Here is a 57,476-nt window from a genome sequence, read left to right as displayed (position 1 = left end):
GACCCTGCTCTTCCAGCTGGCCCAGGGTGCGCATCAGGGAGGGGAGCTCTATCTCGAGGGCTTCGGCCAGGGTCTTCTGGCTGACATGGTTCCCCATGCGGGAGAGCTTCCACAGCGCGGTCCAGCGGGGATGGGTGAGGCCAAGGGGAGCCAGCTCCAGGTCGGCGGCAGTACGCCATAGCCGGTGCATCCGCGCTATCTGCTCGGCGAGCGACAGCTCGCGCAACCTTTCCAGATCCGTCATCTTCTCATCCTCAATCTACTTAGCCTGCTAAGTATCATACTTGTTTAGCAGGCTAAGTAAATAGTGTGATGCGGATCATGTTTCTGGTCGGATCTTTCGCTGGTGCGAGTTGGCAGCATTCGAGACCCTGATATTATTTTCGGGGCTGATCCACTCGAGACTCTTTTGCCGCTTCGGATATTGCGCCGTGAATGGAGGATATCTGGCGATTATTTTCATGAAATTTTCAGCTTCAGCGAGCAGCTCTTTTTTTATCCGCTAATATTGATGAGGTTATAAAACAAGGGGGAAACGGGTTGTGGATGGATATGACAGTGGATGTGTGTATCTGGCAATTGAAGCGCTGTTGAGTGATGGGGAATATGGTGCAGAGTCACACCATGGCGTGAATCGGGAAGGCGCTATCAGCTGTACCGATATCAGTCATGATTTTGACCCCGCCAATATTCCATTGCTGTTGGCAGAATAGACCTGACCGTGTGTGATCCTTGTGAGTTCAAGCCAGTGCTCTGGTATTCGCTGGCTTGACTCATCACTATTTCAATCTCCCCTTTTTGCATCTTTCTCCTCACCCTTTTTCATCGTGCGTGCTTCCTGCACGCTGACTTAAACCCTGATGTGGCAAGCCGTGGCGCTCGCGTTATGACGATGACATTGCCCGCTGATTATCACTCACAGGATCTGTGGCGATAAATGGTCGCAGAGCTTGTCATCTGGCCCTGTTATTTCCCCTAAGGGGGAGAGGTCATCGCATCGTTATTACTGCTGATCACCCAAATATCCGCCATTGGGCTCGCTCGTTTTATCGCCCAATTTCCTGGTCGAGCAGGGCATCGATGGTCTGGTGTTCTATTGTGCAGCGCACGTTGGCGGCACCATGATGTTTAAGTTTTTAATGTTTTTATATGGCTTTGCAGTCTGGCTAACCGACAGGGGAGAGGGGGATCAATAAAGTAGCGGCCACAATCACACGCAGAGTACATAACAATGAAAAACCTCTCCCCCCTACAAACCACACAAGAAAAGGCCGCCTTTATGGGCGGCCAACAAATTGCCGGTATGCCGCTCTTTATATTTCTGGGGCTGGCGACCTGCGTTCTCTTTTCCGGCTGGAACGGCTCGTTGCCGCTCGGCATGGTCGGTGCGCTGGCACTGATGTTTGTGCTGGGCACCCTGCTGACCGAGCTGGGGGAGCGGATCATGCCGATCCGCGAATACCTGGGGGGTGGCACCATCCTCGCCATCTTTGGCGGCGCCGCCCTGTTCGAATACCAGCTGCTGCCGGTGCAGGCGGGGCAGGTCATCACCAACTTCATGAAGGAGGGGGGCTTTCTCAACTTCTTTATCGCCAGTCTGGTGACAGGCTCGGTGTTCGGTATGAGCGGCGCTTTGCTGAAAAATGCCGCCATGCGCTACCTACCGGTCATTCTTGGTGGCGTCGCACTGGCACTGCTGAGCGTGGGGTTGGTCGGCTCCCTGATGGGGTATGGCTTCAAGAATGCGGTGCTGCTGATCGGTCTGCCCATCATGGGCGGTGGCATGGGCGCTGGCGCGGTGCCTCTGGTGGAGATCCTCTCCGGCCCGATGCAGATGTCCAGTGCGGATCTCTTGTCGCGCATGGTACCGGCGGTCGTGATCGCCAATACCCTGGCCATTCTGGTGGGATCCCTGCTGGCGCGCCTTGGTCGCCGTTACCCCTCCCTGACTGGCAACGGCAAGCTGATGGTCAAAGAGAATAGCCAGAGCATTGCCGATGAGCAGGCCGAAGCGCCGACCCTGCAGAGTCTGGGTATGGGCCTTTTCATCAGCTCCAGCATGTTTGTGTTGGGCTCCCTGCTTGGCAACTTTATCCCGATGCACCCCTTCGCCCTGATGATTTTGGCGGTCGCCTTTATCAAGGTGAGTGGCCTGCTGCCGCGCCGCTATGAGCAGGCGGCAGCTGACTGGTATCAGTTTGTGGTGAGCAACCTCACCCCCTCCCTGCTGGTGGGGATCGGTGTCGCCTATACCAGTATTCCCGAGCTCATCAGCGCCTTCTCCATCAGCTACTTCGTGCTGGTCATGGTCACCGTGATTGGCGGGGCTCTCGGTGCGGCGCTGGTCGGCAAGCTGATCGGCTTCTATCCCATCGAGGCGGCCATCACCGGCGGGCTCTGCATGGCCAACATGGGGGGCACCGGCGATGTCGCCGTGCTCTCGGCGGCCCAGCGGATGAAGCTGATGCCCTTTGCCCAGATCTCCTCTCGCCTAGGCGGCGCCGTGATGCTGATCCTGGCCACCGCTCTTATCTCCCTGCTCGCCTGATACCGGATTGAGGAACAAACAAGATGAACGACATCATGATGGGCACCAGCCTGCCCTATGCCGAGCGCAAGCGTCAGGGTGTGCGAGGCCGCATGCCCCACAAGGAGGAGTCCCTCTCCCAGCAGCGGCGCCGGATCTACCGACTGGTCAGCGCCATGCAGAGTCCGTTTGACCAGCATCTGCTGCTGCGCCAGTTGCAGGAGGACAACCCTGTACTCTTCTACGATCTGGTGCGTCACCACCTGCCGGAGCTGCTGCCGATCATCTACACCCCGGTGGTGGGGGAGGCGTGCCAGCGCCACAGCGATCTCTATCTGCGCAGTCACGGTCTCTACCTCTCCTGGCATGACAGGGACGATCTCGACGATATCCTCGAGTCGGTGGAGCAGGAGGTGGACGTGATCGTCATCTCCGATGGGGAGCGGGTGCTGGGGCTCGGCGATCTCGGTATCGGCGGCATGGGGATCTGTATCGGCAAGCTGGCGCTTTACTCCGCTGCTGGCGGCATCAATCCGGCGCGGACCCTGCCGCTCTGCGTCGATGTGGGCACCAACAACCCCGAGCTGCTGGAGGATGACTCCTACCTCGGCTGGCAATCCCCGCGCATCGACGGCGAGAGCTACTACCACTTTATGGACAAGGTGGTGGCCGCCATTCGCAAGCGTTGGCCCCAGGTGGTGCTGCAGTTTGAAGACTTTGCCGGCAAGCACGCCGCCAACCTGCTGGCCCGCTATCGGGACGAGCTCTGCATGTTCAACGACGATATTCAGGGCACGGCGGCGGTCGCCTCCGCCTGCGTGCTGGCCGGGTTGCAACAGGCGGAGACCGCCCTCAATGATGCCCCTGTGCTGATCGTCGGTGCCGGTTCTGCCGGTTGTGGCATCGCTGCCATGCTGGCCCAGCTGGCGGGGAGTCACGACGGCGTCTGGCTGTTTGATCAGGACGGGGTGGTCTGCAGCGATCGTCCCAACTTGACTCGTGCCCAACAGCCGTTTGCCCGCGCCGTTGAGGAGGGGAGCAGTTCACTGCTGGAGACCATCCGTCAGGTGCGCCCGGCTGTGCTGATCGGGGTGAGCGGTCAGGGCGGCCTCTTTACCCGCGAGGTGTTGCAGGCGATGGGGGAGGTGTGCGATCAGCCGGTGATCCTGCCGCTCTCCAACCCGACCCGCAGCGCCGAGGCCACCCCCGAGCAGGTATGGGCTGCCACAGATGGCCGCGCTCTGCTGGCCACCGGCAGCCCCTTTGCGCCGGTAACGGTGGCGGGGGAGCGGCGGGTGGTCTCCCAGTGCAACAACGTCTATGTATTCCCGGGGATTGGTCTCGGGGCGTGCGCCGTCAAGGCGCGCCGCATCAGCGATGGCATGTTGCTGGCCGCGGTGCGGGCTGTCGGCGCCTATCCGCTGGTGGCGGGTCGGCTGTTGCCCCCCATCGAGCAGGTGGGAGAGGTGGCCCGCGCCGTCGCCAGAGCGGTGGCGCTCTGTGCCCGCGAGGAAGGATTGGCCGATTTTGTCGGCGATCCGGCACCTTTGATTGACCAGACCTGGTGGCATCCGCACTATTGGGCAGCGTCCTGACGTTTTAAGGTATGTGCATGAAACTTCGCCACCAGTTGGTCACCCTCTCTCTTGGGCTCTCCCTGCTGCTGATCCTCATTCTGGGCAGCCTGCTGGCCCTCTTTATCCGTCATCTGCTGGAGAGCAATCTGCAGGATAAGGGGAGCGATCTGGCACGGGTGATGGCGGCCGATACCCGGGTGGTTGAGGCTCTGCGTCAGGGCAGTGATCCTACCCTGCGCGACTATGTGGAGGCGGTCTGCAACCGCACCGACGCCACCTATATGGTGGTGACCGATGAGCATGGTCGCCGCCTCAGCCACCCCAACCCCGATCTGGTGGGGCAGAAGTTTCGCGGCGAGGATATCTGGCCCGCGCTGCAGGAGCGGCGCAGCTACTGCTCCAAGGATAGGGGTACCATGGGGCCGGCGATCCGCTGCTTCTCCCCGGTGGTGGGTGGGGATGGGCGCGTCATGGGGGCCGTGGTGGTGGGCTATCTGATGCAGCAGGTGGAGGGCATCTATATGGAGCGGGTGGCCCTGCTCATCAGCGCCATAGTAGCGGTGCTGGGGTGTGGTCTGCTGCTGGCGCTCTGGGTGCAATACCTGCTGCGCAAGACCCTGCTCGATCTGGAGCCGGAGGCGATCGTGCGCCGCTTCACCCTGCAGGATCTGGTGCTGGAGCACATCACCGAAGGGGTCATCGCCCTCGATGGCCGCGGCAACATCAACATGATCAACAGCACCGCCAGCTATCAGCTGCGGCTGCCGGTCACCGGGCGCCATGCCCTGCAGGGGCAGTCGCTGGCGGAGCTGGTGCCGCCCCTTGCCCCCTGTCTGGAGCAGGAGGGGGGCGAGGTGAGCTTCACCATTCAGGGGGAGTCCTTTGTCGGTCGCTGGCAGGCGGTGCAGGGCAAGGCACCGGGGCGGCTGCTGATCTTCAGCCGCCCAGAGGTGGCCGCCAGTCTGGGGGTGCAGGTGACCCACCTGCGTCAGTATGCCGAGATGCTGCGGATGCAGAGCCACGAGTTCGCCAACAAGCTGAGCAGCCTCTCCGGCCTGTTGCAGTTGGGCCATGTGGATCAGGCGGTGGAGCTGATCCAGCAGGAGAACGAAGCGTGCCAGACCATGCTGCAGGAGCTGCTGCGGCTGATCGACAACAAGCCAGTGGCGGGGCTTATTCTCGGCAAGTTCAGCCGGGCTCGCGAGCTGGGGGTGACCCTGGAGCTAGATCCCGATTCGGCGCTGGCGGAGTATCCGGCCTCGGTCTCGGCCGATCTCATTACCCTCATTGGCAACCTGCTGGATAACGGCCTGCAGGCGGCCTGGCGCAACCGCCAGCAGCGGCCGCCGCGGGTGCTGCTGTCCCTGTGCGATGTGGGGCGGCGACTGGTGATCGAGGTGGAGGATAGCGGCGAGGGGGTCGACGAGGAGCTGGCCGATCATCTGTTCGATTACGGAGTGAGTCGCCAGAGCGGCGATCATGGGGTGGGACTGTTCCTGGTCAAGGAGACCGTGGGTCGGCACGAGGGTGTGATAGAATGGCGGCGAACCGCCGAGCAGACCACCCTGTTTGGTATCTACTTGAATAAAAACCAATTAATGTGAGCCATGGACCCAATAATCACGCTTGTTATTGAAGATGACGATCGGATCGGTGCCATCCTGTCGGAGCTGGTGGCGGCGACCCCGGGGTTTTCCCTGCTGGGGAGGGCCGGCACCCTGGCCCAGGCCGATGCCATGATGGCCGGTGTGGTGCCCCAACTGCTGCTGGTGGATGTCTCCCTGCCCGATGGCTCCGGCCTTGAGTGGGTGAGCCGCCTGCGCAGCCACAACCGCGAAGCCTATGTCATCATGGTGACTGCCTCGCGGGATGTGGAGACCATCCAGCAGGCCCTCAATCTGGGGGTTCATGACTACGTCATCAAACCATTGCGGCTGTTTCGCATCCAGCAGAGTCTGGATGAGATCCTGCAACTGCACAGCCGTCTGTGCGAGCGGGGTCGGCTGGAGCAGGAAGATCTCGACAAGCTGCTGGGCAAGGGGGGGCGCTCCCAGATCAAGGAGATGCGCGTCACCCCCAAGGGGATCGACAGCATCACCCTGCGTCAGGTGCTGGATCTGCTGGCGGGCGAGCCGGAGAGCGTCTTCTCCACCGACACGGTGGCGCTGCGGCTATCCCTCAGCCGCACCACGGCGCGCCGCTATCTGGAGTATCTGGAGTCGGAAGATCGGGTGGATGTAGATCTCAACTACGGTCAGCGGGGGCGGCCGGAGCGGCGCTACCGCTGGCGCCGGGCCGGTTGAGATGCGCACTGGTGTACATTGCAGAAACAACAAGGGAGCCATGGGCTCCCTTGTTGTTTCCGGACGATGTTGGTTCTCAGGCGGTTTCCCGTTCGGCTAACGGCGCACGCCCCTTCAGCTGGGAGATCATCACCCCGCCCAGGATCAGTCCGCCACCCAGCAGGTGATAGCCGTGGATCGGTTCGCCCAGGCCGACGACGGCTATCAGCGCCGTACAGAGCGGCATCAGGTTCATAAAGACCGAGGTGCGCTCGGCGCCCATGCAGGCGAGGCCGCGCATCCAGCAGTAGGCTGCCAGCAGGGAGGAGGCGAGCCCGGCGAAGAGCACCAGTCCCCACCCTTCTGCCGGCACCGCCATCGAGTCGGCACTGAGGGCGAGCGGCACCAGCAGCAGTACCGCCAGCAGGATCTGCATGTAGAGGTTTAGCCAGGGGCCAAACGGCAGGTGCCAGCGGCGGATCAAGAGGCCGTAAAGGGCGTAGCTGGCGGAGCCGAGCAACATCATGCCATCCCCCGGGTTGATGCCGTTATGGAGCAGGGCGAGCGGCTCGCCCTTGCCAAGCAGCCAGAGCACCCCGAACAGGGAGATACTCATGCCGAGCAGTGCCTGTTTGCCGGGACGCTGGCCGAAGAAGAGCGCCCCTTGCAGCAGGGTGAGCAGCGGAATGAGGGAGCCGATCACCCCCATATTGGTGGCCGAGGTGCTGTGGGCGGCGTAATAGGCTAGGCACTGGTAGAGCACCATACCGAGCGCTGCCAGCACCAGCAGCTTGCCGAGCCAGGGGCGAACCTCACTGCGTCGCCGCCAGAGGGTGGGCAGACAGAAGGGGGTCAGCGCCAGGGCGGCAATCACCCAGCGATAGAAGGAGATGGCCGCGGGGTCGAGCACGCTGGCGGCCGCCTTGGACACCACGGTATTGGTAGCCCAGATCAGCACAGCCATCAGCGGAAAGAGAAGAGGGGAAAAGATTCGCATCAGAGGCTCCTTATTAACAGGGGGCCAAGTCTACCCTTGTCTTTATATTATCAAGTAGCGTAAAACAGACAGATGACCCAGCAGAAAAGACAACTCTTTCTGATGTACCTTATTCCGGCCCACACGGGCTGCGTCAGTCCGCAACTGATGGCGGCTTTTGGCCTGTGCCGGAGACCGAGCCAACAGGGCGTTGCATCACGCCTGCTCCTCTCTCTCGCTGACAAGGGGCGCTGATGGCCACTCACCACTTTCAGCCGGTAGATGTCGTTCTGCCCGCTCCCAATCCGCTCTTTTTCAGTTACCAGCAGATGCTGGCCGACAGCGCGACCGTGCTGCACTCCCACCCCTGGGGCCAGCTCAACATGATCAGCCTGGGGATCATGGAGATAGAGTTGGGGGATCAGCGACTGGTGGCCCCTGCCGACTACCTTATCTGGGTACCGGCGGATCTCGACCACACCTCTTACAACGAGCAGACCCTCGACTACACCTCCATCTACGTCAGCCACGAGCTGGCGGCCAAGCTGCCGCCAGAGCCCCGATTGCTACTGCTCACCCCGCTTATTCGCGCCCTGCTGAGCGATTTTTGCGAACGGCGGGTGAGCCATATGGTGGATGAGTGGGATCAGCGTCAGGCCGAGTTGCTGGTGGAGCGACTGGCGCGCACCCGCTGTCAGGAGAGCTACCTGCCGATGAGTCAGGACAAGCTGCTGGCTCCCATGCTGGCGGCGTTGCACAGCGATCCTGCCGATCCCCGTACTCTGGCTCAGTGGGCCGGACAACTGCACACCACAGAGCGCACCCTGGCGCGGCGCTGCTTGCGGGAGCTGGGGATGAGTTTCGGTCAGTGGCGGGCGCGGCTGCGGTTGCTCAAGGCGCTGGCCTGGCTCAAGGGGGACATGCCCATTCAGGAGATCAGCTGGCGGCTCGGTTACGGCTCCACCTCGGCCTTTATCGCCATGTTTAACCGGGAGCTGGGCTGCTCCCCCCAGCGTTATCGCCAGCAGTCGGGCAGATAACTAATTGCCGGACATGTCATCTGGTAAAGCAAAACAAGAAGGGCGCCCGCAGGCGCCCTTTCTGATGACGCCTGCTTGCGCTAGAAGAAGCCGAGCGGGTTGATGTCGTGACTCACCAACAGGTTCTTGGTGTTCTGGTAGTGGTCCAGCATCATCTTGTGGGTCTCGCGGCCGATCCCCGACTTCTTGTAACCGCCAAAGGCGGCGTGTGCCGGGTAGGCGTGGTAGCAGTTGACCCAGACCCGGCCAGCCTGAATGCCACGCCCCATGCGCCAGGCCAGATTGCTGTCGCGGGTCCACAGGCCTGCCCCCAACCCGTACTGGGTGTCGTTGGCAATGGCCAGAGCATCCGCCTCGTCCTTGAAGGTGGTGACCCCGAGTGCCGGCCCGAAGATCTCCTCCTGGAATACTCGCATCTTGTTCTGACCGGAGAAGATGGTGGGCTGGATGTAGAATCCCCCCTCCAGTCCGCTCACCTTGGCCGGGCCGCCGCCGATCAGCATCTTGGCCCCTTCGCCGCGGCCGATCTCCATGTAGCCCAGGATCTTGTCGAACTGCTCGCGGGACGCCTGCGCCCCCACCTGAGTGGCGGTATCGAGGGGGTTGCCCTGCACTATGGTGCGAGCGCGGGCCAGCACCCGGTCCATGAAGTCGTCATAGATGTTGGCCTGCACCAGCGCGCGGGAGGGACAGGTACACACTTCCCCCTGGTTGAAGAAGGTCATCAGCATCCCTTCTACCGCCTTGTCGATGTAGCTGCTCTCGTGCTGCATCACGTCGGCGAAGTAGATATTGGGGGACTTGCCGCCCAGCTCCACGGTGGAGGGGATCAGCTTGTCGGCTGCGCAGCGAAGGATATGGGCGCCCACTTCGGTCGAACCGGTAAAGGCCAGTTTCTGGATCCGGTTGCTGGTGGCGAGCGCCTGACCTGCCTCGGCGCCGAAGCCGTTGACCACGTTGACTACGCCGGGGGGCAGGATGTCCTTGATGAGATCCATCATCAGCATGATGGTGACCGGGGTCTGCTCGGCGGGCTTGAGCACGCTGCAGCAGCCGGCCGCGAGCACCGGGGCCAGCTTCCAGGCGGCCATCAGCAGCGGGAAGTTCCACGGGATGATCTGGCCGACCACGCCGATGGGCTCCTTGAAGTGGTAGCTGACTGTGTTCTGATCCAGCTCGGCGGCCGAGCCCTCCTGAGCGCGAATGCAGCCAGCGAAGTAGCGGAAGTGATCCACCACCAGCGGCAGGTCTGCCGCCAGGGTTTCGCGTACCGCTTTGCCGTTCTCCCAGGTTTCGGCGATGGCGAGTCGCTCGATGTTCTGCTCGATGCGATCGGCGATGCGCAGCAGCAGATTGCTGCGCTCGGTGACGCTGGTCTTGCTCCAGCTGGTGAACGCCTTGTGGGCGGCATCCAGCGCCAGTTCGATATCGGCGGCGTCGGAGCGGGCGACCTCGCAGAATACTTTGCCATCCACCGGCGAGATGTTTTCAAAGTAGCGGCCGGCGCAAGGTGCCACCCACTCACCACCGATGAAGTTGTCGTAACGGGATTTGAAGCTGACCAGGGCACCTGCCTGACCGGGAGCGGTATAAATCATCTCATCATCCTTTATGTGTGTGATCCTGACCGGACTGGCTGACAGACCGGTTGCCAGCTGATATCGCAAGGGGCGTGCCAAAGGGTCTGACCAGCAGGCAGAAGGTTACAAAAACGTTATCAAATGGGGTGTGGCAGCGTATCTTGGTTAACCAATGACCACGGCTATTGCGATAAAACTGTACCGTTTCTGGACAGTGGCCGAGACAGTCGTGCTGTTTGTGAACAGGAGGCGTGATGAGTGAGTCACTTCAACCCGGTCCCGGTCCGATCCAGCGTTCCTGGCAGCGTTGCCTGCATCAGGGGCTGAGCCGCCAGCAGAGTGCCGATCTGGACTTGCTGCCCCAGGGGGAGCTGTCGGCCCGTCAGGAGCAGCACAGAGCTCTGATTTCCTGCTTCCAGCGCTTCGTGCTGCCGCTGTTTGCCCAGTTGCTGGCCGGTCGCCCCTGTCGCCTGTTGTTGTGTGACGGTGAGGGGGCCATTCTGGCCGCCAGCGGTGATGAGGGGTTCGCCCGCCATGCCGAGCGTATCTTTTTGCGCAGTGGCGCCCGCTGGGGTGAGGCGAGCAAGGGCACCAACGCTATCGGTACCGCGCTGGCCGAGCAGAGTGAAGTGCAGGTGCTCGGCAATCAGCACTTCTTCGCCCAGCACAGCTTCCTCAGTTGCAGCGCTTGCCCGTTGCTCGGGCCGGATGGGCAATTGCTCGGGGTGCTCGATATCTCCACCGATGCTGCCCATCACGATGGCGACATGCTGGGCACGGTGCGGCTGCTGGCCATGACCCTCGAAAACGCACTGCTGGCGCGTCAGCCGGGCTGGCTGGTGGATCTCGATCCCCAGAGCCTCTGGTCCGCCCGTCTGCTGCTGGGAGAGGAGGGGGAACTGCTCGGCGCCAACCGGGCAGGTCGACTCTGGCTCGGTCAGCACCCTTTCGATGGCAGGCAACTGCTGCGCGAGGGGCGTGGCTTGCGGCTGGTGCCAGCAGCGGACGTGACCTCTTCCTGCACCGCGCTGCCGGGTCACTCAAGCTCGGTGCTACCTCCGCAGCAGGTGCCGCTCAAGATGCTGGAGCGCGGCATTTCGCTGCTTATCGAGGGGGAGACCGGCAGCGGCAAGGAGCATCTGGTACGGGCCCTGCACCGAGCGTCGAGTCGGCGGGATCAGCCACTGGTGTGTGTCAACTGTGGCGCGTTACCAGCAGATCTGGTGGAAGCCGAGCTGTTTGGCTATGTGGGCGGGGCTTTCAGCGGTGCCCGCAGTCAGGGCAGTCAGGGTTATCTGCGTGCAGCCCACGGCGGCATGCTGATGCTCGATGAAATTGGCGAACTGCCGCTGCAGGCTCAAACCCGACTGTTGCGGGTATTGCAGGAGCGCAGCGTGACGCCGGTTGGCTGTCACAAGCCGGAGGCGGTGGATTTCTGGCTGGTCAGTGCCAGCCACCGGGATCTGGCGGCCATGGTGCAGAGTGGCGCATTTCGCGAAGACCTCTATTACCGGATCTGCGGCTGGCGCCAGCAGCTGATGCCGCTGCGCCGTTGGCCTGCCGCTGAGCGTCTGGGGCTGATCCAGCGACTGTTGGCGGAGATGGACCGGACCCTGCGTCTGACCCGCGATGCGGAGCAACAGCTGCTGGCCCATCCGCTGCCCGGCAACGTGCGCCAGCTCAAGCAGGCACTGGAAGTGGCCTGTGTGCTGGCAGAGGGGTTGGGTTGGATAGAACCCGCCCACCTGCATCTGCCCAGTGTGGCCACAGAGCCCGGCGTCTTGCCGATGGGGGAGGCGACCAGCTTGCGTGAACAAACCCGGCGGCAGGTGCAGCAAACGCTGGCGGCATGCGGCGGCAACGTCAGCGAGGCCGCGCGCCAGCTGGGGATCAGCCGCACCACCCTCTACCGGACGCTGCGCGAAGCCCCTTGAGTGCTCACTCCCCCTCACCGGTCGTTTTCAAGACGCACATGATGGCTGGAGCCCTGCCCATCCAGCCGCTATGATGCGCCCTAGCCGGGGCATTGCGCCCGTTGACTCATCCGTTGAGGATTTTCTGCCATGTCACAACACATAGGGGCGCTGACCCTGCTGGTGGCTGATTACGATCAGGCCATTCGCTTTTTTACCGAGGGACTTGGCTTTGCGCTCCTGGAGGACACTCGGCTCGATGAACCGGGCAAACCGGGCAAGCGCTGGGTGCGGGTTGCCCCCAAAGGCACCCCCGGTTCCGCATTGCTACTGGCACAAGCGGCCAATGCGCAGCAGCAGGCCGCCATCGGCCAGCAGGGCGGTGGCCGGGTATTCCTGTTCCTCGAGACCACTGATTTCTGGGGGGATTACCAGCGCATGCAGGCGTACGGTGTTCATTTTTGTGAACAGCCCCGCGATGAACCATATGGCACCGTGGTGGTATTTGAGGATATCAGCGGCAACCGGTGGGACTTGTTGCAACGTACTGCTGCCAACTGAATCTGAAAACGTTTATCATCCCGCCTGTCATAAAGTCATAAAAGTGTCACAGAAAATTCTAATAATTGGCGCACCCATCTTCACAGAGGAGAGAGAAGGGAATGGCTAAGCGAATTCTGGTGGTCGAGGACGAAGCACCGATCCGCGAAATGCTCTGCTTCGTGTTGGAGCAGAAGGGATATGAGACGATTGAAGCGGAAGATTACGCCGATGGACTGGCGAAGGTGCGCGAACCCTACCCCGAACTCATCGTGCTCGACTGGATGATGCCGGGCGGCAGTGGCATCCAGTTTATCAAGCAGCTCAAGCAGGATGAGGTGACGCGCCAGATCCCGGTGGTGATGCTCACCGCCCGCGGTGAAGAGGAGGACAAGGTGCGTGGTCTGGAGGCCGGTGCCGACGACTACATCACCAAGCCGTTCTCGCCCAAGGAGCTGACCGCTCGCCTCCATGCTGTGATGCGCCGCGTGTCGCCCACCTCGGTAGACGAGGTGATCGAGGTGCAGGGGCTGAAACTCGATCCTGTCTCCCACCGGGTCAGTGCCGAAGAGAAGGCGCTCGACATGGGGCCGACCGAGTTCAAGCTGCTTCACTTCTTTATGACTCACCCCGAGCGGGTCTACAGCCGTGAACAGCTGCTCAATAATGTCTGGGGTACCAATGTGTACGTCGAGGACAGAACCGTGGATGTGCATATTCGTCGCCTGCGCAAGGCGATTGAAGAGACAGGGCACGACAGATTGATCCAGACGGTGCGTGGAGCCGGATACCGCTTCTCAACCCGTCTCTAGAGGCAGTTATGTTGCAACCTTACGCCTGGCGGCGACAGTTGTGGCGAATGGCGTTTTTTTACGCCCCCTTCGCATTGGTTGGCTGGTTGATTGATCATCTTGCCCTCTGCCTGTTGGTGGCGGCCGTGTTGCATCTGGGCTGGCACTATCGCTTCCAGAAGCGTCTCTCTGACTGGCTGTGGCACGACCGCAGCCTGGTGCCCCCCAGCGGCAATGGCAGTTGGGAGTACATCTTCAACGGTATCTACAAGTTGCAGCAGCGTCACCGTGCCCGTCGCCGCGAGCTGGCGGGGCTGATCCGCCGCTTCCGGGAAGGTGCCGAGGCGCTGCCCGATGCCGCAGTGGTGTTTCGCACCGATGGCAGCATCCTCTGGTGCAACCGGCTGGCGGAGCAACTGCTCGGTTTTCGCTGGCCGGAGGATGCCGGCCAGCATATCGGCAACCTCATTCGCAATCCGGCCTTTAACGCCTATCTGGGCAAGGGGGCGTATGACGAGCCCCTCGAGATGCACTCCCCGGTCAACGAGGAGAAGTTTCTCGAGTTTCGCATCATGCCCTACGCCTCGGATCAGGCGATGCTGGTGGTGCGCGATGTCACCCGCTTGCGCAGTCTCGAGAAGACCCGCAAGCACTTCGTTTCCAACGTCTCTCACGAGCTGCGCACCCCACTGACCGTGCTCAAGGGCTATCTGGAGATGACCGAGGAGCCGCCCCCGCCCGCCATGTGGGCCAAGGCGCATCGGGTGATGATGGAGCAGACCATCCGGATGGATAATCTGGTCAATCAGCTACTCACCCTCTCCCGTATCGAGGCGGCCCCGACCGTGGATCTCTCCCATCTGGTGGACATGCCGGCCATGCTGGGGCTGCTGGAGCAGGAGGCGCGAGCGCTCTCGGGCGAACGGGCCCACCAGCTCGAATTTGTGGTGCAGCCCAATCTGTTGGTGCGCGGGGATCAGGAGCAGCTGCGCAGTGCCGTCTCCAACCTGGTCTATAACGCCATCCACTACACCCCGGCGGGGCGAAAAATTACGGTGGAGTGGCGCAAGCAGGGGGCGATGGCGCTGTTTGCCGTGAGCGATGAAGGGGAGGGGATTGCCCCCGAGCATCTGGCGCGGCTGACCGAGCGGTTCTATCGGGTCGACAAGGCACGCTCACGCCATACCGGCGGCTCAGGCTTGGGCCTTGCCATCGTCAAGCATGCCCTCAGTCATCACGACTGCCAGCTCGATATCGAGAGCCGGGTCGGCCTTGGCAGCCGCTTCAGCTTTCTCATTCCGAGTCGCATGGTGGTGATTAAATAGTCTTTTATGGCAATGGGTTAGCTGCAAAAAGAGGGCCTTTGAACGGGCCCTCTTTTCATTTGTTCAAATCTGTCGCCATGTCATTAAAGTGTCACATTAAATCCATAAATTTGTCACTGCCAGGTCAGATACTGGCGCCGTCTTAAGAACGGACCTTCTGTAACTTTGGAGAGATTGGATGAAACTCAACAAACTGGCTGGTGTAATCGGATTCACCGCAGCAACCCTGTTTTCTGTCAGCGCCCTGGCTGCCGGTGTGGATAAAGACCTGCCGGATTACACACCGACCAGCGGCATTTCGGGCAACCTGTCCTCTGTCGGCTCTGACACCCTGGCCAACATGATGACCCTGTGGGCCGAAGAATTTAAGCGTTTGTACCCCAACGTCAACGTGCAGATCCAGGCCGCCGGTTCTTCTACCGCGCCGACTGCCCTGACCGAAGGTGTTGCCCAGTTCGGTCCGATGAGCCGTGCCATGAAGGCCGGTGAAGAGGAAGCATTCGAGAAGCGTTACGGCTACAAGCCGACTGCCATCCGCGTTGCAGTCGATGCCCTGGCGGTGTTCGTCAACAAGGACAACCCCATCAAGGGGCTGACCATGCCGCAGATCGATGCCATCTTCTCCAGCACCCTCAAGTGCGGCGAAGCCAAGGCTGCCACCAAGTGGTCTGATCTGGGTCTGGACGGCAACTGGTCCAGCAAGGATCTGCAACTGTTCGGTCGCAACTCCGTATCCGGTACCTACGGTTACTTCAAGGAGCACGCCCTGTGTAACGGCGACTTCAAGAGCGGCGTGAACGAGCAGCCGGGTTCTGCCTCCGTGGTGCAGTCTGTCTCTGCCTCCCTGAACGGCATCGGCTACTCCGGTATCGGTTATGTCACCTCCGGCGTGCGTGCGGTACCGCTCTCCAAGGATGGCAAGACCTTCATCGAAGCGACCTCCGATAACGCCATCACCGGCAAGTATCCGCTGTCACGCTTCCTGTATGTTTACGTGAACAAGCATCCGAACAAGCCGCTCTCCCCGATGGAGCAAGAGTTCGTCAAGATGATGCTCTCCAAAGCAGGCCAGAACATCGTTGCCAAAGATGGCTACGTGCCGGTGCCGGCCAAGGTGGTACAGGCTGACCTGAAAAAGCTGGGTATCATGTAACTGCCCGCAGTCAGCATGCCCTGATAAAACGAGCCCCAAGCGGGCTCGTTTTGTTTTTGGCAGCTGTCAGTTTTGTTAATAGCGCAGGATGGATATTTTTCCGCCAGCCGGGGGCTGGCTCCCTTGCTTAGCAGGGCGGCATTTCCGAGAATAGGGCAACGTTATGGCAAAGGATCCCTTCATGATTGCGTCCCTCACCAAGTTTGGCATGGTAGCCCTCTGTAGTTCCCTGCTGGTCGCTTGTGCCCAGTCGCCGACCGGCCGCAGCCAGATGCTGCTCTACTCTCCCCAGCAGATGAACCAGCTGGGCGCTGACTCCTTCGAGCAGATGAAGAAGCAGGAGAAAGTGAGCAAGGATGCCAAACTCAACGCCTATGTCTCCTGTGTCGCCAAGGCGGTGACTGCCCAGGTGCCGGCCAGCTATGGCATCACCAACTGGGAAGTGGTGGTGTTTGACTCCAAACAGGTCAACGCCTTCGCCCTGCCCGGCGGCAAGATCGGGGTCTACAGCGGCCTGCTCAAGGTGGCCAAGAATCAGGATCAGTTGGCGACCGTCATCGGTCACGAGCTGACTCACGTACTGGCCCAGCACTCCAACGAACGACTCTCGCGCAGCCAGTTGGCGGGGCTCGGTCTGGCGGCTGCGGACATTGCCATGGGCACCAGCGAGTATCGCGGCGCCACCATGGCCGCCCTTGGCCTCGGGGTCGAGGTGGGGGTGATGCTGCCCTACGGCCGCACTCAGGAGAGCGAAGCGGATCGGCTCGGACTTGAGCTGATGGCGCGCGCCGGGTTCAATCCGGCCGAGGCGATCCCCCTGTGGCAAAACATGAGTGCCGCCGCCGGTGGCAACTCCCCGCCGCAACTGCTCTCCACCCACCCGAGCAACGAGAACCGGATCGCCGAGTTGCAGGCGCAACAGGCGCAAGTGCTGCCGCTCTATGAGCAAGCCCGCGCCAACGGTCTGGTGCCCCAATGCAAGGCATAAGCCTGCGCATGGCGCGCAGCGACGATGCCGCCGCCATGACGGTGATGCAGCGAGCTAGCTGGCTCGCTGCCTATGGCCAGGTGCTCGGTGCCGACCTGCTGGAACAGCTCGATGTCACCGCTCATCTGCAGATCTGGCAGAGCCGTCTGGCCGAGCCGGGCCCAAGGCCCATGCTGCTTTGTCTCGATGAGGTGGTGATTGGCCTGCTCTACTGGCAACCACAGCAGGAAGCGGGGCAGAGTCATGCCCTGATCCGCGCTTTTTACCTCCATCCCGACCACTGGCGACAAGGCTATGGTAAACGGCTGTGGCAGGCGGTGGCGATGCAGATGCGCCGCGCCGGTTGCCATAGCGTCAAATTGTGGCTGCTCGATGGCAACCACATAGGCGAGGGGTTCTACCTGCGTCGCGGCTTCGTCTTTGATGGTGAGGAGCGCACCCTGATAAGCCTCGGGCAGCCCTGCCTGCAGCGACAAATGAGCCGTTTGCTCTGATCACTCTCCCGTTTTTCGCCTTCGGTCACTTTATTTTTTTTGCGAATTAATACAATGTCCCCCTTGGAACAGAGTTGGATAAACACGGGCTGACAAGGGAGTGCTGGCATGTATTACGGCTTTGATATCGGTGGCACCAAGATCGCCTTCGCGGTCTATGACGGTGCATTGAACCTCTGCCATGAGGAGCGCATGAGCACCCCGGGCAATGATTATGAGGGGCTGCAGCTGCTGATCCGCTCCCGGGTCGAGCAGGCGGATGCCCGCTTCGGCGCACGGGGCTCGGTCGGCATCGGTTTCCCCGGTGTCATCAACAGCCACGATCACAGCATAGTGGCGGCCAATCTGCCCTCCATCAATGGTCGCCATCTGGGCGCCGATCTGGCCGAACTGCTGGAGCGGCCGGTCAAGGTGGATAACGACGCCAACTGCTTTCTCTGGTCCGAAGTGCATCAAGGGGCAGCCGACGGCGCAGGCAGTGCGCTCGGCGTCACCATCGGCACCGGCATCGGCGGCGCCGTTTATCTGGCGGGCAAGCTTATTCAGGGGCGCAACTGGCTGGCTGGCGAGATTGGTCACTACCCCTTGCCCGCGACCATGCTGATGAAGTACCCCGATTTGCCCCGTCCCCGTTGCGGCTGCGGCCGTCTAGTCTGTTTTGAAACCTATGCCTCCGGCACCGGTCTGGAGCGTCTCTATCACCATTTCCATGGCCAGCGCGCCACGGGTCACCAGATTGTGGGACGCTTCGAGGCCCATGAACCCCATGCGGTCGAGACGGTCGACTGCTGGCTGGAGATCATGGCCGCCGGGCTTGCCACTGCCATTTCGGTGATTGATCCCGAGGTGGTGGTGTTGGGGGGGGGCCTGAGCGGCCTGCCCGCCCTCTATGAACAGCTGCCGCTGCGTCTGCCCGGTCACTTGCTGCCCGGGGTCGCCCTGCCCGAGATCCACCAGGCCCGCTTCGGCGGTGCCGGTGGTGTGCGCGGCGCAGCCTTGCTCAATCTATGAGATCAGATGTGGGGTCTGATCTCCCCGAAAAAGGAGTCCTCATGACCCGTCTTGAAATCTGTATCGACAACCTGGAATCCCTGTTCACCGCCCAGCAATCCGGGGCGGATCGCATCGAGCTCTGCTCTGCGCTGGGCCTGGGTGGCCTGACCCCCTCCTACGGTTTTATGCAGCTGGCTGCTCGCCACGCCAGTGTGCCGGTGTACGCCATGATCCGCCCGCGCGCCGGGGATTTTTGCTTTAACGACGGGGAGTTCGAGATGATGCTGCAAGATATCGCGGCGGCACGCGCTGCGGGGCTGCAAGGGGTGGTGGTCGGTTTGCTGGATGAGGAAGGGCGGGTGCCTGCCGCCAAGCTCAAACAGCTGGTGGATGCAGCAGGGCCGTTGGGAGTCACCTTCCATCGCGCCATCGACCTCTCCTCAGACTGGCGCCTCGATCTGGAGACCATAGTCGCGGCCGGTTGCGAGCGCATTCTGAGCTCGGGCCATGCGCCGACAGCGTTGGCTGGGCTCGAGACCCTGCAGGAGATGCAACAAGCGCTGGCGGGACGTGCCAGCCTGATGCCGGGGGCCGGGGTCAATGCCGACAACGTGCGGACCATCATCGAGTTCACCGGGGTGAGCGAAGTGCATATGTCCGGCATGGGCTGGCGCGGCGGCATGGTGCCCCATGGCGTAAATATGGGCACCTCGGATGATGGCCGGGTCAATATCACCGATGGCGCCAAGGTGGCCGCGGTCAGAGCCTTGCTGGATCGCGGTTAAGCAGATCGCCGCCGTTGGGCGGCGTTCATCCGCATCTTGTGTGAAGTTCCTCCCACTGACGGGGAAATCAGGGGCGTCCCCGGCAGCACCCCGGCCAAAAGTCTGATATTATCCCGCCTCTTTACTACATGGATCTGGAGCAACATCTCAATGTCCCAATACGACTCTATCGAACAGAAGGCCAGCTATGGCATCGGCCGCAACATGGGTGATCAGCTGGCGCAGCAAGCCTTCGCCGGTCTGGATATCCCGGCCCTGCAACAAGGTCTGGCAGATGCCCTGAATGGTCTGGAGTTCGCGGTCAGCCGTGACGATATCAATGATGCCTTCCAGGTGATCACTGCGCGTATGCAAGAAGAGCAGGAAGCCGCCGCCAAGGCCGCGGCTGCTGACGGCGAAGCCTTCCTGGCTGATAACGCCAAGCGCGCTGAAGTGAAGGTGACCGACTCCGGTCTGCAGTACGAAGTGCTGGTAGAAGGCAACGGTGCCGTTCCGGTAGCCGGTCAGTCCGTGCGTGTGCACTACCACGGTACCTTCACCCACGGTGGCGTATTCGACAGCTCCGTCGCTCGCGGCCAGCCGGCTGAATTCCCGGTGACCGGCGTGATCGCTGGCTGGGTTGAAGCGCTGCAGCTGATGCCGGTTGGTTCCAAGTGGAAGCTCTACATCCCCCACGATCTGGCCTACGGTGCCCGTGGCGCGGGCTCCATCCCGCCTTACTCTGCACTGGTATTTGAAGTCGAGCTGCTGGACATCCTGTGATCCTGCTGGCTTGATGCAAACGGCGACCCTCGGGTCGCCGTTTGCTTTTGGGTTATGTGATAGACAGCATTTGTCGCGACCAGCGGGCTGGAGAGCAGAAAAGGGCGGCACTTTTGCTCTTTTTACTGGTTTTTTCAGAAACGGGAACAGGCATACTGCGACTCATTAGAGAGGATAAGGAGAACCCGATGAGCAAGAAGATGAAGAAAGTAGCGGGGCTTGCTCTGTTGCTGTTGAGCATTCCGGCCAGTGCTGATGCCATGCGCTGCAAGAACGCCCTGATCACCGAGGGAGACACCACCGCCGAGATGCTGCTCAAGTGCGGTGAGCCGATGTTGCGTGAAGAGCTCAACCGCAACGAGGAGAACCAGTTTGGCAACATGGTGCAGGTCAAATATGGTGAACGCTGGACCTACAACTTCGGCAAGAACGAGTTCATGCGCTTTGTGACGGTGCGCAACGGCATCATTACCGATATCGAAAACGGCCCGCGCGGCGAGTAGCCGGCGGGCAAAGCATGGATGCACAACAGACAGTAGGGCAAGACCCTTTGACTCACATGTCCGGCAAGGGGTCGCGGTGACCAAGTTGTCTGACCGCCAGATTGATCTGGCGAGCCAGTCTTAGCCGCTGGCGGCAGGTCAGGCCATGGAGGCTGATCCTGCCCGCGTTGAATTCAAATGTCCCCAGCGACTCGATGGCAAAATAGCCTCGATGAAAGCTCTTGATGTAGCGAGCGATCTGCCGTGGGGATAACTGCTTGAATACCTTCATCACACGGTTCCCTGATTGCCTGGACAGGGCACACTATGGTGTCAGTCGATGACACTGATATGACGGTTTATCAAGATTTGCATGAATCCTTATTTTGCCAGTGAGTTCGGCAAATTGACGGCGTCATCGAAAAAGTTGTGCCATGACAAACCACCACACCGATATACTGCGGGCTTGAATGGAACAAATAAAAGGGCCTGTGCGTGGAATGGGTTGATGTGGTGGACGGGAACAACCGGGTGATTGGTGTGGCCGAGCGAGCCGAGGTGCGGCGGGAGAATCTCTGCCATCGTGCCAGCTATATTCTGGTGCTCGACGACGCGGATCGGATCCTGGTGCAGCGACGCACCCTCAGCAAGGATTTCTGCCCCGGCATGCTGGATGCCTGCGCCGGTGGTGTGGCCACCACCGGTGAGGAGATGGAGCGCTCCGCCCGCCGCGAGCTGGCCGAAGAGCTGGGGATTATGGATGTTCCTCTGCAGGGCTTTGGCAGCTTTTATGCGGAAGGGGAGGGCTACCGGGTCTGGGGCGGCCTCTTCAGTTGCTGTTATCAGGGGCCGCTGCAGTTGCAGGCCGAAGAGGTGAGCGCGGTGCACTGGATGAGCCTGGCCGAGATCGCCGAGCGCGCCAGCGAATTTACCCCCGACTCCCTGCTCGCCATCGCCACCTGGCAGGCGAGACGCTAACGTCTCTCTTTAGATATTCTCTTTTCCAGTTCAGAGACAAGACGGGCAGCCTGATGGCTGCCCGTCTGCCTTTGTGCATTTAGTTGGTCTGCTACACCAGCTTGAGGCGCCGGTTGGTGCGCCCGCAAGCACTCGGCTTGGCGAGCCAGTGCCCTTGCCAGTCGGTGGCCAGACGCAGCAGCGGATACTCCAGATCGAGCCGAGTCACCACCAGCTGGCCGGTCTCGTCGCCACTCACAGGATTGCCGCTGGCGGGATCGATGATTTCGACGATGCAACTCTCGTTGACGATAAAGCCCTGACCGGGCTGACTCTCGTAGGCCACCACCCCCACATCCTGCCACACCAGACAGTTGAGGGCCGCAATGCCGTGAATGGCGCGCAGTGGTGCCGTTTCGGGATGGGTGGCTTCGCACAATAGGGCGCGGCGCAGCGAGTCGCTCGGGATCTCCGCCGCTTCGGCCGCTTCCAGCAGGTCGAGCAGGGTCACCAGCGGGCCGACGTAGCCGGTGGGTTGATAGCGCAGCAGTGCCTCCAGCTGGCGTTGGGTATCGTGGGGCCCGCAGGGCACCACGGGGGCGCCCAGCTGACGGGCACCGTTATCGAAGATAAAGGCGGTGGGGCCGGCGTGATAGTCGTGGCCGTTGAGCATCACTTCCCCCGCCTTGAAACCGGCGGCAAACAGCGCCCGGGCGGCGCCCCACCAGTCTGCCCCGGCATATTCGGGGATGGCCAGCTGGCCCGGACAGGAGAAGACCCGCAGCGCCTGACTGGCCGGACGGCCGGTGAGACCGGCAAAGGGGGGATGAGCTTGCTGGGCGGCAAAGAGCTCTTTGCTGTCGAGCAGTGGCAGGGTGGCCAGCTCTGCCAGATCCTCGAGGCGGCACTGGCGATAGGCGCTGGAGTAACCGGCGCAATATTGACTGACATGGGTAAGCTGATGATTGAGCTGGTCCAGTTGCTGCTGTTCGCGCATGGCGGGGGGACGAATTTCCAGACCATCGTAATAGTGTTGCATGGGGCCTCCTGGCGCCGTGAAACCAGCTCAAGAGTAGTCTGCCCAAGGGGAAAATGCCTGCCGCTATCCATGGTCAGGATCAGAGCCGCTGTTAGGCGGCATCGTCACTCTGGGATAAACTGGCGACTTCCCATCACGACTCAGGACGAGAAATCATGATTGCTGTAGGACACCCCCTGCCTGCGGGCGAATTTACCTTTATCAGCGACGAGGGCAAGCAGCTGCGGGATAGCCAGACGCTGTTCGCCGGTAAAAAAGTAGTGCTGTTTGCGGTACCCGGCGCCTTTACTCCCACCTGCTCCAATGCCCATCTGCCCGGTTATGTGGTGCTGGCCGATCAGTTCATGGCCAAAGGGGTGGATGCCATCTGTTGCCTCTCGGTCAACGATGCTTTCGTGATGCGGGCCTGGCAGACGGCCCAGAATGCAGAGGCGATCACCATGCTGGCGGATGGCGACGGCAGCTGGACCCGGGCGCTGGATCTGGCCAAGGATACCGGCGCCTTTGGCGGCATCCGTGCCCAGCGCTTTGCGTTGATCGCCAACGATGGTGTAGTCGAGCAGCTGTTTTTGGAGGAGCCGGGCAAGTTCGAGGTCTCCGATGCCGCGAGCCTGCTGGCTGCACTGTGAAATGTTAATCACGGTTTGATTTCCCCTTGAAATGGGAGGCGGCACAGCTACACTGGCGCCACTTTCCCATGGTGCCTGCCCGTTTGGGCTGGCGCTTCGTTGCAGATAACAAGAGATGAAGATCCTATGACCCTGGCTTTTGTTGCCCTGATTGCCGGACTGGCGCTGCTGGTCTGGAGTGCAGACAAGTTTGTCGATGGCGCTGCCGCCACCGCCCGTTATGCGGGGATGCCGCCGCTGCTGATCGGCATGGTGATCATCGGTTTTGGTACCTCGGCCCCGGAGATGGTGGTCTCGGCGCTGGCGGCGTCCCAGGGCAATCCCGGGTTGGCGCTCGGCAACGCCTATGGCTCCAACATCACCAATATCGCGCTGATCCTGGGTCTGACGGCACTGATCAGCCCTATCGCGGTGGCCTCTCAGGTGGTGCGCAAGGAGATCCCGATCCTGCTCGGTATTACCCTGCTCTCTGGCGCCCTGCTGATTGATGGGCATCTGGGCCGGATGGATGCGGTCATTCTGGGGGCCGTCTTCGTTGCCCTGATGGGTTGGTCCATCTGGGCTGGCATGAATGGCAAGGGAGATGCGCTGGATACCGAGACCGCTGAGGATATCGAGAGCGAGGGGATGTCCCTCAAGAGCGCCATCTTCTGGCTGGTGGTCGGGCTGGTGCTGCTGATCGGCGCTTCCCGCCTGTTGGTCTGGGGGGCGGTGACCATCGCTCAGGCACTCGGTATCAGCGATCTGGTGATTGGTCTCACCATAGTCGCGGTGGGAACCTCCCTGCCGGAGCTGGCTTCTTCACTTATCGCCATTCGCAAGAACGAGCATGATCTGGCCCTTGGCAACGTGCTCGGCTCCAACCTGTTCAACACCCTGGCGGTGGTGGGGATTGCGGCGGGCATCCACCCGCTCGATGTGGCGCCGGAGGTGCTCACCCGTGACTGGAGCATCATGATGGGGCTGACCCTGCTGCTGCTGGTGATGTGTCTGGGCCGCAAGGGGCAGGGCCGTATCAACCGGTTGGAGGGGGGCGTGCTGCTCACCTGCTTCGTCGCCTACACCGGCTGGCTGCTGACCAGTCAGTTTATCTGATAGAGGTTGGTGAAATGAGAGAGGGGGAAGCACAAGCTTCCCCCTCTTGTTTTTGCCCAGTGAACCTGTTGGCGAGCGAGTTGTGTGCTCAGGCTACTGCCACCAGCTTCTGCCCCTTCTGGCTGCTGTCCAGAATGAGGATGCTGGCCTTGGGGAAAAAGTTGAAGGTGGAGGCCGAGGCCCAGGTGTAGGCGCCCATCACCTTGCCAACCACCAACTCGCCGATAGCCAGATCCGGCAGCATGATGCCATCGCGGATCACATCCACGCTGTCGCAGGTGGGGCCGGAGAGCACCGAGTTGTGTTGCTCGCCACTGGCATAAGGCGTGCTCACCGGATAGGTGACGTGGTCATAGAGCTGGCCGTTGTAGCTGCCGTAGAGACCGTCATCCAGGTAGTACCAGATCTTGTCGCCACGGTGGGCCTTGCCCATCACGCTTGAAACCGAAGTCATGGCCGGCGCGCTGATAAAGCGGCCCGGTTCGGCAATCTTCTGCACGGTAGCGGGCAGCTTGGCCAGCGCTTCACGGATCGGCGCGCAGAAACCGTCGATATCGAACTCTCCCCCTTCATAGTCGACCGGGAAACCGCCGCCGATATCCAGCACCCAGGGCTTGAGCCCGAGCGCCCAGGCCTGCTCCATGATCTCGCGGCAGGCGTCGATGGCCTGCACATGGCGACGGGCGTGGGGTACCTGAGAGCCGACGTGGAACGACAGCCCCATCACCTTGATCCCCTTGGCGTGGGCCAGTTGCAACAGCGGCAGCGCCTGCTCCGGAGTGCAGCCGAACTTCTTGGAGAGATCAACCTTGGTCTCGGGGTTGGGGAAGCTGACCCGCAGCAACAGTTTCACTTCGTCCTTGTAGGGAATGAACTTCTCCAGCTCCAGCGGGTTGTCGTAGACAAACACAGTGCAGCCGAACTCCAGCGCATAACGGATATCGCTGTCGCGCTTGATGGGATGGGTATGAATGCAACGTCCCGGGCGAACCCCCTGACTGCGCACCAGATCCACTTCGCCATTGGTGGCCAGATCGAAACAGGCCCCCTCTTCCTTCAAGACAGAGACCACCGCCTCATGGGGCAGGGGTTTGAGTGCATAGTGCAATCGTACATCGGGCAGGGCGGCGGCCAGGGCCCGATACTGTTTGCGGACGGCTGCCTTGTCGAGCAGCAGCAGGGGGGAGCCGAATTGTTCAACCAGCTGACGGTAATCTTGTGCGACCACATCTTTTGCAACCAGGGCGTCGTTCATTCTCTTTTGGTCATCCTTAGGGGGCGTGATATGCCCAAGCCATATGCGATTGAACCGGCGACGGCCGGGTCAGGCGAGCGGTCCGGTGGGACCAACCGAACACAGTGCATAAATTGATGGCAAAGTGCTTGGTTATGCAGCGGATTATCGGCTTATTGATTCTGTGTGCAAGCATTTTGATTGGATATGTCGGCAAGATTTTCTTGGCGAAACGAGAGGGATCACTGTTCTCTATCCGCCATTTTTCCCGTTTGGGCCACATTTGATCCGTGAGAGCCTAACTTGTTGATAGTTAACTAACATTTAACATTCTTGCTGCGATTATGGTGGTCACTAAAAAAATATAAATGGGGGCGGCCAAGTGCGAGACAGCTCACATTTTTTGGATTAACATGCCGACTTCCTAATCCAAACTAGTTCGGATGAAGGTAGCAGGAGAGCGATGGGCAACCATCCACCGAAGAAGTGAATCTTTCAGGTACCGGGCAACCGGTGTGGACTGCTACTGGACGATACTCTGGAGAGACCCGTTAAATCGGGCGCCGAAGGAGCAAGGCACCACGACTACCCGCAAGGGCAGGCTGGCGCCGGAAACTCTCAGGCAAAAGGACAGAGGGGATGGGATGGTTGTACCTGGGCTTGGAACTGTTCACGATCTGTAACGAGAGGTCGTCAGCAAGGTAAAGAGCAGCGCAGGAACCGGAGCGTATAGACATACGTGAGGATTCCGAGCAGCGCATGAGCCTTGATCACGGCCTCGCAGTAAGAGTGTGAACACGTTCTGGGCCTGCATCCGATCACCTCTGGGGATCGCGACACCTATGGGAAGATCATCCTTCTCCTCCTTAATTTCTGTTTCTTAAGGAGGATGCATGTCATCAATTCAATCGGCGTTAACCGCCATCGATAGTTTTATCTGGGGTCCACCCCTGCTGATCCTGCTGGTCGGGACCGGTATCTATCTCACCCTGCGTCTGGGTCTGCTTCAGGTGGTGCGCTTGCCGCTCGCTCTGCGGCTGGTCTTTGGTCGCGATCAGGGGCAGGGCAAGCAGGGGGATGTCTCCAGCTTCGGCGCCTTGTGCACCGCTCTCTCTGCCACCATCGGTACCGGCAACATCGTCGGGGTGGCTACCGCCATCAAGCTCGGTGGTCCCGGTGCCCTGTTCTGGATGTGGATGGCAGCGCTGTTCGGCATGGCTACCAAATACGCCGAGTGCCTGCTGGCGGTGAAATATCGCGAGCAGGATGCCAACGGCCAGATGGCGGGTGGCCCCATGTACTATCTGGAGAAGGGGCTTGGCTCCAAGCCGCTGGCCAAGTTGTTTGCCCTGTTCGGCATCGGCGTGGCTTTCTTCGGTATCGGTACCTTCCCGCAGGTCAATGCTATCTCAGACGCCATGAGCCTCTCCTTCTCGGTGCCCCGTGAAGCGACTGCCGTGGTGCTGACCCTGATCGTGGCGCTGGTGACTCTGGGGGGGATCAAGTCCATCTCCAGCGTGTCGAGCAAGGTGGTGCCCTTCATGGCCATCTTCTACATCGTCGCCTGTCTGGGCGTGCTGGTGAATAACGCCAGCGCCCTGCCCGATGCCGTCATGCTGGTTATCGAGAGTGCCTTCACCGGCCATGCGGCGACCGGCGGCTTCGTCGGTGCCAGCATCATGCTGGCCATTCAGTCCGGGGTGGCGCGCGGGGTCTTCTCCAACGAGTCAGGGTTGGGCTCTGCGCCCATCGCGGCGGCGGCAGCCAAGACCGATTCGTGCGTGGAGCAGGGGCTGGTCTCCATGACAGGTACCTTCATCGACACCATCATCATCTGCACCATGACCGGCCTGACCCTGGTGGTGACCGGCGTGTGGAGCGGCGATGCAAGCGGCGCCGCCATGACCAGTCTGGCCTTTGCCCAGGGGCTTGATGCCCATGTCGGCCAGTATCTGGTGAGCATTGGCCTGCTGTTCTTCGCCTTTACCACCATCCTTGGCTGGAACTACTACGGCGAGCGCTGCACCGAGTACCTGTTCGGGGTGAAGGCAATCAAGCCCTATCGTCTTGTCTATCTGGCGCTGGTTGCGAGCGGTGCTTTCCTCCATCTGGATATGATTTGGCTGCTGGCCGATATCGTTAACGGCCTGATGGCGGTGCCCAACCTCATCGGCCTGATTGGCCTGCGCCATGTGGTGATCGCCGAGACCCGCGCCTACTTTAGCCGGGATCTGGATAGCGAAGCCGAGCCGGAGCCGCAGACGGCCTGAACGCCTCAGCCCGTTTCACGCTCCCCTTGAAAAGAACAAGCCACGACTCCGGTCGTGGCTTTTTTGTGCGCCGTGTCTCTGGATGGGGACTTTCCCTCTCCCTTCGGGATAAGGTCAGAATGAGGGGGATAGCCCCTCGCTCAGCAGGCTATCCAGACGTGCTCGCACTTTCTCTACCAGTGCCTGATCGCTACCGCGCCAATCGATGCAGCTTGCCAGCGTGGTGGAGGTTCCCGCCATAAAACGCAGCTCGCCGCCCGCCAGCTCGTAGAAGCGGCTCGCCATCCGGGTGCCTTCATCCACATCACCCGCCACCAGCAACATGGCTTGCGCCAGCACGGCACCCTGGTGATCTTGCCCCGGCGCCAGCCAGCGCTGGGCAGTGCCGGTGATCTTGCGTCCCCCGATCACCAAGTTGTACTGACCATCGCAAAAGGATCCGGGCACGAAGTCATAGCTTCCCTCAAGGCCGTACTCTGCCAACAGGGTCAGCAGCGGCGCTCCCAGCAGCCGGTAGTAGTGGGCGAGATCTGTGGTGGTACGAGGCAGCAGCAGGGATAGGTTGAGGATCCCCGCCCCGTGGGGCACGGCGGTACCGCCACTGTCGCGCACATGTACCGGCCAGCCTTCATCTGCAAGTTGCTGGCAGGCGGCTTCGTAGCGGGGGAGGCGGGTATCTTTGCGAGTGACAATCAGGCATTGGGGTGCCTGCCACAGGTGAGCGCGGGGCTGGCCGTCATGGGCACAGTCGCGCAGCCAGCACTGCTCTTGCGCCAGTATTTGTGCGGGTGAAGCGGTATCGGGGAGGGGAGAGAGCAGGCGATAGGGCATGGCGGCATCCTCAAAAAAGGCTGCCCAGCACACTACCCGTGGCGACTGGCAAGGTAAAGCCCCGCAGTGCGGGGCTGTTTGCTATCGGTAGGCGATCTCTTAGGAGTGACGCGCTTCGCGCTTGGGCAGCAGCAGGTTGAGCACGATGGCGGTAATGCCACCGGTGGCGACGCCGTAGGAGAGCACGCTCTTGGCCAGCTCCGGCAGGTGTTGCAGCACTTCCGGCACCTGTGCGACCCCCAGCCCCATGGCCAGCGACACCGCCAGGATCATCAGGGCGCGGCGATCCAGCTCCTCGCGGGCAATGATGCGCACGCCAGCGGCGGCGATGGTGCCAAACATGACGATGGTCGCTCCGCCCAGCACGGGCTCGGGGATCTGCTGTACCAGGCTGGCGACCGCCGGGAACAGGCCGAGCAGGGCCAGCATGGCGGCGATAAAGAGCCCGACGTGACGGCTGGCGACGCCGGTCAGCTGAATGACGCCGTTATTCTGGGCGAAGGTGGACATGGGGAAGGTGGAGAAAACCGCTGCCAGCATGGAGTTGGCACCATCGGCCAGCACGCCGCCTTTGATCCGCTCCATATAGACAGGCCCTTCCAGTGGCTCGCCGGAGATATCCGAGGTGGCGGTCATGTCGCCGATCGCTTCGAGCGCCGTCACCACGAAGATGATGGCGAGCGGCACGAACAGCTGCCAGTCAAAGCCGAGACCGTAGTGGAGCGGAATGGGCACCATCACCAGCGGGCCGTCGAAGGTGGGGGCGCTCACTTTGCCCAACAGCAGGGCCACTGCATAGCCCGCCAGCATGGCGATCATGATGGCGGAGAGGCGCAACCAGGGGTTGCGACTGCGTTGCAGCAACACGATAAGGCCGAGCACCAGCAGGGAGAGGAAGAGGTTGGTGTGGCTGGCGAAGCTGCCATCAGAGAGGGCTGCATAGCCGCCGCCCATGCTGATGAGACCTACCTTGATCAAGGTCAGGCCGATCAGCAGCACCACGATGCCGGTGACCAGCGGGGTGATGATCCGTTTCACCAGATGGAGGAAGCGGCTCATCACCACGATAGTGAGTGCGGCAACCATCATGGTGCCGAACAATGTGCCCAACAGATCCTCGGTGGGCATAGCCGCCTGTTTGAGGGCGAGACCGGAGGCGATGATGGGGCCGAGGAAGTTGAAGCTGGTGCCCTGTACCGAGAGCAGGCCGGAACCGATGGGGCCGAAGCGGCGGGTTTGAATGAAGGAGGCGATGCCGGACATGACCAGCGACATGGAGACGATATAGCGAGTGTCGGCGGCAGGGAGGCCGAGGGCATTGGCGATAATCAGGGGCGGGGTAATGATGGCGACAAACATGGCGAGCATATGCTGCAGGGCGGCGAACAGCGTCTGGGGCAGAGGCGGGACATCCTCTATGCCATAGACCAGTTCGCTATGGGCTCGCCTGGGGGGATGTGCCTCTCGATTGGCGCGTGTGACAGCAGCCTGTTCCATAAGTACCTCGAATTGTGTGGGGAGGGGGAGAAAATTGGGCGCTATTGTAGTGATTGAAATGAGCCTGACCAGCGCTAATTATGCAAAAAAAGGTTTATTTTTTGATGGGTTGAAACGTTTGCGTGCTGCGATTATCATCTGTCGGTTTGTGTGACCGACCTCTCCTTTTTATTCTCCCCGCTAATGACAATTTTACCACTTTGTAGGTGTAGAATGAGCCCTCAGTATTCATCGTGGAGACTCTGGATGCTCAAGTTGTCAGAGTTCTGGAGTGCGAGGGTTCACTCCGAAGACTTTACTCGTACTCGCATGGGCTTTATGACGGTGCGTTTGCGCCTGCTGACCTGCTTGCTGATGCTCGGATTGCCCGCCTGGGCCGTGGTGGATTGGCTGACCTTGCCCGCCGTTCATTTCGAGCAGCTATTCCAGGCCAGGATCTTCTGCACCCTGGCGCTCTCGCCACTTATTCCGCTCTCGTACCTCATTCACTTCAAGCGGGAACGGATGAAGCTGGCCCTTGGCTACCTGATGGCCGTGATGATGCTCTTCTCCCTCTTCTGCCTGAACAGCTTTGGCGCCGGACAGGAGTTGCAGGCGGGCTATGCGGCCTTTCCCTATCTGCTGATCACCCTGTTTGCCATCTTCCCCATCCCCCTCTCCCTAGGCTTGCAACTGGCAGGTGTGGTGCTGGTGACCATGCTGCTGGGTCACTGGCTGCTGGTGGGCCAGAGCATCTGGAGTCAGGCCACCCTGAATCAGGTGTGGGTGCTCGGCATGTTTACCATGGCCAGTTGCTGGGTGCAGTGCGGTCAACTCAACATGCTGCTGCGGCTCTATCGGGAATCGACCACCGATGAGCTGACCGGCATGATGAACCGCCGCCTGCTGATGAAGCAGCTGGAGCAGGCCAGAATCCGGCTGCAACTCAAGAAGAAGCCCTTCGCGGTGATGCTGCTGGATCTCGATCGCTTCAAGCGGATCAACGATATCTACGGCCATCTGGCGGGGGATGCAGTGCTCAAGGAGGTGGCTACCACCCTAGGGGAGCAGTTGGAGCCTGACATGGTGCTGGGGCGTTATGGTGGTGAAGAGTTTGCCATCCTGATGCACAACTGCGCCGATCCGGCGCTGGCGAGCAAAATGGCCGAGCGGCTGCGCATTGCTGTCGAGGCGCGGCTGGTGAAGAGCCCCACCTCGGACGAATTGCTGGAGGTGACGGTGAGTATCGGGATTGCCATGGCTCGTTCCGATGACACCATCGATATTCTGATCAACCGTGCCGACGAGTGTCTCTATCAGGCCAAGATGGCGGGACGCAACTGCGTGGTGGTCGAGGGGCAAAACCGCGCAAAAACAGATGCCGCCTGAGGGCGGCATCCTGTTGGCAATGTGCTGGTGAAATCAGGCCAGCTTGTACTTGCCGGAGAGCTGCTGGGCCAGCAGCTTGAACATGTTGAAGACCGCCATGGTCTTGCCGGTCGGGGTGCCATCTTCGGCCAGGAAATACTCCCCCTTGAACACCAGAATATCCCCCTTCTGCTCCACCGAATCGGCGCGCATACCGTGGATGAAGTCTTCATGCTCTTTGATGATCTTGTTGGCCATCTCAAGCAGGGCCGTCTCGGTGATCAGCTCTTTCTGTGGTTGCATGCTCGTCTCCTTAAACGACTACTGGACAGGGAAACCGTGGATCCCTGCCTCTGATTGAAGAGGCGCCCAGCATACTGCAAACAGGGTTTTTCTGTCATTGATATGACCCCGATTTGTGGCTGTTTATCCGATCACCAGATTCTTCAACCAGCAGCGCTGGCGAATACGGCGCTGCACCAGCAACACCTTGCTGAGCTCCTCCAGCAAGACCACCGCCACCACCCAGGAGAGGGGCCAGCCGAGCAGCGTGACCGCCACCCAGGCGAGCGGGATGCCGATGCACCACATGCCGACAATATCGATGAAGATGCTGTAGTTCACATCGCCGCCTGAGCGCAGCACCCCGATGATCCCCACCATGTTGAACACCTTGAGCAGCATCCCGAGACACATGATGCCGAGCACCTGTCCCGCTTCCGTCATCAGCTCGGGGGGGAGGTTGCCGACCCACTGCAGCAGGTTGGCTTGCAGCAGCCAGACGATGATCCCCACCAGTAGCGCGCCAATCGGTGCCAGCAGCAGGAAGAGCTGGGAGTGCTGCCAGGCAATCTCGTACTCCTCGGCCCCGAGCCGGTGGCCGAGCAGGGTGGAGCAGGCCACCGCCAGTCCGAAGAAGAGGGAGATAAGGATGCTCTCCAGGGTGCCGAGGGTGGTCATGATGGCCAGCGAGTCAGTGCCAAGATGGGCGTAGAGAAAGCCGTAAATCAGCATGCCGAAGGCCCAGAGGCCGTCGTGGAATAGCAGCGGCAGGGCGATCAGGGTAAAGCGCACCACCTCCTTGCGCTTGAAGGCGGCCAGCCAGTCTGGTGCGCGCGGGATCAGGCGCGCCTCATAACGCTTTACGTAGAGCAGCAGCAGGGCCGTTTGTAGCAGCCGGGAAATGGTGGTGCCCCAGGCCGAACCGGCCACCCCCATTGCCTCGAAGCCGAAGTGACCGAAGATGAGGGCGTAGTTGAGGATGACGTTGGCGATGATGGCGATAATGCCGATGCGGGTCGGCGCTGCGGCATTGCCCACCGAGCGCAGGGCTGACTCCAGCGGCACTACGATGGCGGTACAGAGGATGGTGGCGCCGGTGATCATCAAGAATTGATCCGCCAGTGCCCGCAGCGCCGGATCCTGACTGGCAAAACCGAGTACGCTGCCCGGTGATAACACATAGATGAAGGCAAAGGGCAGGGTGACCAGCAAGGCGCCCACTATGGCCAGCGCCAGGGAGCGGCGAACCCCGGCCATCTCCCCGCGCCCGAAGTATTGTGCTGCCAATACCGAGACCCCGCCCGCGAGGCCCGCTATCACCAGCAGATTGAAGAAGAAGACCCGGTTACCCAAGCCGACCGCCGCCACAGCCGTGGTGCCAAGCTGGCTCACCATCATGATATCGATGAGGCCGAGCAGGGAGAACATCATTGATTGCAGCGAGACAGGCAGGGCCAGCCGCCACAATCGGGTCATGAACTCGCGATCGGTGGTTTGTTTTAAAATCGCTTGCCAATAATTCATAGTTGTTAACCGGGTATGAGAAAAGCAAGGTTTGTCAGGGGTATGATAGGGGCTGGCGAGGCTCTGCTCACTGTGAGTAGCTCTCGATTTTCTTGTGTAAAAATATCCTGTTGAGGTGTTATGCCATTTGCCAGCGAGTGTCTGGAGATAGCACCAGCCTGCGAAGAGCAGATGCTGGGACGTGAAGGGCTGCCCCTGCTCGGCGAGGCAGGGATCTTCCTGACCGGCCTCTCCCGGGTGCGGGATCACTACCTCATTCGCCGCAATCGCCCCGAGTTTCACATTCTGATGGTGAGTCACGATGAGGGGGGGGCGCTGCTCACCGACGAGGGGGAGCAAGCCATTCCGGCCGGGTCACTGATTTTCCTGCCCGCCGCCGTGCCCGGCGGTCTCAAGCTGATTGGCGAAAGCTGGCAGATTAGCTGGATTTTGCTCGATGACGTGCCGCGCTGGCAGCACCTGCATCGCCTTGGTCACCGTATCTGGCAAGGGGATGGCGGCGATCAGCTCTACCATCTGCTCAGCCTGATGCAGGGGGAAGGGGTTCGCTCTTCGCTGCAACCTCAACTGCTCAGCCTGTTGCTGGCGCTGTTGGAGCGCACCCTGCAAGGGGAGGTACGCGGCACCCCTGAACTTAGATTGCAGGCACTGTTTCGCCGGGTGGAGGCGCGCCTGGACGAACCCTGGAATGTCGCCCTGCTGGCCCGACAGATGGCCTGCTCCGTTCCCCATCTGCACCGGCTCTGTCAGCAAGCGTTCGGTATGGGGCCGATGGCGAGGGTGACCGAGCTCAGAATGAACAAGGCGCGCCAGCTGCTGCTCTATACCAACTGGCCACTTGGCGAGCTGGCGGCCCGGGTCGGTTACAGCGATGGGGCCAACTTTGCCAACCGCTTTCGTCGTCTGACTGGTCAGACCCCCGGCGCCTTTCGTCGACTGGGTCGCAAACCTTTTGCAACGGATGTGCAAACTCTTTGAAATTAATGTGACAAGCCCCTAGGATCGGCGGGTCCCTGCGTCTAGCTAACCGTTTAGGTACCAAGATCCATGTTTGAAGATAATAACCAGAAACGTCCTCTCTACATTCCCTACGCCGGTCCCGCCCTGCTGGAGACCCCTTTGCTCAACAAGGGCAGCGCCTTCACCAGCGAAGAGCGCAGCAACTTCAACCTCGAAGGTCTGTTGCCCCAGAATATCGAGACCATCGAAGAGCAGGCCGAGCGCGCCTATCGCCAGTTCATGGCGTTTGGCAACGACATGGACAAGCACATCTACCTGCGCAACATCCAGGATACCAACGAGACGCTCTTCTACCGTCTGCTGCACAACCATCTGACCGAGATGCTGCCCATCATCTACACCCCGACGGTGGGCAAGGCGTGCGAGGAGTTTTCCAACATCTATCGCCGCGCCCGTGGCCTGTTTATCTCCTATCCGGACAAGGACAGGATCGATGACATGCTGCAAAACGCCACCAAGCAGAACGTCAAGGTGATCGTGGTGACCGATGGCGAGCGGATCCTGGGTCTGGGTGACCAGGGTATCGGCGGCATGGGCATTCCCATCGGCAAGCTATCCCTCTACACCGCCTGTGGTGGCATCTCGCCCGCCTACTGCCTGCCGGTGGTGCTGGATGTCGGCACCAACAACCAGCAACTGCTGAATGACCCCTTCTATATGGGGTGGCGCAATCCGCGTATCTCGGGGGATGAGTACGCCGAGTTCGTCGATGCCTTCATTCAGGCGGTCAAGCGCCGTTGGCCCGACATCCTGCTGCAGTTCGAGGACTTCGCCCAGAACAACGCCATGCCACTGCTCAACCGCTACAAGAACGAGCTCTGCTGCTTCAACGACGATATTCAGGGCACTGCGGCGGTGACGCTGGGCAGCCTGATCGCCGCCTGCAAGGCCTCCGGCGCCAAGCTCTCCGAGAAGCGGGTTGCCTTCCTCGGTGCGGGCAGCGCCGGTTGCGGTATCGCCGAGCAGATCGTGGCACAGATGAAGGCCGAGGGGCTGACCGATGCCCAGGCCCGCAGCCGTGTCTTTATGGTGGACCGCTTTGGTCTTATCACCGACAAGATCCCCAACCAGCTCGATTTCCAGCGCCGTCTCTCCCAACCGGTGGAGCGCATCGCCGACTGGCCGGTGGGGGACAATATCTCCCTGCTGGAGGTGATGGAGCACGGTCGCCCGGACATCCTGATCGGGGTCTCCGGCCAGCCGGGGCTGTTTACCGAAGAGGTGGTCAAGACCATGCACAAGCACTGTGCCCGTCCCATCATCTTCCCGCTCTCCAACCCCACCTCCCGGGTCGAGGCGACGCCGGCAGACCTTATCCGCTGGACCGACGGTCAGGCGCTGGTGGCCACCGGCAGCCCGTTCGCACCGGTGGAGCACAAGGGCAAGCGCTACGTCATCGCCCAGTGCAACAACTCCTTCATCTTCCCGGGGATCGGCCTTGGCGTCATCGCCTCCGGCGCCACCCGGGTGACCGACGCCATGTTGATGTCGGCCAGTCGCGCGCTGGCAGAGTGTTCGCCGCTGGTGAAAGGGGAGGAGGGTTCTCTGCTGCCGGATCTGGCGGATATCCATCAGGTCTCCCGCTACATCGCCAAGATGGTAGCCAAGACCGCCATGCTGCAGGGCAAGGCGGTGCAGACCCCGGACGAGGTGATCGATCAGGCCATCGACGCCAACTTCTGGCATCCGGAATATCGCCGCTACCGTCGCACCTCGTTCTGATTTCTGCGGGAAGATGCAAAGCAAAAGGGATGCCTCGGCATCCCTTTTTACTGCACGTCTGACATGGTTATCGCCTCAAGATCAACTACTCGCTGCCGCCCTGTACGCCGGTGACGCGCACCTCGACCCGGCGATCCGGCCCAAGGCAGTCGATGAGCGCCGCCTTCGCCTTGATGGCATCACACTGGTTGCCGGTGACCGGATTACTCGCGCCATTGCCCTGGATGCTCACCTTGTCGGCAGGCAATCCCTTGCTGACCAGAAAGTCGGCAACGGTTTGGGCCCGAGCTTCTGACAACCTCTGATTGTTGGCATCCGAGCCGATGCGGTCGGTATATCCCATCACGACCGCACTGCCATCCTTGGGCTGCACGTCGACGATCTGCTGGTAGAGATCGTCCAGCGCACTCATTCCCTCCTGTTTGAGGTCCGCTTTGCCAAAGGCGAACAGCACATCGGAACTGAGGTTAAAGGTCTGATCCACCACCTCCGGTTCGGCCGGTGGCGGGGGAACCACGACCGGGGCGGGCGTGGGGGCTGCTTCTTTGGGTTGGCTGCGGTTCGGGTGGATCACCAGTTCCAGCGTGGCGGTGCTGATGTCGCTGACCCAGCGCTGGGTGCCGCTGTTGGCTTTGCCGTTATCCGGATCATCGCCAACGCGCACTATGTAACGGTAGCGTGCCTGCAGATCGACCCAGTCATGGAGCCGGGCCGTCACTCCCAGACCCGCCAGCGGCGCCAGGTTGTCGTCCCCGCCATTGACCGACTCGACGTGATAGATATAGCCACCGCCCTCGGCAAAGAGCGAGAACATCTCGCTGAGCGGCAGGCGGCCAATGACTGACAGCGTGGCTCCCTTGCTGTTGAAGTCATGGCCGCTGATATCCCAGTCACCGGTGGAGAGATAGCCAATCTCGGCCCCCAGATTTTCCGTGAAGTTGTAGCCGCCAAACAGGGAGAGCGCAGTCGCATCCTTGCCGACATCCTGACTGAAATCATTCAAATTGTGGGCAATGGCCCAGCCACCGCCAACCCCGGCATACCAGTCGTGAACCGGTTCCGCTTGTGCGCCTGTGCTCGCCAATGCCAGTGCAATCCACACAGGTTTTACTCTTATGTTCATCGCGTATCCTCGTCGATGTTTGGTGTAGTGGGGTTGCCTGCTGGTCAAACCCCACACTTATGTATAGGTTACGGGCTGTTTTTAACCACCAAAGAGGTATGGGGGGCGACCCGCCGTGAACTAGGGCGCGAGACGGGAAGAGGAAGGGGGCAAAAGAGGGTTACAAGGTGGGCGAATAAGCGGCAAGAAAAGGAGGCCAGATGGCCTCCTTGTTATGTCGGACTGCAGGATTACTGTTGTACTTGCTGCACGCCGGTGACGCGTACTTCTACGCGGCGATCCGGTGCCAGGCAGGAGATCAGCTGAGCCTTGCCCTTGACGCTGTTGCACTGGGTGCCGGTGACCGGATTGGCTTCACCGCGACCTTCGATGGCAACTTTGCCAGCCGGCAGACCTTTGCCAACCAGGAAGTCGGCTACGGTACGGGCACGCGCTTCGGATAGTTTCAGGTTGTAGGCATCAGAACCGATACGGTCGGTGTAACCGACGACCACGGCGCTGCCATCTTTCGGCTGAACATCAACGATCTGCTGATACAGGGTGTTGAGCGCTGCGACACCTTCTGGCTTGAGGGTGGATTTGCCAAAGGCAAACAGCACGTCTGAGCTCAGGGCGAAGTTCTTGTCGACCAGTACCGGCTCGGGAATCGGCTCAGGCGCAGGGGCGGCAACCGGGGCAACATAAGAGGTGCGGTTCGGGTGCATCACCAGCTCCAGGGTCGCGACGCTCATGTCGCTCTCCCAGGTTTTCTGCTCGTCACCCAGATTCCACAGATAGCGGTAGCGTGCTTGCACATCGATAAGGTCGGAAAGCTTGGCAGTCAGACCCAGACCCGCCAGCGGTGCAGTGCCATTGTCGCTGTTGCCATTGCCGTTGACGTGATTGAAGTAGGCACCGCCTTCAGCAAACACCGAGAAGATGTCGCCGAGCGGCAGGCGGGCGATACCGGAGAGGGTTGCACCCTGGGTTTTGAAATCGGCACCGTCAACGCCCGCTTTACCGGCGTAGAGGTAGCCCAGTTCAGCTGCGTAGTAGTCGTTGAAGTTGTAACCGCCGAACAGGCTCAGCGCAGTGGCGTCTTTGTCTGTATCCAGACCTTGTACATCGTCAAGGTTGTGAGCATATGCCCAACCTGCACCAACACCGGTGTACCAGTCATCGGCAGCCTGAGCTGTGGTGCCTGCGGCGGCGAGCGCCAGTGCAATCAGGGGAGGAGCCATTTTGAGTTTCATCGGTTTATCCTCGTTGTGTTAGCCCATGTCGGGCAATGCACTTGTTTTTATTGCTGCGAAAAATCGCCAGCAAAGTGGATAGCGAAGGCTTTGGACTCTCATGATGCATTGGCGTCATGGACAACAGACCGGACAAGAAGCGCTTTTTAGTGCTTATCCAATACCTTACAGGCGCAACTACTTTATGCTTTCGAGACGGGGCAGGCAAGGGCAGGGAGGCGGGAGTGAGGGATGCAAGCGAGAACGAGACAAACAAAAAGGGATGCCGCAGCATCCCTTTTTTTCGCACTATCTGAACGAGGTCAGATTATTGCTGAACTTCTTGTACGCCAGATACGCGAACTTCTACGCGACGATCCGGAGCCAGGCAGGAGATCAGTTGAGCTTTAGCAGTTACGCCGTTGCACTTGGTGCCGGTAACCGGGTTAGCTTCGCCACGACCTTCGATGGCAACTTTGCTGGCAGCCATACCTTTGCTCACCAGGAAGTTGGCAACGGTACGGGCACGGGCTTCAGACAGCTTCTGGTTGTAAGCGTCGGAACCGATACGGTCGGTGTAACCAACAACAACAGCGTTGCCATCTTTCGGCTGGAACTCAACGATTTGCTGATACAGACCGTTCAGGGCTGCAACGCCTTCCGGCTTCAGGGTGTCTTTGCCGAAGGCAAACAGCACGTCTGAGTTCAGGGCGAAGTTCTTCTCTACAACTTGCGGAGCAGGAGCCGGAGCTTCTTCAACTACCGGAGCAGCTACCGGAGCTACGTAGGAAGTACGGAACGGGTGGTATACCGCTTCCAGAGTAGCAACGCTCTGGTTGGACTTGTAATGGGTGCCGTCAACGTTCAGGTCAGCCACGTCCCACATGTAGCGGTAGCGAGCTTGCAGATCCAGCGCGTCACTTACTTTGTAAGTCACACCAGCACCGGCCAGCGGGGAAACTTTAGTGTCGCTGATGCCCAGACCGTCGGTGTGAGCCCAGTAGGCGCCGCCTTCAGCGAACAGGGAGAAGTCGTTGCCAACCGGCATACGAGCGATACCGGACAGGGTAGCACCCTGGTTTTCGTAACGCAGACCTTCGGTGTTGCCACGACCGGCATACTGGTAACCGAATTCGGTACCGAAGTTTTCGGTGAAGTTGTAACCAACGAAGGCGTTGGCTGCAGCTGCATCTTCAGTACCAGCGTAACCGCCGCCATCGATCTTGTTCAGACCATTGAAGTGAGCAGCACCGACACCGGCACCGAAGTAGATGTCGTCAGCGGCGTGAGCAGCGGTAGCACCCATAGCAGCCATGGCGATGGCGATCATGGAAGGAGCCATTTTCATCATAAAAAAATCCTCGTTGAGATCGCACGTTATTCACGTGCTTCACACTTTGTAATTTATGTAAGCTGCAGGCTCCGCCGTACGGCTGGCGTCGAGTCTGGCAGATGACCCGGTATAACCGGGTTGCACACTCTCCTGGTGTGTCGAGTGCGCTGGCATGGCACGCAATGCGTGAGAAACCACTGCCAGGCAACTGATGTCATTCCGATGACGAGGCGCACTCTATGCCGATTTTAAAACATGATCAAGCTCACAAATGAGCCTTGTGGCAAATTGTGTCGTGCTCTTAACTGGCTGTTTATTTTGATTAATTAGTGATCCAGATAGGCCCTGTGCAGTTTCTTCTCCAGCTTCATATAAGCCTGAACCCAGTCGCTATGCGGGTTGGCCGGATTCGCTCTGGCGGCAAAGACCGCGAGGTAGTCAGCCTGGGTAGCGCTCTGAAGCAGGGGGGTAAATGTCATCAAGAAATGTCGGGCCAGATAGGGGTCAAGGGGCCAGATGTTGAGGATGGCGCGAGCCACAGGCTGAACTGCAGCTGAACAGATGAAGTGGCGGTGTCCCGCCTCCAGCCAGTCGGCCATCTCGCACATGTCCGATTCGGGCACCAGACCACCATCACCCGGGGTAGTTGCCAGAGCAATTGTCTGACCATTTACCGTGATGAGCTGCTCATTGTTATGCAGGATGCCGTCGTGGCTGCGCAAGGCCAGGTCCGGGCATGCCTGTTCAAGAAACAGGCTGCAGCTCTCCGGCAGGGCGGCCAGTAGCTCGCTGGCGTGGCTGGACATCAAGGCCGGAAGCCAGAATGCTTCGGCGCGATATTGTTCACCTTGCAGGCGCTGTTGTGCCAGTTCTTCTGTGCTGGATACGGGGTGCAGGCGAGAGATAATGCCGGGAAACGCCATACTTATTCCTCTTAATGGGTATCCGGCGGATTATACGAGTTATTGGGGGGGCCACAATAAAGGTTTCTTTTCGAGACTGTTTACCTGAGGCGGCTGAGCGATTACCATCCCCCCTTGAAGGCAAGGGTTGTCGCCGAAAGGCGCTCATAAGATAGAGGCTCGACCATAACGAGTCCGAACAAAACTGATACACTTGACTACGAGTCGTCGCGAAAAATAAAAGGCGGAGTAAATCCGCCAAACGGAGTATGGAACATTATGAATTCAAATATCGTCACTGTTGGCAAGAAGATCCGTCAGATCCGTGAAGCGGTCGGTTTGAGCCGTCCGAAGTTTGCAGATTTGCTGGGTGTTCCTCCCACCACGCTGAAAAACTACGAGCTGGGTTACCGTGAAGTTGGGGGCGCCTTCCTGGTTGCCCTGGCGCACCACCCGGATCTGCACAAGTTCACCCTCTGGCTGCTGGCAGACAAGAAAGTCGCCGAAATCGGCCAGATTGGCCCGGATGACCTCGCCAAGGCGTGATCATCGATGTGAATAGAAATGCCGCCTTCGGGCGGTATTTTTTTTGGGTTGCCGATCGATATTTTGATCTAACACGCTTTGAATTATCCATGCAGGCCAACGAGAATAAGCGGCCCCGAAAAGTGGGCTCCTGGTGGTATCTGGCCACCCGAACACTATTACATTCAGGATGATATGAGCAATCGTATGGAGTATGGGTATGAGCAGTAATGAGTTGGATAAACGTTATGGCCTGATGACTGCCATTGCGATGGTGGTCGGCGTGGTGATCGGCTCCGGTGTCTTCTTCAAGGCCGATGATGTACTGCGTCTGACTGGCGGTAATCTGGCCATTGCGCTGCTGGCATGGGCGCTGGGGGCATTTTCGATGATCTTCGGCGCGCTGGTGTTTGCCGAGTTTGCCCAGCGGATCGAAAAATCCAACGGTATCGTCGATTATGCCGAAGCGGCATACGGCAAAATGTTTGGTTATCTGGTGGGGTGGTTCAAAGGCGTACTCTATTACGCCCCTCTTTCCGCCATCCTTGCCTGGGTCGCCGCTCTGTACACCATGATCTTGCTCGGCAGTGATAATCCGACCAACTCTGTTGCGACCTGGATACTGGCGGCTGTCTATATGACGGTCACCTATCTGATCAACTTCTATGCCCCGGTCCTGGCGGGCAAGCTGCAAGTGGGCTCTACCCTGATCAAGTTGATCCCGTTGATCCTGGTTGCCATTGTGGGCACCATTTCAGGCTTGCTCAATGGTGTCACCGTGACCAACTTTGTGCAGGCAATGGATGGGATAGGGAGCACCGGAGGCACTCTGGCCACTGCCGTGGTTGCCACCGCCTTCGCTTATGAGGGGTGGATCGCCGCCGTGACCATCAACAGCGAAATTCGCGATTCCAAGAAGAATCTGCCCAGAGCGCTGGTGATTGGCACCCTGATAGTCTTTGTGGTCTATGTCACCTATTTTCTGGGGATCGCCAGCGTCTTGCCGACGGACGAGATAGTGGCGCAAGGGGATAACGCGGTAAATCTCGCGACAACCAGCCTGTTTGGCGGGACAGCCTCGACCATTTTGACCGTGTTCGTGATTATCTCCTGCCTCGGAACCCTCAATGGTCTGGTGTTGGCGACCATGCGTATTCCCTACTCGCTGGCGATCCGCAATCAGGGGCCAGCCCCCAAGTGGATGAGCCGTATCGAACCGCATCACCACATGCCAATCAATTCGGCCCTCGCGGCAGCCTTGTTGTCGGTGATTTACTCAGTGCTGTGGTACTGCAGCATCAACGAGACATTCGGTCGTTACATCGCCCTGGACGAGATGCCGATTGTGCTGATTTATGGCCTCTATCTGTTCCTCTATGTCTGGTACATGCGCACCTTTACCGAGTTGGGCTGGATAAAGCGGTTCGTGATCCCGACCTGTGCCACCCTGGGCGCGCTCATCATTCTGTATGGCGGTATCACCAATCCCAGTCTGGGGCTCTATCTGCTGGTCTCTGTGGGGGTGATTCTGCTCGGGTTGCTCTTCTACCGTAAGGAGTGACCGGGTAGGGAAGTTGAAAAAAAAGCGCCGAATGGCGCTTTTTTCATGTGTAAACCGCAGCATGCCGACAACTAACTGCCCAGCAACCCGAGGCGGCCCAGTTCATCCTTGAGCTGATCGAGATTGCGCTCGACACAGGCTTCCCCCTCGTTGATGGCATCGCTGGCGCGATGAAAATCCATGATGGAGAAGCTGCCAAGGCGCGGGCAGAGCTGGATCTCCGGCGGGTCACCGGCCATCCGGGCACGGGTTATCCGCTCCTGCATGATGTTAATGGAGCCACTCATCACGCTCCACAGACCCGGGGTAGCTGGCGCGGATTCACCGCGATTGAGCCACTGGCTGAGCAGGCCGCCGTTGCCGGGTTGATCCGGCTCGTCGGTCCAGGGTTGGTGCATATCGGTGTTGAGGTTGACCGCAATCACCACCTCGGCCCCCATGGCGCGGGCCAGCGAAATGGGCACCGGATTGACTACTGCGCCATCGACCAGCCAGCGGTCGTTGATCCGGGTCGGGGTGAGGATCCCCGGCATGCCGCAGGAGGCGCGCACCGACTGGCGCAGCGGGCCCTGTTGCAGCCAGATCTCGCGGCCGGTATCGAGTTCGGTGGCGATGCAGGCGAAGGGGATGGGCAGGTTCTCGAGATCGGGATCCCCCAGATGGCTGGCGGCAAGGCCAAACACCTTTTCGCCGCGAAACAGACCGCCGGAGAGGGCCGGGTCGAGCAGGCTGACCACCTGCAGGCGGGTAAAGCCGCGCACCCAGGTTTCCAGCCGATCCAGTTCACCGGCGGCATAGGCGGCACCGACAAAGCTGCCGATGGAGCAGCCAGCGATCAAATCCGGTTTAATGCCGAGACGTTCAAGGGCGCGGATGACGCCGATATGGGCCCATCCTCTGGCTGCGCCGCTCCCGAGAGCGAGCCCTACGCGGGGTTTACGTGGCACGACAGTCCTCCAAAAAAGGGGTTGAGGGCTCAGCTTACTCCGAGAGTCAGGAGGCGTCACCCTGCCATCTTTCGCTGCGGTTGCGACCGTTGGCCTTGGCCTGATAGAGCGCCACATCGGCGCGGCGCACCGCTTCGTGCAGGGGAAGGTTCTCCTGGTGGGGCAGATAGCCGAGGCTGATGGTGACCTCCAGCCCGGGCTCGATGGCGGCCCAGTCGTGATCCGCCACCGCCTTTCTCAGCCGCTCCGCCAGCTCGCCGAGCTGCGTTGCATCAGCGCGGCCAATCAGCAGCAGAAACTCCTCGCCCCCCCAGCGGATCAGGCGATCAGTGGGCCTAATCTGCTGCTGGCAGATCTGCACCAGCCGGATCAGCACGATATCGCCGACGGCATGGCCGAAGTTGTCATTGACCCGTTTGAAGTGATCCGCATCGAACATCAGGATCCCCGCTTGCAACCGGGACAGCTCTCCCGCCTGTTCCAGCAGCACCAGATAGTGGCGGTTGAAGGCGCCGGTGAGGGCATCGTGGCAGGAGAGGTAATTGAGCCGCTGGTTGAGGCGGTGGGATCTCAGGTTGGAGAGGGCGGCCAGCAGCATAAAGAGAATGGCGAGCAGGGTCGGCGTGGACTGGCAGAGCATGGCCCACACCAGCGGCAGCAGGGTGACGTTGTGCACCAGTCGCAACGGGGTATCTGGGATTGCCATGGTCAGCTGCAATGCCCCTTGTTGCCACTGGTATTCATCGGTCGGCTCGGGGTCTTGCGGCACCACGGGCTGGAGTGCGCTGCTGGCCAGCACCTGATGGTACTGATTGAGCAGCAGATACTCACCCAGCGCCGGCGCCAGCTGATTGAGCTGCGATTGCAAGCGTGAGAGCAGGATGTCCATGCTGATCATCCCTACCAGCGAGCCGTCCTTGTAGAGAGGCTGGGACATGGTGACCATGGTGCCCAGTCCGGCAAAATCTTCGTAGGGGCGGGAGAGAATGGTGTCCCGGCTTGGGTTGGGTGACATCAGCGCATCCTGCCAGTAGTGCTTGTCATAGATGCTGCGGGCAAAACGAAACTGGCTGGAGGGGATCTAGGGATAGAGGTAGATAAAGTTGTCCACGCCGGTGAAGTAGGCCCAGGCGATCTCGCTGCCCAGGCGCTGGCTGGCAGTGGCCAGCAAGGGAGAGAGGCTCAGGGCCAAATGAAGTTGCGCCTCCCGCGCACTGCCGGGGGGCGGCAGCGGGCCGTCACTGGTGAGGTTGCCCGCCAGTCCGGCCGGTAAATCACCGGGGAGCTTGTCGAGGGCCAGCCCCTCTGGCAGCACCTCGATATGGCGATAGAGCTGGCGGGTGAGCACCGACTGGGGATCGCTGCGCAGTCGCTCTTCGGCCTGACCGCGCATCGCCTCCAGAAACACTTCGGTCTGCTTGAACCGATCCCGCAGGTAGATGGCGCTGTTGAGGGTATCGCTCTGGTAGAGGCGTTCTATCTGTTTCAGGCTTTGCCGCAAGGTCAGACCAATCAGCAGGATGACCACGGCAAACAGGAGCCAGGTCAGGCGTGTGAGAAAGCGGTGGTCAGACATTTTGGGCATAGGCAGTCAGTCGGGTTGCGAAGGAAATTGTCGTTAGTGTATGCGATGTGGCGTGAAAACAAACGGCGCGACCTGAAACAGAGTGAGCTTATCCCGCTCTTGTTACGTTTTGTCACATTTATACATAGTCACGGCATAGTCTGGGGCTAAAATGGCCCCAATCTGGATTTACCCTCTCACTCTTCATGGACTGTTCGATGAAAATGCGTATCTGGCTCGGCTTGGGCCTTCTTCTAATCGTGGTTGCCGGCGTCTGGGCGCTGCGTCACAGCGAACCCGCCGCCAAAGCACCGACCAGACAGGTCAATATCCGCACTCAAACTGTCAAACAGAGTCTGGCCGAGCCAACCCTCAAGCTGGTGGGCAAGTTGGCGGCCAATCGTTCCGTCATCATCAGCCCCGAAGTGACCGGTCGCATCGTCAAGATTGCGGTGCAATCTGGCCAGAGTGTGGCGAAGGGGGAGACCCTGATCGCGCTCGATGCGGGCAAGCAGCAGGCGGAGCTGGCCGAGCAGAGCGCCAGTCTGCGCGACGAGAACCGCAAGCTGGGGGATATGCGCAAGCTGGTGGCCCGTGGCGCCGTGACCCAATCCGAGCTGGAGGGGCAGGAGGCCACCGTGGCCCAGGTGCAGGCACGCCTCGATGCAGCCCGTTACGAGCTCTCCCTGCGTACCCTGCAGGCGCCCTTTGCCGGCACCGTGAGCCTGATTGACTTGAGCGAAGGGGCGCTGGTCAACAGCGGCGATACCCTGCTGCATCTCGATGAACTCGACAAACTGCGCCTCGATCTGGCGGTGCCGGAGCGTTACCTCTCCCTGCTGCGACCGGGCATGGCGGTCACCGCCACCAGTACTGCCTGGCCGGATCAGCAATTCAACGGCACTCTCACTACTCTCGACAGCCGCGTCTCCAACGATACCCAGAACATCAAGGCGCGGGTGATGATCCCCAATGGCAACGGTCAGTTGCGCCCAGGCATGCTGCTCAATGTGGAGCTGGCACTGCCTGCCCAGCAGCTTACCCTGATCCCCGCCCAGTCGGTGGAGTACGCCGGTGAGCAGCGCTTTGTTTACCGTCTCGAGGCCGATGGCCGGGTCAAGCGGGTGCCTGTGGTGCTCGGCGAGACCGAAGGGGAGACCGTCTGGGTCACCGAGGGGCTCAAGGTCGGCGATCGCATCGTGGTCGAGGGGCTGGTCAATCTGCGTGATGGGGTGCAGGTGCGTGACCTGGCCGAGGTGAACGGCTGATGTGGCTCTCCGATATCTCAGTTCGCCGCCCGCTGGTGGCGGTGGTGCTCAGCGCCCTTCTCACCGTGTTTGGTCTGGTCGCGTTCAGCAAGTTGACGGTGCGGGAGATGCCCGATGTGCAGATCCCGTCGGTCTCCATCACCACCACCTATGAGGGGGCCGCCCCCTCGGTGATGGAGAGTCAGGTCACCAAGCCCATCGAGGATCAGCTCTCCGGCATCAGCGGCATCAAGAACATCAACTCCATGACCCGCAAGGGGCGCTCGATGATCACCGTCGAGTTCAAGCTCGGCTGGAACATGGTGGAGGGTATCTCCGATGTGCGTGATGCTCTCTCCCGCGCGCGGCCCCGGCTACCCGATGATGTGGACGAGCCGCTGGTGACCAAGGACAGCGGCAACGGCGATGTGGCGATCTGGCTCAACTTCAGCAGCAGCCAGATGGATCGCACCGCCATGACCGACTACGCCAACCGGGTGCTGGTCGACCCCCTGAGTCTGGTGGATGGCGTGAGCGAAGTGGCGCTCTCCGGCGATCTCACCCAGGTGATGTATGTGCGGCTGCGCCCGGCCGACATGGCCGCCCGTGGCATCACGGTGAGCGATGTGGAAGAGGCCCTCAAGCGGGAGAATATCGAGCTGCCGGGGGGCGAGATCCGCAACAACTCCATGACCATGGCGGTGCAGATCGCCCGTCTCTACCACACAGCGGAAGATTTCCAGCAGCTGCAAGTCACCACAGCCGCCAACGGTCAGAGCGTCTATCTGGCCGATATCGCCGACGTGGAGGTGGGGGCCAAGAACGAAGACAGCGCCTATCAGCGCAACGGCAAAGAGAGTCTGGGTATCGGCATCGTCGCCCAGTCCACCGCCAACCCGCTGGCGGTAGCGCAGGGGATCGAGAAGAAACTCGGCGAGATGCAGCGCTTCCTGCCTGAGGGGGCCAAGCTCGAGGTGGATTACGACTCCACCATCTTTATCAAGCAGGCCATCGACGAGGTGTACGAGACCCTGGCCATCTGCGCCGTGCTGGTGGTGGCGGTGCTCTATCTGTTCCTCGGGCAGGGGCGCACCACGCTTATTCCTGCCATCACGGTGCCGGTGTCGCTCATCTCCGCCTTTATCGGCGCCTGGTATTTCGGCTTTTCCATCAACCTCATCACCCTGCTGGCCCTTATTCTCGCCATCGGCCTGGTGGTGGATGATGCCATCGTGGTGGTGGAGAACATCCACCACCATCTGCAGCGGGGTGAACCGCCCCTGCTGGCCGCCTGGCACGGCACCCGCGAGGTGGGCTTTGCGGTCATCGCCACCACCGCCGTGCTGGTGATGGTGTTTGTCCCCATCGCCTTTATGGATGGCATGGTGGGGCGGCTCTTTACCGAGTTTGCGATATTGCTCTCCTTGGCGGTGCTCTGCTCCTCGCTGGTGGCGCTGACCCTCACCCCGGCCATGGGCTCCTGGCTGATGCGCCCGCTGGATAAACCGAACCGGCTCACCGCCGGGCTCGATCGCGGGCTCGGCTGGCTGGAGGGGCACTATCGCCACCTGCTGGCGTGGGTGCTGCGTCGCTCCCGCTGGACGCCGCTGGTGCTGCTGCTCTGTCTGGGCGGTATCGGGGCCCTCTTTACCCAGCTGCCGACCAGCCTTACCCCGACCGAGGATCGCGGCGTCATCTATGTCTTCGTCAAGGGCGCAGAGGGGACCAGCATCGAGCGGATGAAGCGCAACATGCAGCAGGTGGAGTCCGCCATCATGCCGATGCTGGGCAAAGGGGTGGTGCAGGCGCTGAGCTTCAGCACCCCTGCCTTTGGCCGTGGCGGCGATCAGACCGGTATGGTGATCATCCAGCTCACCGACTGGGCCGAGCGCGATGTCACCGCCACCGAGTTCTCCCGCTCGCTGGGGGCCAAGCTCTCCGGCATTCCCGATGTGATGATCCGCACCTTCCAGCCCGGCTTCCGGGGTGGCTCCACCGCACCGGTGCAGTTCGTGCTGCAGGGTAACGACTATGCCGAGCTCTACCAGCAAGGGTTGGCGCTGCAACAGGCGGCGCAGGGCAGCGGCCTGATGCTGAGCCCGGATCTCGACTACGCCGAGAAGACCCCCGAGCTGCAGGTGACCATCAATCGCGACAGCGCCAGCCAGCTCGGCATTCCGGTCTCCACCGTGGCCAACAGCTTGCAGACCCTGCTGGGCGGGGCGAGCAAGACCACCTATGTGGACAGGGGCGAGGAGTATGACGTCTACCTGCGCGGCAACCAGACCGAGTTCAACGGCATCTCGGATCTCGGCCGCATCTACCTGAAGGCCGCTAATGGCGAGATGGTCAGTCTCTCGACTCTGGCCACCGTCAAGCAGGTGGCGACCGCCAACCGCCTCAACCACTACCAGCGGCAAAAAGCGATTACCCTGACCGCCGATGTGCACCCCGATCACACCCTGGGTGAGGCCCTCGATTTCCTCGATGGCTGGGCCAACGCCAACCTGCCCACCGGCATGACGGTGGATTACGCCGGTGATTCCAAGGATTACCGCGACAATCAGGGGGAGATGGTGCTGGTCTTTGGCCTCGCCCTGCTGGTGGTCTATCTGGTGCTGGTGGCCCAGTTCGAGAGCACCCTGACCCCGGCGGTGGTGATGGTGACGGTGCCACTCGGCATCTTCGGCGGTCTGCTTGGCCTCTGGCTGACGGGGCAGGAGATGAGCATCTACAGCCAGATCGGCATGATCATGCTGATCGGCATGGTGACCAAGAACGGCATCCTCATCGTCGAGTTCATCAACCAGCTGCGCCAGCGCGGCGAAGGGTTCGAGGAGGCGATCATCGCAGGCTCGGTGCGCCGTTTGCGCCCCATCCTGATGACCTCGCTCACCGCCATTATCGGCGCTGTGCCGCTGATGCTCTCCATGGGGGCAGGTTACGAGAGCCGGATGGCGGTGGGGACTGTGGTCTTCTTCGGATTGTCGCTGGCAACCCTGGTTACCCTGCTGGTGGTGCCTGCCATCTACCATCTGATCGCCCGTCACGCTGGCATGACAGGGGCGCGGGATCAACAGGTAGACGAAGCGCTGGCCGCCAAGGGGGCAGGGGAGTCGCACCCTCCGGCGCTCTGATCAGCGCCTTGGCCTGAATCCTGACCTGCGCGCTCAAGCGGGGCCGGTTATCAGCCTCATCATCACAAGGGCGCCTGCGGGCGCCCTTGCTATTGCGGGCGGCAGCCTATTCCGCGGGATCTATAGGGACAAAAAGCCATCGCTCCCCTTGGCCGCAACCGGTATAATGCGCGACCCGAATTTTTCCAGGTGTTCAAAATGCAGCCGGTACCCAACCTTTTCTCCTATCCCCGCTATTGGGCCGAGTGCTACGGCACGGCGCCCTTCCTGCCCATGTCCCGCAAAGAGATGGACAAGCTGGGTTGGGACAGCTGCGACGTCATTCTGGTGACGGGGGATGCCTATGTGGATCACCCGAGCTTCGGCATGGCGGTCATCGGCCGCATGCTGGAGGCGCAGGGCTTTCGGGTCGGCATCATCGCCCAGCCGGACTGGTCATCGAAGGATGACTTTATGCGTCTGGGCAAACCGAACCTCTTCTTCGGGGTGACCGCGGGCAACATGGACTCCATGATCAACCGCTACACCTCTGACAAGAAGCTGCGCCACGACGACGCCTACACCCCGGGGGATGTGGGCGGCAAGCGGCCGGATCGCGCCACTCTGGTTTATACCCAGCGCTGCAAAGAGGCCTTCAAGGAGGTGCCCGTCGTTATCGGCGGCATCGAGGCGTCGCTGCGCCGTATCGCCCACTACGACTACTGGTCCGAGACCATCCGCCGCTCCATCCTGCTCGATGCCAAGGCCGATATCCTGATCTACGGCAACGCCGAGCGGCCGCTGGTGGAAGTCGCCCACCGCATCGCGGCGGGGGAGACCATCGACACCATGCAGGATATTCGCGGTACCGCCGTGATCCGCAAGGAGCCGTTGCCGGGCTGGAAAGGGGTGGATTCGAGCAAGCTCGACCAGATTGGCCGCATCGATCCCATCATGAACCCCTATATGGAAGGGGCACCCTGCTCGGATGACGCCACTGAAGCGGCCCCTGCCGCGCAGGAGGCCCAGCCTGTGCTGGTGCAGCCGGCCAAGCCCAAGCCGTGGGAAAAAACCTATGTGAAGCTGCCGGCGTTCGAGCGCGTGAAAGAGGACAAGGTGCTCTACGCCCACGCCTCGCGCATTCTGCACCACGAGACCAACCCCGGCTGCGCCCGCGCCCTGTCGCAGGCTCACGGTGATCGCATCGTCTGGGTCAACCCGCCCGCCTTCCCGCTGGAAACCGAGGAGATGGACGGCGTATTCGGCCTGCCCTACCAGCGGGTGCCGCACCCGGCCTATGGCAACGAGAAGATCCCGGCGTTCGAGATGATCAAGACCTCGGTCAACATCATGCGCGGCTGCTTTGGCGGCTGCTCCTTCTGCTCCATCACCGAGCACGAAGGGCGCATCATACAGAGCCGCTCGGAAGAGTCGATCCTCAAAGAGATCGAAGATATCCGCGACAAGGTGCCGGGCTTTACCGGTGTCATCTCGGATCTCGGCGGCCCTACCGCCAACATGTACAAGCTGCGCTGCAAGAGCCCCAAGGCCGAGCAGACCTGCCGTCGCGCCTCCTGTGTCTGGCCCACCATCTGCCCGCACATGGACACCGACCACAGCCCGACCATCAACCTCTATCGCAAGGCGCGCGACCTCAAGGGGATCAAGAAGATCCTCATCGCCTCCGGCGTGCGTTACGACATCGCGGTCGAAGATCCCCGCTATATCAAGGAGCTGGCCAAGTACCACGTCGGCGGCTACCTCAAGATCGCGCCGGAACACACCGAGGAGGGGCCCCTCTCCAAGATGATGAAGCCGGGCATGGGCAGCTACTACCAGTTCAAGGAGCTGTTCGACAAATACTCCAAAGAGGCGGGCAAGCAGCAGTATCTGATCCCCTACTTTATCTCCGCCCACCCGGGCACCACGGATGAAGACATGATCAATCTGGCGCTCTGGGTCAAAGAGAACCGCTTCAAGCTCGATCAGGTGCAGAACTTCTACCCGTCGCCGCTCGCCAACGCCACCACCATGTATTACACGGAGAAAAACCCGTTAAACAAGGTGAGCCGCACCGGTGGCGATGTGTTTGTTGCCAAGGGCGAGCGCCGTCGCCGCCTGCACAAGGCGCTGCTGCGCTACCACGACCCCGCAGGCTGGCCGATGATCCGCGAAGCCCTGCTCGCCATGGGCAAGGGCCACCTGATTGGCAATGGCCCGGGCTGTCTGGTGCCTGCGGAAGGGCGTAACGAGCGCGCCGCCAGCGGCAAGGGGATGAAACCGGCCCTGACTCGCCATAGCAACATTGCCCATCAGCGCGGCAACGGCGCAGGCAACAAGGCTGCGGGCCAGAGCAATGGTCAGCACGCTAGCGGCAGCACCAACAAGAGCGGCAAGGGCAATGGCAAGCCGCTGGGCTCCGAGCTCAAGCTGGGGAACGGCAAGCCCGCCGGACAAGGCGCAGGCCAGAATGCTGGTAAGGGCAAACCAACTGGCAAACCCGCCCATAAGGGCAAGGCGCCTACCCGTGCCGGCTCCTCCAAACCTGCCACTCAGCAGGGCGGCAAGCCTGCGGCCAAAGGCAATAGTGCCAAGCGACCGGTACGGTAATATTTCTGATAGGAAAGCGATAGAAAATAAAAAGGCGACCGGATGGTCGCCTTTTTACAGGCTGTGCTGTCTAAGCAATCTGATTAAGACAAAGATGCTTTTTGGTATAACGGCATGATTTGCTGATAAACATCGCTGTATAAATGTGCTTTTAATAAGCTGTATTTTTCAGTCATTGTAAGTGTTTTAAATGCATTAGTTTCTCTTTCGAAAGAAACAGAACCGATAATAAGCTGATTGTTAGTAGATAGGCCATTAATACATAAATCAAATAATTTTTTTGTAGTATGCGGATCAGGATCCTGTTGTTTAGGTGAGTCAATTATAACTGGGAGCATCGGGTTTGTTGATTTAGCTTCTATCGTTTTAAGAAGAGCATAATGATAAGCTAATATTGCTCTTGGCGCACGGCTACCAGTTTCGCTTTTTGATATAGGACCGTATTGGAGAATAGTTCCAACTTTTGGGTCTTTTATACCTAGTTCGGTTTGTGCAAAAATCAATGACTCTTTAAATATTTCATTAATTTCACGGGTGCGTTTTTTATCATCGAACTCTGCTAAACGCTCTGATAATTTAGTTCTGGATTGATCTAGTTCTCCAATTTTTCTTAGTAGTTCATCGATCTGTTCATCGAATGTTGACTCAACCTGTTTACTTGCTTGAGATTTTATAACATCTTGAAGTGTCAGTTGCTCTTTAACTTCTTGAAGCATACATTTAAGTTCTGAGCTTAATTTTTGAGCGTTTCTCAAGTCTTCTTTTATTTTAGAAATTTGATCATCATATAATGATTTTTGATCATACAACTCAGGGATGATTTGCAACAGATTTTCTCTGTTTGCAAGGATGGCATACTTGGCTTCTAAGCTTGCAGACGGGGATAAAAAATCTATATTACTGTCATCAAGCTGTCTTTTGGATGAGTCTATCTCTGCTACTAATTCATCTCGTTGAGATAGAGCTTTTATGAGTTTAATTCTGTACTCTGTTTCTTCCTGATGTAAATGCTGGCACTTACTCAGAAATCGTTCCAATAACATTTCATAATATTCAATATCAATATCAAATAGTACTCTTCCGAATGAATCTTCGAAGCGCTTCTTAGCAGTTTCTAGAGCTTTTAATGTTGCTCGTGTTTCTTTAAGGTCAATATCTATTAAACTAATTTTACCTTGAAGCCTATAATATTCCTTTGGCTTAATCCCAGTATGAAAATTAAGGATGTTTTTCTGCCAGTCTTTGTACATCTTCAAGCTACTAAATGAATCTAATACTGTCGCCCATCCGTCATCCTGATCAATATAGAACGGAAGATAAAGGCTTGCTGGGTGTGCTTGCCCTTGAACCAAGGCATCCTTTAAAACCAGCTCTAAATTAAAGTCAAATATATCTCGTACGGTCAAAGCGATCTCTGTACGAGAATTAGAAGTCACTAGGAGATGTTCATTGTCATCAGTAATATCAAATATGGAAATACGTTTTCCGTGACGAATAAATGCATAGTCTCGATTTTTTACGCAAATGACAACCTTTGAAACAAAGCTATCTTTCTTCCACTTCTGATCTAAGCGAATATCGGCTCCTAATGTATAATATAGATTCTTTATAAAACTGGACTTCCCTGTGTCATTCTCTCCAGTAATAATATTTATATCGGGTGAGAATTCATAAGAGAAGCCTTTTTTATCTCGAAGGGATAATATATGGGCACTTTTAAAGTAGATGTGTCTCATGTCTTATTCCCTTCTAGCAACTTCTGAATTATGGAATAAACAACGATGCATTCTTTTTTTCCTGATGTTAAAGCCAATTTGTAGTCAGGGCAACGTGCATCAATATTGTTTATGGTTGTAAGTATATATTCTTCTAGATTTAAATTGATTTTTGATTCGTCGTAAAATGCAATGGCATACTTTTGATAAGTGCGTGTCGGATTATTCACATCTTGGTTTATTTCTATGCAAATCTGTGAGAAGTTTGCTTGTAATAGAATGAGCTGTATTGAAGTTTTATGAAGGTCATGAAATACCTGCCTTGCCATTTCCCAAGTAGGTATAGTTTTATTAATAGCATTCAACTCTTCTAGAACAGAGTTGAAATCTTGAGATGAAAATCCTTTTCTTGCGATTAAATCTGAAAAGTCAATTATATCTGCTGACTTAACCTTAGATTTTTTTCGACATTCCTGATCCAGTAATGATGCTAGCGCATTAATATTAAGAATAGAGCTATCACCATACTTCCTACTAATGAAGTCACATAGTTTACCTTTGAGATGGATAATGTGATCATCTAGGCTCAATGATGACTGAATAAACTTCATTACTGAAAGGTCAATACATGAATCATCGAGCTTAACCTGGTTCTTTATTGCTTTTTTAAATTTTATCTGGTATTCATTCTTTATTTCATTAGCCCTAAAAGAAGATTTTCCACCATTACTACCACATAAATTTAATGATGCGTTTGTAACAAACAAAAGTTTCGGTGAATACTCAATAAAATTTTTGTAATGAACAAATAGTTTTCCAATAATAGATATAGGTTTTTTGCTGGTGCTATTGCTCAGTGACGATGCTGTCCAGTGATTTTCATTTGTTTTTACTTGTGCAAATGTCAAATTTTGGGGGGGTGAGTGATCATCAAGAATAAGGACATCATCGTGATACTCAAAAATAAAAACATAATTTTTACCATTTAGCTCATATTCCAGCATCTCAGATAAAGCCCAGCAAGCTTGATAATCAAAACCGCGCTGAGCAATTTCTCCGCCTCTTTCAGATTGTGGAATATCAACTAAGGCTTCAGCTAAACCCATAGACTTCCTTATTTATTGTTAATTTGACTTGCTCATCTTGGATTAAAGGCATAAGGAAGAATCAGGGACACTTATGTTTCTTAACAAGGTGTAGTGCAGCCAAATCCCACGCTACCGCCCGTGGATTACAGCTTCCAATATGCTCCCTTGACCCGCGATAGCAGCAACCCATCGCAGCTCAACAGGTTCTGAATGGCCATGGTAAGCCAAACGAAACTGCCGAGGCGAGCCTTTAAGTGACATAACCATCAGAAATTAATCATTTTTTGCGCTTGATCAGCAAATGGAGCCGGAAGGCGGCTTTATAGCCATATTCATCTCTGGCAAGCAGGGAAGGGGAGTGAATAGGGGCGACCTGCTGGTCGCCCCTTGTGATTGCCATATCCGGCGTGTTTGGGGTTAGCCGTTATAGCCGTAGCAGCGCTTGAGCTCCTCGAAGTCGTAGTAGTGGCTGCCGCTTTGGTAGGGTTGGCAGCCGGTTTTAAAGGCGATCTCCTTTTCGTTGTAGAGCATCTTGACCAGCACCTGCCGCTGCCCGTTCTGGTAGATATCCCACTGGATATTGGCGGTATAGGGGGAGACCCAGCCGCCGCGCCACTCGTTGTTCTGCTGGCTGAACAGCTGATCCGGGCTGGCCCCCTGACGGCTCCCTTCCAGCTTCATCAGGGCGGCGAGGGGGATAATGGCCTCGGCGTGGGCAAAGCGCAGGGTGGCCCGTCGGCTCTGCTCACCCTCCACTACCTGACGTTGCACCTCGCCAAACAGGCCGTCGAGCAGCGGCTGGGCAATGGCGTAGGGAGCGCTCTGGTTGGCAAAGCTCGGCCCCTTCTCGTAGAAATCTTCCGCATCGGAGAGGTAGGAGAACCAGGCAGACTCTTCCGGGGTGAGGAACTGCTCCAGCGCCCATGGCTCGCTGCCCTGTGCCTGCGCTTCGCGGATCATGCCGGGGCCGATGATAAAGAGGTTGTAGAGCATCAGGGCGGCATCCACCTCGTCGCGCACATAGGTCATGCCGCCATCTTCCGGATTGACGGCGACAAACTCGACGCCGCCCGCCAGATAGTCGACAAAGCCCTTGCTGTAGATACGCTCCAGCATGCTGCGAGCCATCTCTTTGGTCTTGCTCAGGTTTTTAAGCTGATCCAGCGCTCTCGCCAGCTCGGGGGTCGGGGCGATTCCGGTATCTTCGTCACCGATAAAGCGCTGGTAGCTCTCATAGGCGGGCAGGTAGCGGGCGTAATCCCCCTCGGGCGTGGTCTTGTGGAAGTAAAGCTCGAACTTGTTGACCAGCTTTTTGTCGATCTTCGAGGGGTCATCTTGCTTGAGGTAGCACTGCGCCGAGTCACTGACATAGCTCACGTCGCGCTTGAGGCTCTCCATAAAGTAGAAGGCACTTTCGTTGGCCCTGTCCTTGCCCGAGGTGACCACCTTGATGCAGTGGGGCTCGCTGCTGTTGAGCAGGGTCGGCAGCCGCGCCGCCAGCCGGGTGGCGAGGTTGGCGTGTTCCTCCTTGCCCAGCGCCGAGAGCAGGCCGTAGCCCAGTTTCTGGTTGGCGGCCGTCACCAGATCGACCTTGCCTCCCAGCCCCTGCCCGAGAGTGGTGAGCGCCCCCTGACGCTGCGCCTCTTCCCATACCAGCTTGGTCAGCACGTCATATTTCGGGCTGGAGAGGGAGCGCGAGCCGTGGCGCGCCACCATCTCGGTAAAGACTGGGCTGAACCCCTGGGGCGCTGGCTCGTAGCTCTCCGCCTGCTGCTGCGGGCTGTAGACTGCTTTGGTGCTGTATTGATAGGCGGTTTTGCCCTGGCTGTCGGCAGACGATTCGTTCTCTGACTGGCAGCCACCAAGCAAGACCAGCGAGACGGCCAAAGCCACATAAGAAGAGCGCGGGAAAGTCATGATGTTCCTTATCTATCCATATGAAAAATAAGTGAAAAACTCTATGGCTTGAAAATGACCGCGGGATGTCAGCCAGATGACAGGCTGATGACTTCTGATAAAGCAGTAAGCAAGGGGAGGGGCAGAGGATGGCTATAGGGAGGGTAATAGAGGCTCAACCAACCACTGCGCCTGTCACGGCTGAGTGGTCAGTGAGCGCGTTTGGGATGGGGCCTTATTGTCTTACCTCCTGCCCCTTGGCGTTCTGCAGGGTGTGAAACAGGTAGTGATCGTCCCGATCGTAATAGACGGTAATGGTGTGGCGCTGGGTGTAATCCGCCGCGACCCCGGCTACTGTCATCGGTATCAGGATCAGCTCCCCCATCCCCATGGTCACGGCGCTTGCCGTGGCCTGGCCATTGCCGTCAGCGCGCTTGTGGATCTTGCCGAGCACGGTAAAACGATCGCAGCCCTGCACCTTATCCTCGGTCAGAAAGGCGGCCTGCTGGCAATGCTGGGGCTCGCCCAGCTCGGCGCGAATGGTCGCGCGGGTTTCCCCCGATACCAGGGTGTTGCGAAAGCGCCCCGCGTAGTGATCGATGGCGGCAGCGCAGCCACCTAGCAGCAATGGCAGCGCGAGCAGCAGCGGATGAGAAATACATACAGGACGATTCATAAGGGCAAGACTCCGTTATTGCGCCAGTGACGCGCTATCTTGGCCACGTCGCTCCGGCTCGCTGCGATGCAAAAAGGTGGTCAGGGTATCGCGCGGCGGCGTGATGCCGCACTGCACCAGAATCCGCCCGATGGCTCCCCTGTGATAGCCGCCATGAGTCACCAGATGGAGCAGCATTTCATCGCGGCTCATCTGTCCCTTGTCACCATCGACAAAGTGAAACGAGAGCGGGGTTGCACCCTCTTGCGGACTCAGCGCCCCAACGTAATCCACCAGCCAGTTATCCAGCTCGGTGACTGCGCTGTGC

At 59.3% G+C, this 57,476-nt stretch carries 49 protein-coding genes, 1 pseudogene and 1 riboswitch (2 of these 51 cut by a window edge); of the genes and pseudogenes, 29 read left to right on the top strand and 21 right to left on the bottom strand.

Annotated features, from left to right (window positions below; translation table 11 throughout):
* Positions 1-244, bottom strand: partial view of a MarR family transcriptional regulator gene (locus ACTG2W_RS07430; RefSeq protein ID WP_005349886.1) — the beginning only. 269 nt of this gene lie to the left of the window's left edge; only the first 244 of its 513 coding nucleotides appear in the window; the start codon lies at positions 242-244; its stop codon lies off the left edge, out of view.
* Positions 245-542: 298 nt separating this feature from the next.
* On the opposite strand from ACTG2W_RS07430, the gene ACTG2W_RS07425 reads away from it, so the two are divergent.
* The 5 genes from ACTG2W_RS07425 to ACTG2W_RS07405 all read left to right on the top strand — a co-directional run bounded on the left by ACTG2W_RS07425 (position 543) and on the right by ACTG2W_RS07405 (position 6,407).
* Positions 543-713: a hypothetical protein gene (locus ACTG2W_RS07425; RefSeq protein ID WP_274160687.1), complete on the top strand. Its 171-nt coding sequence runs from the start codon at positions 543-545 to the stop codon at positions 711-713.
* A 518-nt stretch (positions 714-1,231) separates the two neighbouring features.
* A complete protein-coding gene (locus ACTG2W_RS07420; RefSeq protein WP_043818893.1) occupies positions 1,232-2,548 on the top strand; it encodes a 2-hydroxycarboxylate transporter family protein in 1,317 nt (438 codons plus the stop codon).
* A gap of 23 nt (positions 2,549-2,571) precedes the next feature.
* Positions 2,572-4,122: an NAD-dependent malic enzyme gene (locus ACTG2W_RS07415; protein ID WP_368221325.1), complete on the top strand. Its 1,551-nt coding sequence runs from the start codon at positions 2,572-2,574 to the stop codon at positions 4,120-4,122.
* A 17-nt stretch (positions 4,123-4,139) separates the two neighbouring features.
* Complete coding sequence (locus ACTG2W_RS07410; RefSeq protein ID WP_005358863.1) at positions 4,140-5,708, top strand: ATP-binding protein; 1,569 nt, start codon at positions 4,140-4,142, stop codon at positions 5,706-5,708.
* A gap of 3 nt (positions 5,709-5,711) precedes the next feature.
* A complete protein-coding gene (locus ACTG2W_RS07405; RefSeq protein WP_075115718.1) occupies positions 5,712-6,407 on the top strand; it encodes a response regulator in 696 nt (231 codons plus the stop codon).
* Positions 6,408-6,483: 76 nt separating this feature from the next.
* Here the strand turns inward: ACTG2W_RS07405 and ACTG2W_RS07400 are convergent, their stop codons facing one another.
* Positions 6,484-7,383, bottom strand: coding sequence for a DMT family transporter (locus ACTG2W_RS07400; protein ID WP_106842429.1), 900 nt, complete (start codon positions 7,381-7,383; stop codon positions 6,484-6,486).
* Positions 7,384-7,616: 233 nt separating this feature from the next.
* Between ACTG2W_RS07400 and ACTG2W_RS07395 the strand changes: the two genes are divergently transcribed.
* A complete protein-coding gene (locus ACTG2W_RS07395; protein ID WP_106842430.1) occupies positions 7,617-8,402 on the top strand; it encodes a helix-turn-helix transcriptional regulator in 786 nt (261 codons plus the stop codon).
* Positions 8,403-8,482: 80 nt separating this feature from the next.
* Here the strand turns inward: ACTG2W_RS07395 and exaC are convergent, their stop codons facing one another.
* The gene (exaC, locus tag ACTG2W_RS07390) at positions 8,483-10,000 is read right to left on the bottom strand and encodes an acetaldehyde dehydrogenase ExaC (RefSeq protein WP_106842431.1); all 1,518 of its coding nucleotides are present in this window, start codon (positions 9,998-10,000) and stop codon (positions 8,483-8,485) included.
* A gap of 236 nt (positions 10,001-10,236) precedes the next feature.
* Here exaC and ACTG2W_RS07385 point away from each other — a divergent pair, with 236 nt between their 5' ends.
* The 11 genes from ACTG2W_RS07385 (at position 10,237) to ACTG2W_RS07335 (ending at position 20,229) form a co-directional block, all read left to right on the top strand.
* Positions 10,237-11,916 carry a sigma-54-dependent Fis family transcriptional regulator gene (locus ACTG2W_RS07385; RefSeq protein ID WP_106842432.1) on the top strand — a complete coding sequence of 560 codons (1,680 nt, stop codon included), beginning with the start codon at positions 10,237-10,239 and terminating at the stop codon, positions 11,914-11,916.
* Positions 11,917-12,045: 129 nt separating this feature from the next.
* On the top strand, positions 12,046-12,456 hold the full coding sequence (locus ACTG2W_RS07380) for a VOC family protein (RefSeq protein WP_106842433.1): 411 nt from the start codon (positions 12,046-12,048) through the stop codon (positions 12,454-12,456).
* 101 nt (positions 12,457-12,557) lie between these two features.
* On the top strand, positions 12,558-13,247 hold the full coding sequence (phoB, locus tag ACTG2W_RS07375) for a phosphate regulon transcriptional regulator PhoB (RefSeq protein ID WP_005338414.1): 690 nt from the start codon (positions 12,558-12,560) through the stop codon (positions 13,245-13,247).
* Positions 13,248-13,255: 8 nt separating this feature from the next.
* Positions 13,256-14,551 (top strand): phosphate regulon sensor histidine kinase PhoR, encoded by a 1,296-nt coding sequence (gene phoR, locus ACTG2W_RS07370; RefSeq protein ID WP_005338413.1) that lies wholly within the window; start codon positions 13,256-13,258, stop codon positions 14,549-14,551.
* Positions 14,552-14,729: 178 nt separating this feature from the next.
* Positions 14,730-15,704, top strand: a complete 975-nt coding sequence (locus ACTG2W_RS07365; RefSeq protein ID WP_005338411.1) for a PstS family phosphate ABC transporter substrate-binding protein — start codon at positions 14,730-14,732, stop codon at positions 15,702-15,704.
* A 181-nt stretch (positions 15,705-15,885) separates the two neighbouring features.
* Positions 15,886-16,692, top strand: a complete 807-nt coding sequence (locus ACTG2W_RS07360) for a M48 family metallopeptidase (protein ID WP_106842434.1) — start codon at positions 15,886-15,888, stop codon at positions 16,690-16,692.
* A complete protein-coding gene (locus ACTG2W_RS07355; RefSeq protein ID WP_005338408.1) occupies positions 16,680-17,186 on the top strand; it encodes a GNAT family N-acetyltransferase in 507 nt (168 codons plus the stop codon). The genes ACTG2W_RS07360 and ACTG2W_RS07355 overlap by 13 nt, the downstream gene beginning before the upstream one ends.
* Before the next feature lie 108 nt (positions 17,187-17,294).
* Positions 17,295-18,197, top strand: a complete 903-nt coding sequence (locus tag ACTG2W_RS07350) for an ROK family protein (protein WP_106842435.1) — start codon at positions 17,295-17,297, stop codon at positions 18,195-18,197.
* A gap of 41 nt (positions 18,198-18,238) precedes the next feature.
* Complete coding sequence (locus tag ACTG2W_RS07345; protein ID WP_106842436.1) at positions 18,239-18,964, top strand: copper homeostasis protein CutC; 726 nt, start codon at positions 18,239-18,241, stop codon at positions 18,962-18,964.
* A 150-nt stretch (positions 18,965-19,114) separates the two neighbouring features.
* Positions 19,115-19,726, top strand: coding sequence for an FKBP-type peptidyl-prolyl cis-trans isomerase (locus ACTG2W_RS07340; protein ID WP_005338405.1), 612 nt, complete (start codon positions 19,115-19,117; stop codon positions 19,724-19,726).
* Positions 19,727-19,914: 188 nt separating this feature from the next.
* Positions 19,915-20,229 (top strand): DUF2845 domain-containing protein, encoded by a 315-nt coding sequence (locus tag ACTG2W_RS07335; protein WP_033135134.1) that lies wholly within the window; start codon positions 19,915-19,917, stop codon positions 20,227-20,229.
* 52 nt (positions 20,230-20,281) lie between these two features.
* Here the strand turns inward: ACTG2W_RS07335 and ACTG2W_RS07330 are convergent, their stop codons facing one another.
* Complete coding sequence (locus ACTG2W_RS07330) at positions 20,282-20,500, bottom strand: DUF1107 family protein (protein WP_005338403.1); 219 nt, start codon at positions 20,498-20,500, stop codon at positions 20,282-20,284.
* A 203-nt stretch (positions 20,501-20,703) separates the two neighbouring features.
* Here ACTG2W_RS07330 and yfcD point away from each other — a divergent pair, with 203 nt between their 5' ends.
* Positions 20,704-21,186, top strand: coding sequence for an NUDIX hydrolase YfcD (gene yfcD / locus ACTG2W_RS07325; RefSeq protein ID WP_440016149.1), 483 nt, complete (start codon positions 20,704-20,706; stop codon positions 21,184-21,186).
* A 91-nt stretch (positions 21,187-21,277) separates the two neighbouring features.
* On the opposite strand, the gene ACTG2W_RS07320 is transcribed toward yfcD, so the two are convergent.
* On the bottom strand, positions 21,278-22,204 hold the full coding sequence (locus ACTG2W_RS07320) for a phenylacetate--CoA ligase family protein (protein ID WP_058056707.1): 927 nt from the start codon (positions 22,202-22,204) through the stop codon (positions 21,278-21,280).
* A gap of 155 nt (positions 22,205-22,359) precedes the next feature.
* Between ACTG2W_RS07320 and ACTG2W_RS07315 the strand changes: the two genes are divergently transcribed.
* Positions 22,360-22,833 carry a peroxiredoxin gene (locus ACTG2W_RS07315; protein ID WP_106842438.1) on the top strand — a complete coding sequence of 158 codons (474 nt, stop codon included), beginning with the start codon at positions 22,360-22,362 and terminating at the stop codon, positions 22,831-22,833.
* Positions 22,834-22,959: 126 nt separating this feature from the next.
* On the top strand, positions 22,960-23,928 hold the full coding sequence (locus ACTG2W_RS07310) for a calcium/sodium antiporter (protein ID WP_005343920.1): 969 nt from the start codon (positions 22,960-22,962) through the stop codon (positions 23,926-23,928).
* 88 nt (positions 23,929-24,016) lie between these two features.
* On the opposite strand, the gene ACTG2W_RS07305 is transcribed toward ACTG2W_RS07310, so the two are convergent.
* A complete protein-coding gene (locus ACTG2W_RS07305) occupies positions 24,017-25,183 on the bottom strand; it encodes a type III PLP-dependent enzyme (RefSeq protein WP_058056704.1) in 1,167 nt (388 codons plus the stop codon).
* Positions 25,184-25,690: 507 nt separating this feature from the next.
* Positions 25,691-25,806: riboswitch (glycine riboswitch) on the top strand.
* 249 nt (positions 25,807-26,055) lie between these two features.
* On the opposite strand from ACTG2W_RS07305, the gene ACTG2W_RS07300 reads away from it, so the two are divergent.
* Entirely contained in the window at positions 26,056-27,432 is a 1,377-nt protein-coding gene (locus ACTG2W_RS07300; RefSeq protein WP_005338391.1) for an alanine/glycine:cation symporter family protein, read from the top strand.
* Between the two features lie 114 nt (positions 27,433-27,546).
* Here ACTG2W_RS07300 and ACTG2W_RS07295 read toward each other — a convergent pair whose 3' ends face one another.
* Together ACTG2W_RS07295 and ACTG2W_RS07290 are read right to left on the bottom strand one after the other, a co-directional pair.
* On the bottom strand, positions 27,547-28,263 hold the full coding sequence (locus tag ACTG2W_RS07295) for a lipoyl protein ligase domain-containing protein (protein ID WP_106842439.1): 717 nt from the start codon (positions 28,261-28,263) through the stop codon (positions 27,547-27,549).
* Between the two features lie 99 nt (positions 28,264-28,362).
* Positions 28,363-29,760, bottom strand: coding sequence for a nucleobase:cation symporter-2 family protein (locus ACTG2W_RS07290; protein ID WP_040066712.1), 1,398 nt, complete (start codon positions 29,758-29,760; stop codon positions 28,363-28,365).
* A gap of 246 nt (positions 29,761-30,006) precedes the next feature.
* Here ACTG2W_RS07290 and ACTG2W_RS07285 point away from each other — a divergent pair, with 246 nt between their 5' ends.
* Positions 30,007-31,128, top strand: coding sequence for a GGDEF domain-containing protein (locus ACTG2W_RS07285; protein WP_005349944.1), 1,122 nt, complete (start codon positions 30,007-30,009; stop codon positions 31,126-31,128).
* A 33-nt stretch (positions 31,129-31,161) separates the two neighbouring features.
* Here ACTG2W_RS07285 and ACTG2W_RS07280 read toward each other — a convergent pair whose 3' ends face one another.
* Both ACTG2W_RS07280 and ACTG2W_RS07275 read right to left on the bottom strand, forming a co-directional pair.
* Positions 31,162-31,410, bottom strand: a complete 249-nt coding sequence (locus ACTG2W_RS07280) for a YciN family protein (protein WP_005338382.1) — start codon at positions 31,408-31,410, stop codon at positions 31,162-31,164.
* A gap of 123 nt (positions 31,411-31,533) precedes the next feature.
* Complete coding sequence (locus tag ACTG2W_RS07275) at positions 31,534-32,913, bottom strand: MATE family efflux transporter (protein WP_047435970.1); 1,380 nt, start codon at positions 32,911-32,913, stop codon at positions 31,534-31,536.
* Positions 32,914-33,033: 120 nt separating this feature from the next.
* Here ACTG2W_RS07275 and ACTG2W_RS07270 point away from each other — a divergent pair, with 120 nt between their 5' ends.
* Both ACTG2W_RS07270 and ACTG2W_RS07265 read left to right on the top strand, forming a co-directional pair.
* Positions 33,034-33,891 carry a helix-turn-helix transcriptional regulator gene (locus tag ACTG2W_RS07270; protein WP_407958622.1) on the top strand — a complete coding sequence of 286 codons (858 nt, stop codon included), beginning with the start codon at positions 33,034-33,036 and terminating at the stop codon, positions 33,889-33,891.
* A gap of 69 nt (positions 33,892-33,960) precedes the next feature.
* Positions 33,961-35,655, top strand: coding sequence for an NAD-dependent malic enzyme (locus ACTG2W_RS07265; protein WP_005338379.1), 1,695 nt, complete (start codon positions 33,961-33,963; stop codon positions 35,653-35,655).
* Positions 35,656-35,740: 85 nt separating this feature from the next.
* On the opposite strand, the gene ACTG2W_RS07260 is transcribed toward ACTG2W_RS07265, so the two are convergent.
* The 4 genes from ACTG2W_RS07260 to ACTG2W_RS07245 form a co-directional block, all read right to left on the bottom strand.
* Positions 35,741-36,778 (bottom strand): OmpA family protein, encoded by a 1,038-nt coding sequence (locus ACTG2W_RS07260; protein WP_157161189.1) that lies wholly within the window; start codon positions 36,776-36,778, stop codon positions 35,741-35,743.
* 230 nt (positions 36,779-37,008) lie between these two features.
* Positions 37,009-38,010 carry a porin OmpA gene (gene ompA, locus ACTG2W_RS07255; RefSeq protein ID WP_440016148.1) on the bottom strand — a complete coding sequence of 334 codons (1,002 nt, stop codon included), beginning with the start codon at positions 38,008-38,010 and terminating at the stop codon, positions 37,009-37,011.
* Between the two features lie 307 nt (positions 38,011-38,317).
* A complete protein-coding gene (locus ACTG2W_RS07250) occupies positions 38,318-39,340 on the bottom strand; it encodes a porin OmpA (protein ID WP_047435978.1) in 1,023 nt (340 codons plus the stop codon).
* Positions 39,341-39,648: 308 nt separating this feature from the next.
* A complete protein-coding gene (locus tag ACTG2W_RS07245; RefSeq protein ID WP_440016147.1) occupies positions 39,649-40,245 on the bottom strand; it encodes a hypothetical protein in 597 nt (198 codons plus the stop codon).
* Positions 40,246-40,503: 258 nt separating this feature from the next.
* Between ACTG2W_RS07245 and ACTG2W_RS07240 the strand changes: the two genes are divergently transcribed.
* Positions 40,504-40,770, top strand: a complete 267-nt coding sequence (locus ACTG2W_RS07240) for a helix-turn-helix domain-containing protein (protein ID WP_005338367.1) — start codon at positions 40,504-40,506, stop codon at positions 40,768-40,770.
* 199 nt (positions 40,771-40,969) lie between these two features.
* Complete coding sequence (locus tag ACTG2W_RS07235; protein WP_440016146.1) at positions 40,970-42,310, top strand: APC family permease; 1,341 nt, start codon at positions 40,970-40,972, stop codon at positions 42,308-42,310.
* 71 nt (positions 42,311-42,381) lie between these two features.
* On the opposite strand, the gene ACTG2W_RS07230 is transcribed toward ACTG2W_RS07235, so the two are convergent.
* The gene (locus ACTG2W_RS07230) at positions 42,382-43,257 is read right to left on the bottom strand and encodes a patatin-like phospholipase family protein (RefSeq protein WP_440016145.1); all 876 of its coding nucleotides are present in this window, start codon (positions 43,255-43,257) and stop codon (positions 42,382-42,384) included.
* 46 nt (positions 43,258-43,303) lie between these two features.
* Positions 43,304-44,842 (bottom strand): annotated as a pseudogene (locus ACTG2W_RS07225) (sensor domain-containing diguanylate cyclase).
* Between the two features lie 197 nt (positions 44,843-45,039).
* Here ACTG2W_RS07225 and ACTG2W_RS07220 point away from each other — a divergent pair.
* From ACTG2W_RS07220 to ACTG2W_RS07210, 3 genes are all read left to right on the top strand, one after another.
* Entirely contained in the window at positions 45,040-46,089 is a 1,050-nt protein-coding gene (locus tag ACTG2W_RS07220; RefSeq protein ID WP_040065810.1) for an efflux RND transporter periplasmic adaptor subunit, read from the top strand.
* Entirely contained in the window at positions 46,089-49,205 is a 3,117-nt protein-coding gene (locus tag ACTG2W_RS07215; protein ID WP_144715938.1) for an efflux RND transporter permease subunit, read from the top strand. The genes ACTG2W_RS07220 and ACTG2W_RS07215 overlap by 1 nt, the downstream gene beginning before the upstream one ends.
* A gap of 198 nt (positions 49,206-49,403) precedes the next feature.
* Positions 49,404-51,794, top strand: coding sequence for a YgiQ family radical SAM protein (locus ACTG2W_RS07210; protein WP_440016144.1), 2,391 nt, complete (start codon positions 49,404-49,406; stop codon positions 51,792-51,794).
* 83 nt (positions 51,795-51,877) lie between these two features.
* Here ACTG2W_RS07210 and ACTG2W_RS07205 read toward each other — a convergent pair whose 3' ends face one another.
* From ACTG2W_RS07205 to ACTG2W_RS07185, 5 genes are all read right to left on the bottom strand, one after another.
* Positions 51,878-53,530, bottom strand: coding sequence for an AAA family ATPase (locus tag ACTG2W_RS07205; RefSeq protein WP_100646511.1), 1,653 nt, complete (start codon positions 53,528-53,530; stop codon positions 51,878-51,880).
* On the bottom strand, positions 53,527-54,615 hold the full coding sequence (locus tag ACTG2W_RS07200; protein ID WP_106842446.1) for a DUF4297 domain-containing protein: 1,089 nt from the start codon (positions 54,613-54,615) through the stop codon (positions 53,527-53,529). The genes ACTG2W_RS07205 and ACTG2W_RS07200 overlap by 4 nt, the downstream gene beginning before the upstream one ends.
* Before the next feature lie 399 nt (positions 54,616-55,014).
* A complete protein-coding gene (locus ACTG2W_RS07195) occupies positions 55,015-56,514 on the bottom strand; it encodes a histidine-type phosphatase (RefSeq protein ID WP_106842447.1) in 1,500 nt (499 codons plus the stop codon).
* 214 nt (positions 56,515-56,728) lie between these two features.
* A complete protein-coding gene (locus ACTG2W_RS07190; RefSeq protein WP_106842448.1) occupies positions 56,729-57,169 on the bottom strand; it encodes a hypothetical protein in 441 nt (146 codons plus the stop codon).
* 15 nt (positions 57,170-57,184) lie between these two features.
* On the bottom strand, positions 57,185-57,476 hold the 3' portion of the coding sequence (locus ACTG2W_RS07185) for a DinB family protein (protein WP_106842449.1). 233 nt of this gene lie beyond the right edge of the window; the window shows 292 of its 525 coding nt (coding positions 234-525); the start codon falls outside the window, past its right edge; the stop codon is at positions 57,185-57,187.

The sequence above is a fragment of the Aeromonas sp. 96A genome (assembly GCF_051919165.1).
Classification (GTDB): domain Bacteria; phylum Pseudomonadota; class Gammaproteobacteria; order Enterobacterales; family Aeromonadaceae; genus Aeromonas; species Aeromonas veronii.
Note: the sequence above shows the minus strand (reverse complement) of the source record. Positions and strands in the feature narration are given on the sequence as shown.

Coding starts and splice junctions, on each gene's coding strand:
- ACTG2W_RS07420 (WP_043818893.1), top strand. CDS start 1,232: ATGAAAAACCTCTCCCCCCTACAAACCACACAAGAAAAGGCCGCCTTT.
- ACTG2W_RS07415 (WP_368221325.1), top strand. CDS start 2,572: ATGAACGACATCATGATGGGCACCAGCCTGCCCTATGCCGAGCGCAAG.
- ACTG2W_RS07410 (WP_005358863.1), top strand. CDS start 4,140: ATGAAACTTCGCCACCAGTTGGTCACCCTCTCTCTTGGGCTCTCCCTG.
- ACTG2W_RS07405 (WP_075115718.1), top strand. CDS start 5,712: ATGGACCCAATAATCACGCTTGTTATTGAAGATGACGATCGGATCGGT.
- ACTG2W_RS07400 (WP_106842429.1), bottom strand. CDS start 7,383: ATGCGAATCTTTTCCCCTCTTCTCTTTCCGCTGATGGCTGTGCTGATC.
- ACTG2W_RS07395 (WP_106842430.1), top strand. CDS start 7,617: ATGGCCACTCACCACTTTCAGCCGGTAGATGTCGTTCTGCCCGCTCCC.
- exaC (WP_106842431.1), bottom strand. CDS start 10,000: ATGATTTATACCGCTCCCGGTCAGGCAGGTGCCCTGGTCAGCTTCAAA.
- ACTG2W_RS07385 (WP_106842432.1), top strand. CDS start 10,237: ATGAGTGAGTCACTTCAACCCGGTCCCGGTCCGATCCAGCGTTCCTGG.
- ACTG2W_RS07380 (WP_106842433.1), top strand. CDS start 12,046: ATGTCACAACACATAGGGGCGCTGACCCTGCTGGTGGCTGATTACGAT.
- phoB (WP_005338414.1), top strand. CDS start 12,558: ATGGCTAAGCGAATTCTGGTGGTCGAGGACGAAGCACCGATCCGCGAA.
- phoR (WP_005338413.1), top strand. CDS start 13,256: ATGTTGCAACCTTACGCCTGGCGGCGACAGTTGTGGCGAATGGCGTTT.
- ACTG2W_RS07365 (WP_005338411.1), top strand. CDS start 14,730: ATGAAACTCAACAAACTGGCTGGTGTAATCGGATTCACCGCAGCAACC.
- ACTG2W_RS07360 (WP_106842434.1), top strand. CDS start 15,886: ATGATTGCGTCCCTCACCAAGTTTGGCATGGTAGCCCTCTGTAGTTCC.
- ACTG2W_RS07355 (WP_005338408.1), top strand. CDS start 16,680: ATGCAAGGCATAAGCCTGCGCATGGCGCGCAGCGACGATGCCGCCGCC.
- ACTG2W_RS07350 (WP_106842435.1), top strand. CDS start 17,295: ATGTATTACGGCTTTGATATCGGTGGCACCAAGATCGCCTTCGCGGTC.
- ACTG2W_RS07345 (WP_106842436.1), top strand. CDS start 18,239: ATGACCCGTCTTGAAATCTGTATCGACAACCTGGAATCCCTGTTCACC.
- ACTG2W_RS07340 (WP_005338405.1), top strand. CDS start 19,115: ATGTCCCAATACGACTCTATCGAACAGAAGGCCAGCTATGGCATCGGC.
- ACTG2W_RS07335 (WP_033135134.1), top strand. CDS start 19,915: ATGAGCAAGAAGATGAAGAAAGTAGCGGGGCTTGCTCTGTTGCTGTTG.
- ACTG2W_RS07330 (WP_005338403.1), bottom strand. CDS start 20,500: ATGAAGGTATTCAAGCAGTTATCCCCACGGCAGATCGCTCGCTACATC.
- ACTG2W_RS07320 (WP_058056707.1), bottom strand. CDS start 22,204: ATGCAACACTATTACGATGGTCTGGAAATTCGTCCCCCCGCCATGCGC.
- ACTG2W_RS07315 (WP_106842438.1), top strand. CDS start 22,360: ATGATTGCTGTAGGACACCCCCTGCCTGCGGGCGAATTTACCTTTATC.
- ACTG2W_RS07310 (WP_005343920.1), top strand. CDS start 22,960: ATGACCCTGGCTTTTGTTGCCCTGATTGCCGGACTGGCGCTGCTGGTC.
- ACTG2W_RS07305 (WP_058056704.1), bottom strand. CDS start 25,183: ATGAACGACGCCCTGGTTGCAAAAGATGTGGTCGCACAAGATTACCGT.
- ACTG2W_RS07300 (WP_005338391.1), top strand. CDS start 26,056: ATGTCATCAATTCAATCGGCGTTAACCGCCATCGATAGTTTTATCTGG.
- ACTG2W_RS07295 (WP_106842439.1), bottom strand. CDS start 28,263: ATGCCCTATCGCCTGCTCTCTCCCCTCCCCGATACCGCTTCACCCGCA.
- ACTG2W_RS07290 (WP_040066712.1), bottom strand. CDS start 29,760: ATGGAACAGGCTGCTGTCACACGCGCCAATCGAGAGGCACATCCCCCC.
- ACTG2W_RS07285 (WP_005349944.1), top strand. CDS start 30,007: ATGCTCAAGTTGTCAGAGTTCTGGAGTGCGAGGGTTCACTCCGAAGAC.
- ACTG2W_RS07280 (WP_005338382.1), bottom strand. CDS start 31,410: ATGCAACCACAGAAAGAGCTGATCACCGAGACGGCCCTGCTTGAGATG.
- ACTG2W_RS07275 (WP_047435970.1), bottom strand. CDS start 32,913: ATGAATTATTGGCAAGCGATTTTAAAACAAACCACCGATCGCGAGTTC.
- ACTG2W_RS07270 (WP_407958622.1), top strand. CDS start 33,034: ATGCCATTTGCCAGCGAGTGTCTGGAGATAGCACCAGCCTGCGAAGAG.
- ACTG2W_RS07265 (WP_005338379.1), top strand. CDS start 33,961: ATGTTTGAAGATAATAACCAGAAACGTCCTCTCTACATTCCCTACGCC.
- ACTG2W_RS07260 (WP_157161189.1), bottom strand. CDS start 36,778: ATGAACATAAGAGTAAAACCTGTGTGGATTGCACTGGCATTGGCGAGC.
- ompA (WP_440016148.1), bottom strand. CDS start 38,010: ATGAAACTCAAAATGGCTCCTCCCCTGATTGCACTGGCGCTCGCCGCC.
- ACTG2W_RS07250 (WP_047435978.1), bottom strand. CDS start 39,340: ATGATGAAAATGGCTCCTTCCATGATCGCCATCGCCATGGCTGCTATG.
- ACTG2W_RS07245 (WP_440016147.1), bottom strand. CDS start 40,245: ATGGCGTTTCCCGGCATTATCTCTCGCCTGCACCCCGTATCCAGCACA.
- ACTG2W_RS07240 (WP_005338367.1), top strand. CDS start 40,504: ATGAATTCAAATATCGTCACTGTTGGCAAGAAGATCCGTCAGATCCGT.
- ACTG2W_RS07235 (WP_440016146.1), top strand. CDS start 40,970: ATGAGCAGTAATGAGTTGGATAAACGTTATGGCCTGATGACTGCCATT.
- ACTG2W_RS07220 (WP_040065810.1), top strand. CDS start 45,040: ATGAAAATGCGTATCTGGCTCGGCTTGGGCCTTCTTCTAATCGTGGTT.
- ACTG2W_RS07215 (WP_144715938.1), top strand. CDS start 46,089: ATGTGGCTCTCCGATATCTCAGTTCGCCGCCCGCTGGTGGCGGTGGTG.
- ACTG2W_RS07210 (WP_440016144.1), top strand. CDS start 49,404: ATGCAGCCGGTACCCAACCTTTTCTCCTATCCCCGCTATTGGGCCGAG.
- ACTG2W_RS07205 (WP_100646511.1), bottom strand. CDS start 53,530: ATGAGACACATCTACTTTAAAAGTGCCCATATATTATCCCTTCGAGAT.
- ACTG2W_RS07200 (WP_106842446.1), bottom strand. CDS start 54,615: ATGGGTTTAGCTGAAGCCTTAGTTGATATTCCACAATCTGAAAGAGGC.
- ACTG2W_RS07195 (WP_106842447.1), bottom strand. CDS start 56,514: ATGACTTTCCCGCGCTCTTCTTATGTGGCTTTGGCCGTCTCGCTGGTC.
- ACTG2W_RS07190 (WP_106842448.1), bottom strand. CDS start 57,169: ATGAATCGTCCTGTATGTATTTCTCATCCGCTGCTGCTCGCGCTGCCA.